This window comes from Pantoea sp. GM_Pan_4, from assembly GCF_026541005.1.
Lineage (GTDB): Bacteria > Pseudomonadota > Gammaproteobacteria > Enterobacterales > Enterobacteriaceae > Pantoea > Pantoea dispersa.
Genome location: NZ_JALNUZ010000013.1, coordinates 51,505 through 108,584, shown reverse-complemented (window position 1 = coordinate 108,584; position 57,080 = coordinate 51,505). Strand labels below are relative to the sequence as shown.

The window sequence follows — 57,080 nt, the reverse complement described above, 5'->3', positions numbered from 1 at the left end:
CCGTGCTCAAGACGCAGTGGTCGTGAGCTCGGCAGCTCGATGGGCCGCCCAATCCACCAGTGCTTGCCGGTGATGGCGTTGAGCGCTTTCTGGCCGTACGTGGTATCCGCCAGGATGCCACTCTTCTCATTGAGACCGGCTTCGTTAGCCGCCTCCTGTGCCGCCTGCAGCAGCAGCAGCTTCAGCTGCGGAATGCGCTCCTCGCTGACGCCCGCTTCGCGCGCCATATCGGCCAGCTGTTTACGGTGGTCAAAGGCGAACACATTCAGCTCCGGCCACTGCTGCTTACGCGTTGTAACGCGATGCAGATGATTGAGGCGCGCGTCCAGATCCGGGCGTTTCACCGCGTTATCGCGGCTGAGGAAATCGTCCAGCTCTTCTTTCGTTGGCATCGCCGGCGCACAGCCGTGACGGGATACCACCAGCGCGCCACAGGCGTTGGCGTAGCGGCACGCCTGCTCCCAGCTCTCATCGTTGAGCCAGCCGCGCAGCAGGCCCGACATAAACGCATCGCCGGCGCCCAGCACGTTGAGCACCTCAACGCGCACGCCGCTGTGCAGGCGCGTCTGTTCCCAGCTATCGGGAATCTCGCCCTCAAACACCACACAACCCAGCGGCCCGCGTTTGCAGACCAGCGTGGCGCTGCTGGCCTTACGTACATTTTTCAGCGCGGTCAGCGTATCGGTACTGCCACCGGCGATATGGAACTCTTCTTCCGTTCCGACGATCAGATCGAAATAGTGCACTACTTCCTGCAGCTGCTGCGTCACCTGGCCGGATTCGATGAAACGCGTTTCACCGTCACCCAGTGACGTAAGACCCCATAGCACCGGGCGATAATCGATATCCAGCGCGGTGCGCAGGCCGTTGCGCCGGGCGATATCCAGCGCTTTCAGCACCGCCGCCCGCGTGTCCGGATGCGACAGGTGGGTGCCGGTTACCGCCACGGCGCGGGACGAGGTAATGAACTCTTCGCGAATGTCCTCGGGAACCAGCCCCATATCCGCACAGTTGTCGCGATAGAAAATCAGCGGAAAGGTCTCTTCGTCTTTGATGCCGAGAATCACCAGCCCGGTCAGGCGCTGCTTATCGGTGATCAGCCCGTCAGTATTGCAGCCCACGCGCTGCAGCTCTTCACGCAGGAAGCGGCCATTATGTTCGTCACCGACGCGTGCCAGCATCGCCGACTTCAGCCCCTGAATCGCGGTGCCATAGGCTACGTTGCCGGAAGAGCCGCCGAGGTATTTGTTAAAGCTGGTCATATCTTCCAGGCGCGAGCCAATTTGCTGGCCGTAAAGATCGACGGCGATGCGTCCAATACAAATCACATCAAGCCGCTTCTGTTGTGTACTCATACTGATGGTTTCCTTCTGTGATAAGCAGACACGGCGGGCGCTGCCGCCCACTATCAAGCGCAATGCTTCCGGGGTCTCAGGGTGCCTGACTGGCTATGTGGGTAGTATGAGGAATAAAAATTCCAAAAACAATATGAAATGAAACATCCATCGCGATTTTGTGAGCCAGGTAAAACTCTGGTGTCGCTACCTTTCCCGCCCTTTACGGCTTGCCCGTCTCGCGGTTGCTCTGGCTTGTGAGCCAGCTCGCAGGAAATGATGACGGATGAGAGGAAGCTGCTGACGTGAAATGAAATTTCGTTATGATGGCTGAGGCACAGCAGGCTGTTTCACTTTGCTGTCATCCCGTCCCGTCATCGCCCGCGTTTCAGCGCCGAATTTGATCTTCATCGCAAAATGAAATGTTTCTTCTGTAATCAGGTTTAATGGAAAAAACATTTGTTTATAATCGCCACACGTTTCACTTAGCGTCGGGCGCGTTTTCACCGCCGACCCGAACTGCGTCGTACCCCCTGAGCGGGTACCACATGTAAAGGAAGAAGCATATGGGCACTATCAGACTGACTACCGCACAGGCGCTGGTGAAATTTCTGGATAACCAGTACCTGAACGTTGACGGCGTTGAAACCAAATTCGTGCACGGCATCTTTGCTATTTTCGGCCACGGCAATGTGCTCGGCCTCGGCCAGGCGCTGGAGCAGGACAGCGGCGATTTACAGGTGTATCAGGGCCGTAACGAGCAGGGTATGGCGCACGCTGCCATCGGTTTTGCCCGGCAGTCGCTGCGCCGTCAAATCATTGCCTGTACCTCTTCCGTCGGACCGGGTGCCGCCAACATGATTACCGCGGCAGCCACGGCAACAGCCAACCGGATTCCACTGCTGCTGCTGCCGGGCGATGTGTTCGCCACGCGCCAGCCGGACCCGGTGCTGCAGCAGATCGAGCAGAGTCACGATCTCAGCATCAGCACCAACGATGCCTTCCGCGCAGTGAGTAAATACTGGGACCGCGTGAGCCGTCCGGAACAGCTGATGACCGCCTGTATCAATGCGCTGCGCGTGCTGACCGATCCGGCGGAAACCGGGGCGGTAACGCTGGCGCTGCCGCAGGATGTGCAGGGCGAAGCCTGGGATTTCCCGGAATACTTCTTCCAGAAACGTGTGCATTTGCTCGACCGGCGTCTGCCGACGGCGGCCCAGCTGGACGCGGCGCTGGCATTGATTGCGCGTAAGCACAAGCCGCTGATTGTAGTGGGTGGCGGCGTGAAATACTCCGATGCCGGTCAGGCGCTGCTGAGCTTTGCCGAGCGTTTCAATATTCCGTTTGCCGAAACGCAGGCCGGCAAAGGCACCATCGTTTCCGACCATCCGCTGAACGTGGGCGGCGTGGGTGAAACCGGCTGTCTGGCGGCGAACCTGCTGGCTAAAGAGGCCGATCTGGTGATCGGTATTGGTACGCGCTATACCGATTTCACCACGGCTTCAAAATGGATTTTCCAGCATCCGGAAATCAGCTACCTCAACATTAACGTCAACAACTTCGACAGCTACAAGCTGGATGGCGTGCAGCTGCTGGCGGATGCACGCGAAGGGTTAACCGCGCTGGAAGCCGGACTGAACGGCTTTGAGAATCACTGGGGTGGTCAGATTGAACAGGCGCAGAGCAAGCTGCTGAAAGAGACGCAGCGCGTGTACGCCGCCACTTTCAACACCGACGACTTTATTCCGGAAATCGCTGACCACATCGATCGCACCGCGCTGTTCGCCGAGTTTGAGCGTTTGACAAAGTCGGTGCTGACGCAGAGCAGCGTGCTGGGCACCTTAAACGAACAGCTGCCAAAGGATGCGGTGATTGTCGCCGCCGCCGGCAGTCTGCCGGGTGACCTGCAGCGCGTATGGCGCACCAAAGATTACAACGCGTATCACGTTGAGTACGGCTACTCGTGCATGGGTTACGAAGTGAATGCCGCGCTGGGCGTGAAGCTGGCACAGCCGCAGCGCGAAGTCTACGCCATGGTGGGTGACGGCTCGTTCATGATGCTGCACTCCGAGCTGGTCACCTCGATTCAGGAAGGGGCGAAAATCAACGTCATCCTGCTGGATAACATGACCAATGGCTGCATCAACAACCTGCAGATGGAACACGGCATGGACAGTTTCAACACCGAGTTCCGCTTCCGTAATCCGCAGGGCGGCAAGCTGGATGGCGGCTTCGTGCCGGTTGATTTCGCGGCGATAGCCGCCGGCTACGGCTGTAAAACCTACCGTGTCACCACGCTGGAGCAGCTGAAAGCGGCGCTGGAAGATGCGCAGCAGCAGACGGTTTCGACCCTGATTGACATCAAAGTGCTGCCAAAAACCATGGTGCACAAATACTTCAGCTGGTGGCACGTCGGCGTGGCGCAGGCTTCCACCTCAGAGCGGACGCAGCAGGTGGCCGACAAGCTCAATCAGCATATTCAACAGGCGCGTAAGTACTAACCCTTTTCAGGCCGGCGCTGCCCGGCCCGTTTTACCCTACTTATCCGACTCTACAGGTGTAATTATGACGCTCAAACTCGGTGTAATCGGTACCGGCGCAATTGGTCAGGAACATATTCGTCGCTGTAACAACGTGCTGCAGGGCGCAAAAGTGGTGGCGGTTTCAGACATCAATGTGGAAGGTGCGCGCGCGGCGCTGCAGCGGCTGAATATCCAGGCCGAAGTGTATCAGGATGGTCATCAGGTAATTAACTCGCCGGAAGTGGATGCCGTGCTGGTGACCTCGTGGGACCCGACGCATGAAGAGTTCACGCTGGCCGCGATTGCCGCCGGGAAACCGGTGTTCTGCGAGAAGCCGCTGGCGCTGAGCGCGGAGGGCTGCCGTCGCATTGTCGACGCCGAGATCGCGCACGGCAAACGTCTGGTGCAGGTAGGCTTTATGCGCCCGTATGATGCCGGCTATCGCGCGCTGAAAAAGGTGATCACCGACGGTGACATCGGCGAGCCGCTGATGCTGCACTGCGCGCACCGTAATCAGAGCGTCGGCGAGAATTACACCACCGACATGGCTATTACCAACACCCTGATACACGAGCTGGATGTCCTGCGCTGGCTGACCGAGGACGATTACAAAAGCGTGCAGGTGGTGTTCCCGCGCACGACCTCAAAGTCACACGCGAAGCTGAAAGATCCGCAAATCGTACTGTTTGAAACGCAGAAGGGCATCCGCATCGATGTGGAGATCTTTGTGAACTGCGCGTACGGCTATGACATTCAGTGTGAAGTGGTGGGCGAAGAGGGCATCGCCAGACTGCCGGAGCCGTCGGCCATTCAGATGCGCAAAGATGCCCGCCTTGGCAACGCGCTGCTGACCGACTGGAAAGATCGCTTTATCGACGCCTACGACGTTGAGCTGCAGGCGTTTATCAATGATGTGAAAGCAGGCCAGCTGAGCGGGCCCTCTGCCTGGGATGGCTTTGCCGCCTCGGTGGCTGCCGATGCCTGCCTGAAGGCGCAAACCAGCGGCGCGATTGAGCCCGTTGCCATGCCGCCACGTCCGGCGTTTTACCAGAAATAATCAGGCGCGTGCGCTAAATCTATCCACGGCAGCGGATTACCGCTGCCTCTCTGTATCAGGGAGCTGAAAATGAACCAAGAGAACGTCAAACTGGCGATTGCGCCGATTGGCTGGACCAACGACGACATGCCGGAACTCGGCAGCGAAAATACTTTCCAGCAAACGGTCAGCGAGATGGCGCTGGCGGGTTTCACCGGCAGCGAAGTGGGCAGCAAGTATCCGCGCGATCCGGCAGTGCTGAAGCCGATGCTGGATATCCGCGGTATGCAGATTTGTAACGCCTGGTTTAGTACCTTTTTTGCCAACGGTGACAAAGCGAAAACCATCGATCAGTTCATCAACCACATGAATTTCCTGCACGCCATGGGCGCGCGCGTGATTGGCTGCTCGGAACAGAGCAAAAGCATTCAGGGCACGTCGCTGCCGGTGCTGGAGCAGAAGCCGGTTTTCACTGACGAAGAGTGGCGCCTGACGGCAGAGGGTTACAACGAACTGGCGGCGATCGCAGCGCAGAAAGGGATGCGCGTGACGCTGCATCATCACATGGGCACCGGCATTCAGACGCCAGCCGAGATCGACCGTTTTATGACAATGACCAACGATAACGTCGGTCTGCTGTACGACACCGGCCACATTTACTACTCCGAAGGATCACAGCAGGTGATGCTGGATGTGCTGACCCAGCATCTGCCGCGTATTTTCCACGTGCATCTGAAGGATGTGCGTGACAGCGTGGTGGCAGAGGTGCGCGCAAACTCGCTGTCGTTCCTCGACGGAGTGAAGAAAGGCACCTTCACCGTACCAGGCGATGGCGTGATCGATTTCAAACCGGTATTCAAAATCCTCGATGATTACGGCTACAAAGGATGGATGGTCGTCGAAGCGGAGCAGGATCCGGCCATCGCTAACCCATTCGAATATGCAGTAAAAGCCCGTAAATATATTCGTGACAATGCCGGGCTGTAAGTTTGCGTGTTAATTAGCGCAATGAATTGCGCCGCTACGATAAATTCGGTAGTGACCTTCGCCATTATCGATCGCACACACTGTAGCGGCGCGATTTATCGCGCTATGTATTAATTTCGCTTCTGCAATTGACTCATTTCGTTGTCTTTATTCACTGTGTAATTTCCTGAATCCAGTGAGAATATCACGCCACCATCCTGCTTCCGCTGAATTTTCATCAGTAAATTTTTATCCAGACAATTAGCAGGGGGTTGCATTTGCTTAAAGCAAATGCGGTCCTTTTTTTCTAATGACTGATATCCCTCACCTAGTGCATAAAAATAATAGGTAATGGGGCCATTATCATTAAAGGCTTTAATATTGTATTTTGACGTTATTTGCGGCTGGTGAATCAACCACCACCTTATTTTTTTATCGTCAGAGTAAGGCAGGTGATCGACGATAATTGATGCAGAATAGTAATCCTGGTGAACGTCAATAACGTTAACTTCCCTGAAGTTCAGGTAGCAGTATATGCCACTGGCTAATGCAACAAGCAGAATTAATCCTGCCCATGTCTTCCTGTTCATTAACGGCCGCCTTCAATATCTATCACAGCATCCATGTTCGTCAGAAAAGGACGAAAGCCAAATTTATCATAACGTTGTAAGGTGAACCATATCTTAAAAAACTGAAATTGTCTGAATTTATGCTTGTGAATATCATGCGTATCCAGACCGAAATGATCCTGTCCGCTGAAGCGCATTTTTGCCCTCCAGCGCGCACCATTAGCGTCAAGACTCAATATGTCAATTTTGGTAGCATAAACATCATGAACTGTAATGCCTAAACCATTTATTTTATCCATAATTAATGAATCGAATTTTGGCAGGATCGAGTTATTAATGGCAGAATTAATATCACCTATATTTTTCAATGGCAGGCCTTTGATACCATAATCAATATTAACATTGAGCGTATCAATTATGGCTTTGTGTGTACTGTTTATGCTTCTGTCGTTCATAATTTTGTCCCGATATGCCATATCCAGCGACAAATCCCGAAACGGCAGGCCGCTGGAGCGCATAAAATGCTCCAGCATCTTATTTATCAGGAAACGTTGCGGGCCAACAAGTGCGAAAGGTAATGACGTGGTTTGCATCTCAGCAAACAGCAGCCTGGCGCACTCCAGCGGTGAAAGCTTTTCGCCAGGTTTCGCATAAGCACCAGCAAAGCGCGACTGGGGATTATGGAAGGGATGCAGCCACGTCATGCTCCACGGGTCGACCACATTGGAAATGTGGGTGAGGCCGAATTCGTTTTTCATCCGGCGTTCACAGATATCGCCGTAGCGCATATCGTCAGCGCCATAGTCATTAAACATGCGCTGTGTGGTGAAGATATTGAGCGGAAAAGTGGCTAAAGCCATGCGTGATACTCCCTGTCACTGACGAGTCCGTTAATCCGGTCGCGGATTATTTAGTCAGTAAGTGGAGCGGTGAGAATTGATCTGGTGCAGTGCCTTGTGTGAATAACCTCTCGCCGACACAAAAAGAGAAAAAACAAAAACCCCGCGCGGTGGCGGGGTTGAGGACAATGCTTAAGGCGATTACGAAGCCAGCGACAGCGCCGGTTTCTGGCCGTTTTCCGCCAGCCAGTCGCGGATGCGCGCCTGTTCGGCTTCGCTCAGCCACATACCCTGTTTGGTACGGCGCCAGATGGCGTCGTCCAGCTCGCGCACCCACTCGTGTTTCACCAGGTAACGCAGTTCGGCTTCATAGAATTCGTGGCCAAAGTTTTCACCCAGATCTTCACGGCTCTTCGCGCCTTCCAGCAGCACTTCAGTACGGCTGCCGTAGGTGCGGGCGAAGTGACGCGCCATGCCTTCGCTGATGAACGGATAGCGACGGCGCAGGCTGGCAGCGTAATCTTCACGCGTACCGGAGAAATCACCGCCTGGCAGCACGGCGTTTTTGGTCCACGCTGGACCGGCATCAGGGTAGTATTTCGCCAGTTTCTCCAGCGCATGCTCCGCCAGCTTGCGATAGGTGGTCAGCTTGCCGCCGAATACGGACAGCAGCGGTGCCTGACCGTTGTCGTCGTGCACGTCCAGCGTGTAATCACGGGTGATCGCCTGCGGTGAATCAGATTCATCATCGCACAGCGGACGCACGCCGGAGTAGGTCCAGACGATATCGTCGCTGGTCAGCTGCTTTTTAAAGTGCGCGTTATACACCTTCAGCAGGTAGCTGATTTCATTGTCATCGATTTTGACATTTTTCGGATCGCCTTGGTATTCGACGTCGGTGGTACCGATGATTGAAAACTCATCCATCCACGGAATCACAAACACGATACGGTTATCTTCGTTCTGCAGAATGTAAGCCTGCTTTTCGGTGTGCACGCGCGGCACCACGATATGGCTGCCTTTGATCAGGCGAATACCGTACGGCGATTTCAGTTTCAGGCCATCGTCAAAGAACTGCTTCACCCAGGGGCCGGCGGCGTTAACCAGCCCTTTGGCGCGCCAGGTGTAGGTTTTGCCGGTATCGACGTCTTCCGCTTCCACCATCCATAGGCCGGCTTCACGCCAGGCGCGGGTAACGCGGGTGCGGGTGCGTACTTCGCCGCCCTGTTTCACCACTTCCTGCGCGTTAAGCACCACCATGCGCGCATCGTCTACCCAGCAGTCGGAATATTCGAAACCGCGCGTAATTTCAGGCTTCAGGGCCGATTCCGCGCCAAAACGCAGACCTTTACTGCCTGGCAGCGTAGTGCGCTTACCGAGGCGATCGTACATAAACAGGCCCATGCGGATCATCCACGCCGGACGCAGATGCGGGCGGTGTGGCAGACGGAAACGCATCGGGAAGGCGATGTGTGGCGCCATTTTCAGCAGCACTTCACGTTCGGCCAGCGCTTCGCCCACCAGACGGAATTCGTAATGTTCCAGATAGCGCAGGCCACCGTGAATCAGCTTGGAACTGGCAGAGGAGGTTGCACAGGCCAAATCCCGCGCCTCCAGCATTAGCACTGACAGGCCGCGTCCTGCAGCATCCACTGCAATGCCGGCACCGTTGATGCCGCCGCCGATCACGATCAGGTCTTTGGTTTCCACGTCATCTCCTCCGATGTTCGGAATAGTTCTAAAATGTTCGTTTTCGAGCGTAATAATAATCGGAAACCAACATTGACGCCAGCGCTTAACTCAATAAAAACATTCTTGCGTGATATAGCTAACATTTCGGCAGGAAAAAAATCACATATCCACAGGATTTGTCAGGTTATAGCGGCGGCTTATCAGGGTAAACTAACGCCAATTGATGACGAGGTAATGAGAGACCCATGGAAACCTTCGAGTGTATTAACGTCCTGCAGGCTAACGAGCATCTGGCACAGGGAGCGCAACTGGTAGACATCCGCGATCCGCAAAGCTTCGCCATGGGCCACGCCACTGGTGCCCAACATCTGACCAATGACAACCTGGCGACGTTCATTGCCGGCGCCCGGCACGACCAGCCGGTGCTGGTGATGTGCTATCACGGTAACAGCAGTAAAGGCGCGGCGCAGTTCCTGTTAAGCCAGGGCTTTAGCGACGTCTACAGCATCGACGGCGGTTTTGATGCCTGGCGCGCGGCGTTTCCGACGCAGGTCGCCACCGGCAGCCTCTGATTGACCGATTAAAGGAAGGAGAGCACCGCATGATGCGCATCACCCAGTTTAACCAGCCGCGCATGGCGCAGGCGTTTGTCGATTACATGGCGACGCGTGGCGTCACGCTGCGCATTGAGCGCGAAAGTCACTGTGTCATTGTGCTGGATGACGACAGCAAGCTGGAGATGGTCGAAAACGAACTCGCGCAGTTCGTGCGCGATCCCAACCATCCACGCTATCAGGCGGCGAGCTGGCACAGCGGTACCACCGACAGCGGTCTGCGTTATGAGCGTGGCAATATCTGGGCAAACATTCGCGAACGCGCGGGCCCGCTCACGCTGACCATCATGATCGCCTGCGTAGCGGTGTTTATCCTGATGCAGATTGTCGGCGACGATGTGGTACTCGGCTGGCTGGCCTGGCCGGCGGATTCCTCCCAGTATTTTCAGGTGTGGCGCTGGTTCAGCCACGCGCTGCTGCACTTCTCGCTGCTGCACATTCTGTTCAACCTGATGTGGTGGTGGTATCTCGGTGGTGCGGTAGAGAAGCGCCTCGGCAGCGGCAAGCTGTTCGTTATCATGCTGATTTCAGCGCTGCTGAGCGGCTGGATGCAGGCGAAGTTCAGCGGCGTGCTGTTTGGCGGGCTGTCCGGCGTGGTCTATGCGCTGATGGGCTACTGCTGGCTGCGCGGCGAGCGCGATCCCGAAAGTGGCATTTATCTCGAGCGCGGCCTGATTGGCTTCGCTATTGTATGGCTGGTGATTGGCTGGTACGGCGCCTTTGGCCTGTCGATCGCGAACGCTGCGCATGTCACCGGTTTGCTGGTGGGGCTGGCAATGGCGTTCGTTGATACGCGCAAACGCGCACGTCACTAGTAGCAGGATAAAAAGAACACGGCCTTGAGCCGAGGAGAGAGATGTGAAGCAGACGCAACGTCATGACGCCATTATCGATCTGGTCCGGCGTCAGGGGTATGTCAGTACGGAAGAGCTGGTGGATCACTTTGAGGTCAGCCCGCAGACTATCCGGCGCGATCTGAACGATCTGGCCGATCAAAACAAAATTCAGCGTCATCACGGCGGCGCAGCGCTGCCTTCCAGCTCGGAAAACACCGCGTGGCAGGATCGCAAAATGATGTGGTCGGCGGAAAAGGCACGCATCGCCGAGCGCGTGGCGAGCCAGATCCCGGACGGCGCAACGCTGTTTATTGATATCGGCACCACGCCGGAAGCGGTGGCGCATGCGCTGCTCAACCACAACAATCTGCGTATCGTCACCAACAACCTCAACGTGGCGATTTTGCTGATGGGCAAGCCGGATTTCCGCGTGATCATCGCTGGCGGTGAAGTGCGCACGCGCGACGGCGGTATCATGGGGGAAGCCACGCTCGATTTTATCTCTCAGTTCCGGCTCGATTACGGCATTCTCGGCATCAGCGGTATTGATATGGACGGTTCGCTGCTGGAGTTCGACTATCACGAAGTGCGCACCAAGCGCGCCATTATCGAGAACTCGCGCTGCGTGATGCTGGTGGTGGATCACTCGAAGTTTGGCCGTAACGCCATGGTTAACCTTGGCAACATGAGCCTGATTGATTACCTGTATACCGATCAAACCCCGCCGTTAAGCATACTGAAGGTGATTGAACAGCACGAAGTCCATCTGGAGCTGTGCTGATTTCCCAGGTGCGCATCAATGCGCACCTTGTGATGCAGCAGGCCATCGTTACCAAACCGCACCCTTAGCGCATTGTGCCGTATTGTAGGGTCGCCATTGATGGCGACCAGGCCGCAGCGGCACGCCTTTTTTCACTGCATCTTCATTTCCCTGTCGCTTTTTTCAGCGTCCCCGGCTTAACTTACTCTTTCAGATTTGCGCTTGCCCGTGTTTACCGTTTCGGATGCAAAGGGATGCACTATGTCGCCGCTAAAATTCAATAAAACCCGCTTTGACGCCGCGCTGACCCGCCAGTGGCAGCAGCTCGGACTGACTTCCGCCCGGCAGATGACGCCGCATCAGTGGTGGCAGGCGCTCAGCCGGGCGCTGATGGAACTGCTCGCCGCACAGCCGCCCGTGCCGCCGAAAAGCGCTCAGCGCCACGTTAATTATCTCTCGATGGAGTTTCTGCCCGGCCGGTTGACCGGTAACAACCTGCTCAATCTCGGCTGGTATAACGAGGTGGCTGCCGCGCTGGCAGAGCACGAGGTTGAGCTGAATGAACTGCTGGAGGAGGAGGTCGATCCGGCGCTGGGCAATGGCGGTCTGGGACGGCTCGCGGCCTGCTACATGGATGCGATGGCGACGGTCGGCCAGCCGGCGATGGGGCACGGCCTCAACTATCAGTACGGCCTGTTTCGTCAGTCGTTTGTGGCCGGACAGCAGCACGAAGCGCCGGATGACTGGCAGCGCGATCGCTATCCGTGGTTCCGCCATAACGCCGCGCTGGATGTGCCGGTGGGGCTGGGCGGTAAGGTCAAAAAGCGCGACGACGGCAGCGTCGAATGGCGTCCGGCACAGCAGCTGATCGGCCAGGCCTGGGATCTGCCGGTAATCGGCTATCGCAACGGCATCATGCTGCCGCTGCGCCTGTGGCAAGCCACCAGCGCGCAGCCGTTTGACCTGACGCTGTTTAACGCCGGGAAATTCCTGCAGGCGGAGCAGCCGGGCATTGAAGCCGACAAGCTGACCAAAGTGCTCTATCCCAATGACAACCATGCGCCAGGTAAACGTCTGCGGCTGATGCAGCAGTATTTCCAGTGCGCCTGCGCGGTGAGCGACATACTGCGTCGTCACCAGCTGGCGGGCCGTGCGCTGCATACGCTGCCGGATTTCGAAGTGATTCAGCTCAACGATACCCATCCCACTATCGCTATTCCGGAGCTGCTGCGCCTGCTGCTGGATGAGTATGGCCTGAGCTGGGACGACGCCTGGCACATTACCAGCCGCACCTTTGCGTATACCAACCATACGCTGATGCCGGAGGCGCTGGAGCGCTGGCCGGCGAGCCTGCTGCGCGAACTGCTGCCGCGCCATCTGCAGATCATCAAACAGATCAATCGCCAGCTGAAGCAGCAGGTTAAACAGCGCTGGCCGAACGACAGTGCCCTCTGGCACAAGCTGGCGGTGGTGAGCGACGGCGAAGTGCGCATGGCCAATTTGTGCGTGGTGAGCTGTTTCGCCGTCAACGGTGTGGCAGCGCTGCACTCGCAGCTGGTGGTTAACGATCTGTTCCCGGAATATCACCAGCTGTGGCCGCACAAGTTTCATAACGTCACCAACGGCATTACGCCGCGGCGCTGGCTGAAGCAGTGCAACCCCCTGCTGTCCGCGCTGATTGACGACAGCCTGCAGGTGGAGTGGGCCAACGATCTCGACGCGCTGGAATGGCTGGCGCCGCTGGCGAAGAAGAAAAGTTTTCGCCAGCAGTTCCGCACCATTAAGCAGCAAAACAAACTGCGGCTGACGGTGTACATCAAACGCGTGACCGGCATTGATATCAATCCTGACGCGCTGTTTGATGTGCAGATCAAGCGCCTGCATGAATACAAACGCCAGCATCTCAGTCTGCTGCACATCCTGCACTGCTATCGCCAGCTGCGCGATAACCCGGACAATCCCGACTTCGTGCCGCGCGTATTTTTGTTTGGCGCTAAGGCGGCGCCCGGCTATTTGCTGGCAAAAAACATCATCTGTGCCATCAATAAAGTCGCGGAGGTGATCAACAACGACCCGCTGGTGGGCGATCGCCTGAAGGTGGTGTTTGTGCCGGATTACCGGATTACCGCCGCCGAGCTGATGATTCCGGCGGCCGATCTCTCGGAGCAGATCTCCACGGCCGGTTACGAAGCCTCCGGTACCGGCAACATGAAGCTGGCGCTCAACGGCGCGCTGACGATTGGCACGCTGGACGGGGCTAACGTGGAGATTGCCGAGGCGGTCGGTGAGAAAAATATCTTTATCTTCGGCAACACGGTGGATGAGGTAAAAGCACTGAAGGCCGACGGTTACAGTCCGAAGAAGCTGCGTAAGCACGATCGCTATCTCGACGGTTTACTGAAGGAGCTGGAGAAGGGCAAATTCAGCGACGGCGACCGGCAGGCATTTGCGCCGCTGCTGGAGAGCCTGAGCAAACAGGGCGATCCGTGGCTGGTGCTGGCCGATTTCGCCGCCTACATCGCGGCGCAGCAGCGTGTCGAAGCGCTGTGGCGCGATCCGGAAGCGTGGACCAAAGCGGCGATTCTCAACACGGCGCATACCGGCCGCTTCAGTGCCGATCGTTCGATTCGCGATTATCAACAGCGTATCTGGCAGGCGGCGCGCTGAGCCGCCGGAAAATGACGCTGCATGCGTAATGTGCGCACGGCAACGAAGGAGACAACATGGCCATGAAGAAACTGGATCAGGCTGCACGGGATGCCGGTATCGCACTGAGTTTTATCAACAATAAAGGTGAGTCACAGACCATCAGCGACGACACCAAACGCGCGCTGCTGGCGCTGATGGACGCTCCGACGGGCAACGCGCCACCGCTGCCGCCGGTGCTGGTGTTCACGCCGCCCGGGCAGCCTGAACTGACGCCGCAGGGCAGCGACGACTACCGCTGGCAACTGGTGAGCGAGCAGGGGCAGCACTATGACGGCACGCTGAGCGCGGGAGAAAGCCTGGCGCTGCCGGCAGAACTGCCCGAGGGCTACCATCAGCTCACGCTGAGCACTTCACGCCAGCAGTGGCAGACGCGCATTATCATCGCACCGGCGCGCTGTTATCTGCCGCCAGCGCTGGCGCAGGGGGAGAAGCGCTGGGGCGCGCTGGTGCAGCTCTATACGCTGCGCTCGGCGCGTAACTGGGGCATCGGCGACTTTGGCGATCTGATGCAGATGCTGGAGCAGGTCGCCGCTCACGGCGGCGATTTCATCGGTCTCAACCCGCTGCATGCGCTCTATCCGGCGCAGCCGGATCACGTCAGCCCGTACAGCCCGAGCTCGCGCCGCTGGCTCAACGTGCTGTACATCGACATCAATCAAATCGACGAATTCACCCAAAGTGACGCCGCCCAGCGCTGGTGGCACAGCGCGCCAACGCGCAAAGCGCTGCAACAGGCGCGCAGCGCAGCGTTTGTCGATTACCGCGCGGTGACGACGCTCAAGCTGACTGCGCTGCGTTTTGCCTGGCAGCACGCGCAGCCGCAGCTGACACAGCAGCCGGCGTTTCAGCAATTTCTTGCGGAAGGCGGCGATGCGCTGCGCTATCAGGCGGCATTTGACGCCATCGTGGCAGCGCGCAGCCAGCAGCATCCCGATGAGTGGGGCTGGGAAAAGTGGCCGTCAGGCTGGCAGCAGGCGCAGCAGCCGGAGGTGCAGCAATGGTGCGCGCAGCATGAGGACGACATTCTGTTCTGGAGCTGGCTGCAGTGGCTGGCGCAGCAGCAGTTCGCCGCCTGCTGGCAGCGTAGCCAGCAGCTGGGGATGGCGGTCGGGTTATATCGCGATTTGGCGGTTGGCGTGGCACAGCACAGCGCGGAAACCTGGCAGGATCCGCAGCTGTATAAGCTGGGCGCGTCGGTGGGCGCACCGCCGGATCCGCTTGGCCCGCTCGGGCAGAACTGGGCGCTGCCGCCGCTCGATCCACATGTACTGCGCGCGCGGGGCTATCAGCCGTTTATCGATCTGCTGCGCGCCAATATGCGCGATTGCGGGGCGCTGCGCATCGATCACGTTATGGCGCTACTGCGTTTGTGGTGGATTCCCTATGGCGAAAGTGCCGATAAAGGCGCGTATGTCGCCTATCCGGTGCACGACCTGCTGGCGATCCTTGCGCTGGAGAGTCAGCGTCAGCGCTGCATGGTGATCGGTGAAGATCTCGGCACCGTGCCGCAGGAGATCGTTAGCCTGCTGCGCGACCGCGGCATTTTTTCGTGGAAGGTGCTGATGTTCGAGTGCGGGGAGGACGGGCAGTTCCGGCCACCGGCAGCCTATCCGCGCCAGTCGATTGCCAGCGCCAGTACCCATGATTTGCCGACGCTGAGCGGATTCTGGCATGCCGCCGATCTGCAGTTGCGCGAGCAGCTGGGGCTGTTTACTAAACGCAGCATGCTGAAGGCGGCCATCGCGGAACGCGATGGGCAGAGAACCGCGTTGCTGAACGCCCTGAGCGAGGCGCAAGCCATTGATACGCGCAGCAAAAACCGCGCCGGCCAGCGTCTGACGCCTGCGCTGAATCAGGGCGTGCACCGCTTTCTGGCGTACACCGACAGCGCCCTGCTGGGGCTGCAGCCGGAGGACTGGCTGGGAATGGAGACGCCGGTCAACGTGCCGGGCACGGTAGCCGAATACCCCAACTGGCGGCGCAAACTGCGCGTACCATTGGAGAAGTTGTTTAGTTACCGGAAAGTGCAGCAGCTGCTGGCGATCGTCAATGAAGGGCGTAAGAAGCCGTAAAACACGCGGCAGCCGGGGTGGCTGCCGCATCTTCTATCAGTAGTAGGAGTGCTCGCCGCGCTGATGCTCGGTGAGATCGCGCACGCCTTTCAGCTCAGGGAAGGCGGCCAGCAGCTCTTTCTCGATGCCGTCTTTCAGCGTCACGTCAATCATCGAGCAACCGTTACAGCCGCCGCCGAACTGCAGAATGGCGTAGCCTTCGTCGGTGATCTCCATCAGCGAGACGCGACCGCCGTGGCTGGCCAGCTGCGGGTTGATCTGCGCCTGCAGCAGATACTCCACGCGCTCAACCATCGGCGCATCGTCCGACACTTTACGCATCTTAGCGTTCGGCGCTTTCAGCGTGAGCTGTGAGCCGAGGTTATCGGTCACGAAGTCGATTTCCGCATCTTCGAGGTACGGCGCGCTCAGCTCATCAACATAGGCAGACAGCTTGTCGAACTTCAGTTCGGTATCGGTGGCTTCGACCGCGTCCGGCGGGCAGTAGGAGACGCCGCACTCGGCGGTTGGCGTACCCGGGTTAATAACGAATACGCGAATCTGGGTGCCATCTTCCTGTTTTGACAGCAGTTTTGCGAAGTGCTCTTGCGCAGTATCAGTAATACGGATCATGGCGATTGCTCAATAGTTGACTAAAATACCTGGTTATAATACGCCCAACGCCGACGCTCTACAAGGTACGGCACAGGCATCCTATGTGTACGCTGGCCGCGCCCTGCGCCAGTAATAAGCGGCTGATTTCCCCCACCGTGCTGCCGGTGGTCACCACATCATCGATAAGCAGGATGTGGCGTCCGCGCACCGCCATTTCAAGGCGAAACGCGCCACGCAGATTGCTTTTCCGGGCGCGGGCGCTGAGCACATGCTGCACCGCACCGTGTCGCACCCGGCGCAGACCTTCGCGGTATTCACAACCGAGCCAGCGCGCCAGCGGTTTAGCCAGCAGCGCGGCCTGATTATACCCGCGCTGCCAGGCGCGGCGGCGATGCAGCGGCACGCTCAGCACCAGATCGATACGCGGCAGCGGCTGCTGGCGGCGCTTTGTTAATAATTTTAACAAAAGCAGCCGTGCCAGCATTACCCTGAGTGCGGTTGCGCGCGAGAATTTGAGCCGCTGCACCCATTCGCTCAGCGGCGGCACATAATCACTCACGCAAGTGAGAGCGTGCCACGGCGGCGGCCGGCGCAGGCAGCGTCCGCACGCTTGATCGCCGCTGGCCGGCAGTCCGCAGCAGGGACAGAGCGCCGGCAGCGCCGGTAGCTGGCGCAGACATACGCTGCACAGGCCGTGCCGGGCGATACGCAGCGGCAGACGGCATAGCCAACACAGGGCAGGGATTGCTAGCATAGCGACCTCCTTTTCACTTTTCGGGAGTGTAACCGATGAGTTCGCTTTACTGGCACACCACAGGCACAGGCGATCGCGATCTTGTGCTGCTGCACGGCTGGGGACTGAACGCCGAAGTGTGGCAACACATTGTTCCGCGACTCAGCCCGCATTTTCGTCTGCACCTGGTGGACCTGCCGGGATTTGGCCGCAGCCAGGGATTTGGGCCGCTGAGCCTGGCGCAGATGGCGCAGCAGCTACTACCGCAGTTGCCAGCGCGCGCTGTGCTGCTTGGCTGGTCGCTGGGCGGCTTAGTGGCCAGCCAGCTGGCGCTGAGCCAGCCCGATCGCGTGGCGGCATTGATTAGCGTGGCGTCGTCGCCGTGCTTTACCGCCCGGGATGAATGGCCCGGCATTCAGCCTGAGACGCTGGCGACGTTCCAGCAGCAATTGAGCAGCGATTTCCAGCGCACCGTGGAGCGTTTTCTCGCGCTGCAAACCATGGGGACGGAAAATGCGCGTCAGGACGCGCGCCAGCTGAAAGAGGTAGTGCTGTCGCAGCCGATGCCGTCGGTAGCGGTACTGGAAGGGGGATTGAACATTCTGCGCCACGATGATTTGCGCAGCGCACTGGATGGGCTGACGCTGCCGTTCCTGCGTATCTATGGCGCACTGGATGGCCTGGTGCCGCGCCGCATTGCGCCGCAGCTGGATGCGCGCTGGCCGCATTCGCAGTCGGTTGTCATCGCGAAGGCCGCGCACGCGCCGTTTATTTCGCACCCGGAGGCGTTCTGCCAGCAGGTGCAGCAGTTCATCCACGCAGCCACATAAACTGCCAGGCGGCCAGCACCAGCGGCTGGCTGCCATCCACGCGCTGCCCGCTGATCACATCCTGAAAAGGGCGCGCCTGCGGCAGCGCGGTGCTGATCTCGCGGCTGCTGAGATTGAACACGCACAGTAACCCTTCGTCGCTGTCCGCCGCGTAACGGCGCAGCAGCAGCACCGCGTTGTCGCTCTCCAGCAGCGTCATCGGATTGTCCGGATGGAACGCCGGCTGCCGGGTGCGCAGCTGAATCAGCGCGCTAAGCCGCTCAAACACCTGCTGACGCAGCGGGTTGCCGCCGCTGATTTGCTGTTCGATATCGCGCAGGCTGAACTTCTCACGGTTGATGGCGCGGTTGTGCCCGGCAGCGCGCACGCCTTCGTTGTCATTGCGCGAGCCGAGAATACTTTGAATATAGATGGCGGGCACGCCGGGAAAGGCCAGCAGAATCGCGTGCGCCAGCAGGAAACGGCGCAGGCGCGTGTCGTCATCGTCGGTCTGGTGATTGAGCGCATCCAGATACGTTACGTTGATTTCATACGGGCTGGTGCTGCCGTCCGGGTTGTTTTTATAGGACACCAGCGCGCCCTCCAGCGCCAGTTCACGCACCAGCGCCACAATCTCGACTTCCGACAAAATGCCGCGTGCCGGATTGAGGCCAATGCCGTCGTGCGAGGCGAGAAAATTGAAGAAGGTGGTGCCGCCATTCCCGGGCTCAAGCGTGCTGGCCCACTGGCGCAGCGCGCGTGCCGAGCCGGAGTGAATGGCGTGCAGCACCAGCGGTGGCAGTGAAAACTGGTAGACCATCTGCGCTTCGTCGTGGCCGTTGCCGAAATAGCTGATGTTATCCTGATGCGGCACGTTGGTTTCGGTCACGATCACCGTACCTGGCGCGACTTCGTTGGCGATGGCGCGAAACAGCTTCACCAGCTGATGGGTTTTGGTCAGATGGATACAGCGTGTGCCCGGCGTTTTCCACATGTAGCCCACCGCGTCCAGCCGCACGTAATCCGCGCCTTTGTTGAGATAATCCAGCAGCACGCCCACCATGCGGATCAGCACCTGCGGATTGGCGAAGTTGAGATCGATTTGGTCGGCGCTGAAGGTGGTCCAGATAAAGCGCGTGTCGCCGTTAGCGAGGGTAAACGGCGTCAGCAGCGGTGAGGTGCGCGGGCGCGTCACGGCACTGAGATCGGTGGCGGGCGGCATGCTGATAAAGAAGTCGTCCCAGCCGGCATCCTGCGCCAGAAAGTGGCGAAACCACGCGCTGTGCGCCGACATGTGGTTACAGACGAAATCGAACATCAGCCGGGTTTCGCTGTGCAGCGCCGTGATGTGCCGCCAGTCACCGCAGATAGGATTTACCTGGTGATAATCGATAACCGAGAAGCCATCGTCGGATGAATAGGGGAAAAATGGCAGCAGATGCACCAGGCTGAAGGTGGACTGCAGATGCTGCTGATAAAAGCGCGTAAAGCTGGCGAGCGTGGGCTGCTCGGGTTCGCGGAACTGGTCGGCGTAACTGATCAGCACCACGTCTTTTTCATCCCAGTGCGCTTTACGCGGCAGTTTTGCCGTGTCGCGCGCCGCGCGGATGTGCGAAAGCAGGCGCTCGCGCGCCACGACGGGGAAGCTACCTTCATAAATCTCATCGAGCAGGAAGTTGATAATGTCCATCGGATCGCCGGGTTACGCGGAAGGTCATTTTTTCACACGGTTTTTTCAGCGTAGTCCGCCAGGACAATTTATCAACCTCCTGTACTCGCGCGCCGCTTAGCGTTTCTTCCCAAACGCGGCCGCCAGCGCATCGCCCATCGCACTGTTACCGACGCTGCTGCTGGCAGGTTTGCCGCGGCCTTTGGCACCGGCGGCCGGCCGCGCGGCCTCTTTGCCTGCGCCACGGTTGCCGCCGCTGCGCGCGTTGCTTTCACCCGGTTGCTCATCCAGACGCATGGTCAGCGCGATACGCTTACGCTGCAGATCGACTTCCATCACCTTCACTTTGACGATATCGCCGGCTTTCACCACCTGATGTGGATCGTCTACGAATTTGTCCGACAGCGAAGAGATGTGCACCAGGCCGTCCTGATGCACGCCGATATCGACGAACGCGCCGAAGTTGGTCACGTTGGTCACTGCACCTTCCAGCACCATGCCAGGCAGCAGGTCGTTGAGCGTCTCCACGCCTTCGGCAAACTGCGCGGTTTTGAACTCCGGACGCGGATCGCGGCCCGGTTTCTCCAGCTCTTTGATGATATCGGTGACGGTCGGCAGCCCGAAACGCTCATCGGTGAAGTCGCGCGCATTCAGGTCGCGCAGGCTACCCGGATTGCCCATCAGTTCATTCAGCGCCTGTTCCGTAGCGGCGAGAATGCGCTCTACCAGCGGATAGGCTTCCGGATGCACCGTTGAGGCATCCAGCGGATTATCGCCGTGGTTGATGCGCAGGAAGCCGGCGCACTGTTCAAAGGCTTTCGGCCCAAGGCGGCTCACCTTCAGCAGTTGCTGGCGGTTCTGGAAACGGCCGTTTTCGTCACGCCAGCTGACAATGTTCTGCGCCATCATGCGCGTCAGGCCGGCGACGCGTGTCAGCAGCGCCACCGAAGCGGTATTCAGATCGACGCCCACGGCGTTCACGCAGTCTTCCACCACCGCATCGAGTTTTTTCGCCAGCTGGCTCTGGCTGACATCGTGCTGATACTGGCCGACGCCAATCGATTTCGGGTCAATTTTGACCAGCTCTGCCAGCGGATCCTGCAGACGACGGGCGATAGACACCGCACCGCGCAGCGAAACGTCGAGATCGGGGAACTCCTGCGCCGCCAGTTCGGAAGCGGAATAGACGGATGCTCCGGCCTCACTGACAATCACTTTTTGTGCTTTGATTTGCGGGAACTGCTTCTGTACGTCGAGGAAGAAACGCTCGGTTTCACGTGAAGCGGTGCCGTTGCCGATCGCCACCAGTTCAACCTGATGTTTCGCGCACAGTGCCGCCACCGAGGTCGCGGCTTTGGCCGCCTGGCCGGTATGCGGATAGATGGTATCGGTCGCGACCAGCTTGCCGGTGGCATCGACCACCGCCACTTTGACCCCGGTGCGCAGGCCAGGATCGAGGCCCATGGTGGCGCGCATGCCGGCGGGTGCCGCCATCAGCAGATCGTGCAGATTACGGGCAAACACGTTGATCGCTTCGTCTTCTGCCCGTTCGCGGATGGTGCCCATCAGTTCGGTTTCGAGGTGCAGCAGGACCTTGATGCGCCAGGTCCAGCTGACCACGGCTTTGCGCCAGCTGTCGGCCGGTGCGTTGTTCAGGCGCAGGCCAAGGTGGTCGGCGATCAGCGTTTCACCGTAGCTTTCGCGCGGCGCTTCATCAAACTGCGGATCGGCGTTGAGCGACAGCTGTAAAATGCCTTCGTTACGGCCACGGAACATGGCCAGCGCGCGGTGCGACGGCACGCTGCTCAGCGCTTCGTGATGATCGAAGTAGTCGCGGAATTTAGCGCCTTCTTCCTCTTTGCCTTCCACCACGCGTGCAACCAGATGGGCGTTCTTCCACAGGTAATCACGCACTTTCGCCAGCAGCGTGGCGTCTTCGGCGAAGCGCTCCATCAGGATATAGCGTGCGCCATCCAGCGCGGCACGCACATCGGCAACGCCTTTGTCCGCGTCGACATAACGCGCTGCCAGCTGCTCGGGATCCTGAGACGCGTCGTTCCACAGCGTCTCTGCCAGCGGTTCCAGCCCGGCTTCGATAGCGATCTGCCCGCGCGTGCGGCGCTTCTGCTTATAAGGCAGATAGAGATCTTCCAGCTCGGTTTTGTTCAGCGTGCCGTTGATGGCAGTGGCTAATTCCGGCGTCAGTTTGCCCTGGTCATCAATGGATTTCAGAATCGACTGGCGGCGTTCCTCCAGCTCACGCAGATAGCCGAGACGGCTCTCCAGCGTACGCAGCTGGGTATCATCCAGCCCGCCGGTCACTTCCTTACGGTAACGTGCGATAAACGGCACGGTGTTCCCTTCGTCCAGCAAGCGAATGGCGGCGTCAACCTGGTCGGCGCGTGCCTTCAGCTCACCTGCGATAATCTGGCTCAGCGAATCTTTCATCATCAGTAACGGTCTTGCTTACACAGGGTTAGAAATAGGGGACAGTTATACGGACTGAGGCCGCAAATTGCCAGCCGCTGACCGGTGAATCCGTCTTTTTCTGAATGCAGCGCGCAACTCAGAGAAACTTAGCCACCTATGTGTTAAACCCCAGCGCAATGGCGTACCGGTTGCTGCCAGGCTGGCCCCGCCTCTGCCCTATAATCCGTGGCAAACCACGGAAGGAGGGTGAAGCAATGATCAAATTACTGCTGCTGCTGGCCGGACGCGAGCTGCTGGTGCGTTATCGTCTGCTGATTTATGGCCTGGCGCTGTGCGGCGTGCTGCTGGCCGGCATGATCGTGGCGGACGTGCTGGTCGATGGGCATATCAATCTGTCGCTACAGGTGCTGGCGCTCTTACTGTCGCTGTCGCTGCTGTTTAACCTGCTGAGCGGCGAGGTGTCGCTGCAGCGCTGGCTCAATCTGCTGTTTTCCCTGATTTTTGTCGGCACGCTGCTGGCCGGCGCGCTGTGGCACGGTGATGAAAGGCAACTGAAGAAACTGCTGCTGACGGTGATGGAAATCTGCCTGTTGTTTAACGGCCTGTTTCGCTGTCTGAGCGCGGCGCTGATTCAGCGCCAGCGCTGGGTGCGACATTTTATGCTGGGCTGCGGCGAGATGGTGCTCAGCGTGGTACTGTTTTTCAATGACAACCTGCATACCTGCCTGTTGCTGGGCAGCTGGCTGGTGCTGTTGCTGCTGTCGTTCAGCCTGACGGTGTGGCGCGTCTGGCGCCAGTGGCAGCGCCTGCCGGCGGGTCAGTCCGTTACGCTGCTGCCGTGGTTTTGTCGCGGCCATCGTCATATCGCGCGGCTCCGTCCGTGGCAGCAGGCCCGCTTTCCGCCGGTCGCCGCGGCATTTCCTCTCTGTGTCCACGTCTGGCAGGCGCAGTCTGAAGCCAGTCAACAGCCGAAGCGCTATGTGATTGACCGTTACATCGGCGTGATTAACGGTGAAGGGCACTTTTGTACCGGCCACGCGGCACTGAGCTTTGGCGAGCGCGGCTACATCAGCCTGTATCCGCAGCAGGAGATCGATCCGCAACCGCACGAGCTGCCGCGTCTGCTGCTGGCCGGACAGATTAACGATCGCCCCGGCCGTTTTCTCCCCTCGCTGGCGGCAGAGATTGCCGACTGGCGCAGCCCGGATTTAACCTTCAGTTTTCAGCACTACAACGGGCAGGCGCTCGCCAGCTACTGGCAGGCCAACCGTGGTGACAGCCTGTATAATCTGACGGCAAAAAACTGTTCGACCACCGTGGTGGATGCGCTGGACGTGGCGTTTGAAGGCTATTACGGCCAGCGGCTGCAGCAGGTGTTTGCGCTGCTGCTGCAGCCGGCATTCTGGGGCGCCTGCGTGCTGCGCGAACGGGCAGAAATCATGACCTGGACGCCCGGCCTGGTCGCCGATTATGTGCGCCTGATGAAAAAGACGCTGGGTGCCTGTCCGGGCAGGTAAGGCTTTGTGATAGCCTCTGTGCAGTGAACAGGGCTGTAACCACGAGTGAAGCGATGAAAACCCAACTGATTACCCGCGAAGGCTATAACAAGCTGCGTGCTGAGCACGACCATCTGTGGAATGAGAAGCGGCCGGAAATCACCCGCATTGTCTCCTGGGCCGCCAGCCTGGGCGATCGCTCTGAAAACGCCGATTACACCTATAACAAGCGCCTGCTGCGCCAGATCGATCGCCGCGTGCGCTATCTGCGTAAATGCCTCGCCGAGCTGAAAATCGTTGATTATGCGCCGCAGCAGGAGGGCAAAGTGTTCTTCGGTGCCTGGGTGGAAGTAGAGAATGAGCAGGGCGATGTGAAGCGTTTTCGCATCGTCGGACCGGACGAGATCTATGGCGATACGGTGAAAGAGTACATCTCCATCGACTCGCCGATGGCGCGCGCGCTGATCAAAAAAGAGGTGGATGACGAGGTGACGGTGAACACGCCGGAAGGACAGAAGGTGTGGTTTGTGAACCGCATTGAGTACGTCACGGAAAGTGAGGAAAAAAGAGGCGGAGAGTAATGGCCTGGTGAAACAAGCCGGGGCGCAACTTATTCTCCGCTGGCGAAAGGGCTGGCAGTATAAGAGGGGGAAGCGCCGCAGCCTTGCCGCGCCAGATAAGCGTTATTTGCCCGGCGTGGTCGCCGTGGTCGTTGAGGTGCTGCTGCCGCCGTGATCGCCGCCGCCCATGGTGGCCAGCGCGACGCCGAGCAGGGCTCCCACCGCACCGATGCCGATAGCATCGGAATTACCTTTGGCCGTGGTCGACGCCTGTGCGCCGGCGGCTTCGCCCGCTGGCGTAGCGGCCTGAACCTGTGTGAGGCTGGTGAGTACCAGAGCGCTCAGCAGAACAACGGTTTTTTTCATCTTTCTTCTCCATATGAACTCAATAAGCAGGTACCGATGCAGTGTCGGAGATCATTTGCGCAGAGGAAAGGGGAGTTTACTGACTGATTTAAATCACTTTATTTAACGCTGGCCTTATTTTACGCGCGCACTGGCACTGTTCCGAGCGCGGATACGCAGTCAGCGGCGAAAACGCGATATTTTATGCTGCTGAGCGCGGCCGCTGGCTTATCCTGCAGGCGAAACTTAAGCCAAATGGCGCGCCCCGCCTGACGGCGGAAGCGGGACGGCCCGGCTGGACCACTCGCCGGCAGAAAACGGCGCTGATTTTCAGACAAGCGCTAAACGGCGTAAAAATCAGTCAGAAAAGCGCGAGCGAAGCCGCAGTTCGCGGTTAAAATTAAAGATAAGCTGCTGTTTAATATGCTTTGTAACAATTTCGGCTAGAATATAAACCATTAATGACTGTCACAGACGGGCATCTTTTTTACACAATATCGGCTCAGGCAATGGCGCCTTTGGGAGTTGAACATGCAAGAGAACTACAAAATTCTGGTCGTCGATGATGATATGCGTCTGCGCGCACTGCTCGAACGTTATCTCACCGAACAGGGCTTTCAGGTGCGCAGCGTCGCCAACGCCGAGCAGATGGATCGTCTGCTGACCCGCGAATCATTCCATTTAATGGTGCTGGATTTAATGCTGCCGGGCGAAGATGGCCTGTCAATTTGCCGTCGTCTGCGTAGCCAGAGTAACCCGATGCCGATCATTATGGTCACCGCGAAAGGTGAAGAGGTCGATCGTATCGTGGGGCTGGAAATCGGCGCCGATGACTACATTCCAAAACCGTTCAACCCGCGTGAGCTGCTGGCGCGAATTCGTGCCGTGCTGCGTCGTCAGGCCAATGAGCTGCCGGGCGCGCCGTCGCAGGAAGAAGCGGTCATCGCCTTCGGTAAGTTCAAACTGAACCTCGGTACGCGCGAAATGTTCCGTGAAGATGAGCCGATGCCGCTGACCAGCGGAGAGTTCGCCGTGCTGAAAGCGCTGGTGAGCCATCCGCGTGAGCCGCTGTCGCGCGATAAGCTGATGAACCTGGCGCGCGGGCGTGAGTACAGTGCGATGGAGCGTTCTATCGACGTGCAGATCTCTCGTCTGCGCCGCATGGTCGAAGAAGATCCGGCGCATCCGCGCTACATCCAGACCGTCTGGGGCCTTGGCTACGTGTTCGTTCCGGACGGCAGTAAAGCATGAGGCGATTGCGCTTCTCACCCCGCAGTTCGTTTGCCCGCACCCTGTTGTTGATCGTTACCTTGCTGTTCGTCAGCCTGGTAACGACCTACCTGGTGGTGCTCAATTTCGCCATTCTTCCCAGCCTGCAGCAGTTCAACAAAGTCCTCGCCTACGAAGTGCGTATGCTGATGACCGATCGGCTGCAGCTGGAGGATGGTACGCAGCTGGAAGTGCCGCCGGCCTTCCGGCGCGAAATTTATCGTGAGCTGGGCATCTCGTTGTACACCAACGCGGCGGCGGAAGAGAGCGGGCTGCGCTGGGCGCAGCATTATGAATTCCTCAGTGAACAGATGGCGCAGCAGCTGGGCGGGCCGACCGACGTGCGGGTTGAGGTTAACAAAAACTCGCCGGTGGTCTGGCTGAAAACCTGGCTGTCGCCGGATATCTGGGTGCGCGTACCGTTGACCGAGATCCATCAGGGCGACTTCTCACCGCTGTTCCGCTATACCCTGGCAATAATGCTGCTGGCGATTGGCGGCGCCTGGCTGTTTATCCGTATCCAAAACCGACCCTTAGTCGATCTCGAACACGCTGCGTTGCAGGTCGGGAAAGGCATTATTCCGCCACCGCTGCGCGAATACGGTGCCTCGGAAGTGCGTTCGGTGACGCGCGCCTTCAACCAGATGGCGGCTGGCGTGAAGCAGCTGGCCGACGATCGTACGCTGCTGATGGCCGGCGTCAGCCATGATTTACGTACGCCGCTGACGCGCATCCGTCTCGCCACCGAGATGATGGGCGAAGAAGATGGTTACCTGGCCGAGTCGATCAATAAAGACATTGAAGAGTGCAACGCCATCATTGAGCAGTTCATTGATTATCTGCGCACCGGGCAGGAGATGCAGACCGAGCGCGCCGATCTGAATAGCGTGCTGGGCGAAGTGGTGGCGGCGGAGAGCGGCTACGAGCGCGAGATTGAGAATGCGGTGATGGACGCGGAGCTGATGCTGGATATTAACCCGCTGTCGATTAAACGCGCGGTGGCGAATCTGGTGGTTAACGCGGCGCGTTACGGTAACGGCTGGATCAAGGTCAGCAGCGGTCAGGAATTGAATCGCGCGTGGTTTCAGGTGGAGGATGATGGTCCGGGCATTAAGCCGGATCAGTTACAGCATCTGTTCCAGCCGTTTGTGCGCGGCGACAGCGCGCGCAGCACCAGCGGCACCGGTCTGGGCCTGGCGATTGTGCAGCGTATTATCGATGCGCATGACGGATCGCTGGAGATTGGCGACAGCGAACGCGGCGGATTACGTATCCGTGCGTGGTTACCGATTCCGGAAAACAGCGCCACGACGGCAGTAAGCAGTAACGTTAGTTAAATTTCCGCACCAACCGTCGCGGCGCAATCTATTGCGCATCCATCAGCGATATTACCGCTGCAGGCATGTGCGATAAATCGCGCCGCGACGAAATATGCCATCGCTAAGCCGCCGTTGTGGCGGCTGGGCTACTTCACAGCTGCGGGCCGGCCTGCACCAGCGCTTTGCCGGCATCGTTGTCGGTGTACTTCTCGAAATTGGTGATAAAGCGCTGCGCCAGCGCTTCGGCAGCCTGCTGCCAGGCGGCGGCGTCAGGCCAGCTGCGACGCGGATCGAGAATGGCATCGTCCACCTGTGCCAGCGTGGTGGGCACCTGCAGATTGAACACCGGCAGCGTCACGGTCTCCGCTTCATCCAGCTCACCGGCCAGAATCGCGTTGATGATAGCGCGCGTGTCTTTCAGCGAAATGCGCTTGCCGCTGCCGTTCCAGCCGGTATTCACCAGATAGGCCTGCGCGCCGGACGCCTGCATACGTTTCACCAGCACATCCGAGTACTGCGTTGGATGCAGCGTCAGGAACGCCGCGCCAAAACAGGCCGAGAAGGTTGGTGTGGGCTGCGTCACACCGCGCTCGGTGCCGGCCAGCTTGGCGGTAAAGCCGGACAGGAAGTGGTACTGGGTTTGCTCCGGCGTCAGACGCGAAACCGGTGGCAGTACGCCAAAGGCGTCGGCGGTCAGGAAGATGACCTTCTTCGCGTGGCCCGCTTTCGACACCGGCTGCACGATGTTTTCGATGTGCTCGATCGGGTAAGACACGCGGGTGTTTTCCGTCTTGCTGGCGTCGGCGTAATCGACCGTGCCGTCGGCGCGCACCACCACGTTCTCCAGCAGCGCATCGCGGCGAATCGCGCGGTAAATCTCCGGCTCGGCCTGCTCTGACAGATTGATGGTTTTGGCGTAGCAGCCGCCTTCGAAGTTAAAGACGCCGTCGTCGTCCCAGCCGTGCTCATCGTCGCCGATCAGCTGACGATCCGGATCGGTAGAGAGCGTGGTTTTACCGGTACCGGACAGGCCAAAGAACACCGCCACGTCGCCCGCTTTGCCGACGTTGGCCGAGCAGTGCATCGAGGCGATACCCTTCAGCGGCAGCAGATAGTTCATGATGGCGAACAGGCCTTTTTTCATCTCGCCGCCGTACCAGGTACCGCCGATCAGCTGCATGCGTTCAGTCAGGTTAAAGGCGACAAAATTCTCTGAATGCAGCCCCTGCGCCTGCCAGTCCGGATTGGTGCACTGCGCCGCGTTCATCACCACGAAATCCGGCGTAAACTCAGCCAGTTCGGCTTCAGTCGGACGGATAAACATGTTTTTGACGAAATGCGCCTGCCACGCCACTTCCATCACGAAACGTACGCTGAGGCGGGTATCCGGGTTGGCGCCGCAGAAGGCGTCAATCACAAACAGACGCTTGCCGGAAAGTTGTTGCGTGCAGCGATCTTTCAGCGCCTGCCAGGTTTCCTGTGACAGCGGCTGGTTGTCGTTCTTGCCGTTGCCAACATCGTTCCACCACAGCGTGTCACGCGTGGTGTCATCCCGCACGATGTATTTATCTTTCGGCGAACGTCCGGTGAAGATGCCGGTATCCACGGCAATGGCACCGCTCTGCGTCAGGGTGCCGCGCGCGTAACCTTCCAGCTCCGGGCGGGTTTCTTCCTGAAATAACGTGGCGTAATCAGGGTTGTACACCACCTCGGTGGTGCCGCTAATTCCGAGCGTTTCGAGGTCTTGCGATGTCAGGCCGTTAACGCGCATGTGACTGCTCCTTAAATCGGTACTTCATGGCATTTTTTATGAGGGTTTCTGCGTCCTGCTGCGCATAGCCGCACAGGGCAGATCGCGCGCAGTGTACACGTCTGAGCGAGGTGGAAAAGTGAAGAGAGTTAAAAATGCGAGCTGGAACGTGACAAGTAGAGAAATCTGCCACTTATGAAACTAAAGTTAGCGTAAATTAGTTAATTTCCGTGAAAAATCATAGCGCTACGCCGGCGGAAAATACGGGCGGCGTCACCGCCCGTTTGCTGATTAATGCAGTTGATCGCTATTGCCGGAGGGAGCGTTACGAATGGCAGCAATATCCACTGCATCGTACACATAGTGCGTGCCGCAGTAGTCGCAGTGCATATCGATTTTGCCGTCTTCGACCAGAATCTCATCCACTTCCTCTGGCGGCAGCGTCTTCAGCACTTCACCGCAGCGTTCGCGCGAGCAGGTGCATTTGAAGCTGACCGGCGCCGGGTCGTAAACCGTGGCTTCTTCCTGATGATAGAGACGCCATAGTACGTCAGTAGCGGGCAGCTCAATCAGCTCTTCGCTCTTCACGGTTTCGGTTAACGTGGCCAGATGGTTGAAGTCATCCAGGTTGGGCTCCTGCGCGGGCAGCACCTGCAGCAGAATACCGGCTGCGCCTTTCTCGCTGGTGCGAATGAACAGGCGGGTTGGCAGCTGCTCGGAACGCATGAAGTAATCTTCCAGACAGCCCGCCAGCGTATCGGCTTCCAGGCCGACCACGCCCTGATAGCGCTCGCCTTTCTCAGGCGAAATGGTGATCACCAGATAGCCGTTACCCACCATCTGCTTCAGGCTGCTGCCGGCGGCGATCTCCGCATCCTCTTTCAGCCGCGCCACGCCGCGCAGCTCCTGACGGTTATTCCCGTTGATCACCGCCATGCTCAGCGGGCCATCGCCCTGCAGCTGCACGGTGATATCGCCGTCAAATTTCAGCGTAGCGGTGAGCAGGCTGGTGGCAACCAGCAGTTCGCCCAGCAGCGTTTTGACCGGCTCGGCGTAGTCGTGGTTCTGCACGATGTCGCGCCAGGTTTGAGATGCGTTGACCAGCTCGCCGCGCACGGCGACGTTTTCAAACAGGTAACGATGCAGTTGATCTTGAACAGACATAAGGTTTCTCTCGTGGGGGCGCGAGTTATTCATCGCCCGACAATTTAAATTTCAGCAGATCGCGACGCTCTTTTTTATCCGGGCGACGATCGGGATGCGGCATGGTCAGGGCATTCATTTTGCGCGCCAGCGCGTTCTTTTCGCGCTTTTCGATGCTGGCGGCCGTCTCCGCGTACATCTGCTGCGCTTCGCTGGCCGGACGCCGCTGGTCGCCGATGGCGGTGATGATCACCGTGCGCTCATCGTTGCCCTGACGCAGCGTCAGCTCGGCCTGCAGTTCGACCACTTTGCCCGGTTTGCTGCGCTGGCCGTTGTAGTGCACTTTGCCGCCTTCAATCATGTCGCGAGCCAGCGCGCGGGTTTTATAGAAGCGCGCGGCCCACAGCCATTTATCAAGGCGAACGCCTTCACTGGTTTTCTCTTTCATTGCGGCTCCTGCTGTTACGCTGCGTCGCGCCGTGTGGCGATCGGTCGCACACGGTCGCATGACGCCGGAAAGATGGATCGGGCCGGTGCCGGATACCCAAAGGTATGGGTACAACGTGATAAATCAAGGGCGAGGTGCCGTTGCGGGCTGCCGATCCATCGCCAATCCCTTAAGCGTAATCGGCATTTTGTTTTCCGCCCTGAAAAACAGGGCGACAGGGTAGCACAGAAGGTGGAGGGTCAGAACAGCGAGCGCACGCTCTGCATAGTGCTGAGGTTGTGGTTAAAGCACTTGTCGTAATACTGCTGAATCTGCGCCATACGCAGGCGGTTGCGGTGGATGCGGCGCAGCGCCAGCAGGCCGTTGCTGACGGCGCTGACAATCAGCACCAGCATCAGCAGCGCGGTGCCCAGATAGCGCCACTGCGCCATGGCGTCGGGCTCGTTGTGCAGGGCGATATGGCGCGTGCCGTTGGCATCGGTGGTAATGCTGGTAATGATACCGCTGGCGGCAAACGGCGTGTGCAGCAGCATGCCGGACAGGCGCTGCAGTTCGTGCCATTGTGAAGGGGCGTCGAGATCGAACAGCGCCACCGACGGCTGCGGCTGGTTCACCATCTGCCGGCCTTCATCGCTAATGATCAGGAATCCGCCCGGCGGCGGGCTGTTAAGGGTTTCCGCTGCGCGACGCGTCTCCCGCGAGAAGAAGGTCGAGGTGGCGGTGTTCACCAGATTCTCCAGCGCTTCGGCGCTTACCGGGCGCAGCAGCACATTCATGCCGTTGAGCTTGCCGGAATCCGCACGGTGAATCAGCGTATCCCAGTCTTTGGCGTTACCGAGATTGACCAGCGCATTTTTCAGGCGCACGCAGTCCTGCTGCTGGCTGCACAGCTGCTGGGTTTTCAGCACCAGATCGGAGAAATCATCCAGCAGGATCATGCCTGATTTCTGAATCGCCGACGCCAGCTGCGGGTTCAGTTTCGGGTCGGTATTGGTTTCCGGATGCAGCTGCTGCGTGGTGGTCTCCAGCAGCGCGGCAGCCTTATCGATGATGTCGGACTGCGGCAGCGGCAGCGGCGCAGCGTTGTTCCAGTAAATCGCCGAGCAGTCGAACGGCATGTAGCCGTAGCTGCGGTTGCTCTGGTAATTGCCCGGAACCGAGCACATGCCGGTGCCGCTCACTTTCAGGCTATCGCCAATGTGCAGCGGCAGGGCAGTGAGTTTATCGACGCTGTTCACTTCCACGCTCTCAGTCCCTTTTAACCAGGCGAGGCTGAGTTTGATCGGCATGCTGAGCGGAATCCAGCTCACCAGCATCACCAGCACCAGCAGCGAACCGCACGCCAGCACCAGGTTTTTACGCCAGCGCTGTACCGGGAAGTTGCGGACTTCATCCTGCAGCGACAGGAAGCGCCCCTGGCGTACCACCTGACGATTCAGGTAGATATCCACATCCGTCACCTGGCCCAGGTCGTGCGCCACATAAGGCTGCCAGTGTGCCGGATAGATTAAGTCGATGATGCCGAGCGAGATGTTGCTCTGCTCCTGATTGGATTCGCCAAACAGGCCCCAGCGCTTCGGTGCGCCGCGCAGACAGTGCACATCGCGCAGCCCTTTTTCACCTGGGAATCGGTACATAAACCACAGGCTGACAGCGACGATCGCGCCGGCGGGCAGCGCAATCCACAGCATCAGGCTGCCGGGCAGCACCAGGCTGAGGAAAAACAGCAGGAAGGCGCAGCAAATGGCGCTCGCTTCACGCGTGCCGTCGGCGCGCGACAGCTGATACTCTTCCGGCGACTCTTTGCGCACCTGCAGCAGCTCGACGTTTTCGCTCTCCTCTTTACGAATCGAAGCGTTGGTCGACATTGGCCGCACCAGCGGCGGCAGCGCCGGTTGTTCCACCGCATAGTTCACCAGCGAGTGGCCGTTGAGCGAGATCACCAACGGCAGGGTCTGGGTGCGGATCAGCTCGACGTAGTTTTCTTCAGCGATGTACTGCTCCCACAGCGGCGGCAGATGCACCTCGACTTCATCCAGGTAGTAGCGCCATTTGTGGGGATCGTCAGTGGAGAGGCCGTAACGGGTGATGGAGCGGGTAACGGGATAAACATTATTGCTCTGTGCGGTCAGCGCCAGCGCTTCGGGTTCCCGTGACGATCGGGTCGATCGCCCGCTGCTGTGCTGACGCGCTTTACCCAGCGACGCAATATACTTCTCAACGGCAGCGCGTTCTTCATCGGTGAGTTTACGGCAGGGCGGACTGATAAACGGCAGTGGTTTCGCCAACGGCGGACGATGCCGCATAGCGTACCAGTAGCCGATTCCGGCCACTAACGAACAGGCCAGCATGACAGCCAGAATGACGATAAGAGTGCTCATGCTTTGCTCAATCCAGCCAAAAAACTGCCGTCACGTTTACGATGTGCTCCCGGTAAAACCTGCAATACGAGTCAATTTTGGCGAGCAGAAGTCATTCTGACAAGAGGCAAATGAAACAAAATACCGCGCAAAATCATTGTATTATAAATTTGTTAGATTATTCCTTAACGGGATGGTACTCACAAGCCCCTCAATTAAACATCGGTATTATCCGAATTTGCTGCTACCCCGTTGACTTATTGTGAAAATCTTACTGTGCAGATAACAAGAAGTTGTTAGCGGCAGCGGGCAAATGTATGTCACCATGATTGACCCGCGCTGCGTGTCGCACAATGCCGCGGGCTTCGGTATGCTGACGTCATCGCGTTTCACAAGGCTGTGCTAAGTTTGAGGCTGATATGACCACTCCCCTGAAAAAACCTGACATCCTCAACGTGGAAGCGGTGGCCCGCTCCCGCCTGTTTACCATCGAAGCGGTTGATCTCGCCTTCAGCAACGGTGCGCGTCGCGTCTATGAGCGCATGAAGCCCTCCGATCGTGAAGCGGTGATGATTGTGCCGATCATTGGCGATGACGTGATCCTGATCCAGGAGTACGCCGTCGGACTGGAAACCTATGAGCTGGGCTTCCCGAAAGGTTTAATCGATCCTGGTGAAAGCGCTTTTGAAGCCGCCAACCGTGAGCTGAAAGAAGAAGTGGGCTTTGGCGCGCATCAGCTGGAAGCGCTGGGCAAACTCACCATGGCGCCGTCCTATTTCTCCAGCAAGATGAATATCGTGGTAGCTGAAGGGTTGTACGAAGAGAAGCTGGAAGGGGATGAGCCGGAGCCGCTGATTGTACGCCGCTGGCCGCTCAGCAATCTGCTGGCGCTGCTGGAAGAGCCGGATTTTCGCGAGGCGCGTAACGTCAGCGCGCTGTTCATGGTGCGTGAGTGGCTGGTGAAGCAGGGGCGGTTGAGTTATTGAGGACACCTGGCGGCGCAATAAAAGGCGCGGAAAGTCGCACAGGGTAAAAACAAAAAGCCGGGGATTTCCTCCGGCTTTTTTGATCAAAATAGTTCGTGGCTTTCACCGTTGTCCATGATGGTGGTGCCCACATCATGTACTGAGTACTCGGTCGGCTGGGTGCCGTTAATGAAGTACTCCTGACGGGTGTTGCCGCCACCGTTGGCCAGCTTGCCGGTGCTGCGGTCAATGGTCACCGTCACCACGCCGTCCGGTGGTGTCAGCGGCTGCACCGGCACACCATCCAGCGCCACTTTCATGTAATCATCCCATGCCGGCTGCGCACTCTTCGCGCCGCCTTCGTAGCCGGAGATCTGATCCGGAATCGCACCCGATACCGTGGTGCGACCCAGCGCGCGCGAATCATCGAAGCCAATCCACACCGACGTCACCACGCCCGGACCATAACCGGAGAACCAGGCGTCTTTGGAACTGTTGGTGGTACCGGTTTTGCCGCCGATATCGTTACGCTTCAGATCGCGACCGGCACGCCAGCCGGTTCCCATCCAGCCCGGTTCACCGAAGATGTTAGAGTTCAGCGCGCTCTTGATCAGGAACGCCAGCGGCGTGTTGATCACGTGCGGCGCATACTGCTGATCGCCGGCCGGCTGCGGCTGAGCGGGTACCTGCTCCAGCTCGGGCTGCGGCACGGTCTGATTCTGCTGCTGATTCGAGGTGGCGACGTTTTCCACGCTCTCTTCATTCAGCGCCACCGACTTTTTGGTGTCGCCATAGATCACCGGCAGATTGCACTGCGGGCAGGCGATCTTCGGCTGCGCCTGGAAAATCACGCCGCCCTGTTCGTTCTCAATCTTCGCGATGAAGTAAGGATCGACCAGGAAGCCACCGTTAGCCATCACCGCATAGCCGCGCGCCACCTGCATTGGCGTGAAGGATGCGGCGCCCAGTGCCAGCGACTCGGTATGGATAATGTTCTGCGCCGGGAAGCCAAAGCGCTGCAGATACTCAGCGGCGTAATCAACGCCCATGGCACGCATCGCGCGCACCATCACCACGTTTTTCGACTCACCCAGCCCCTGGCGTAAACGAATCGGACCCGCATAAGTCGGCGGCGAGTTCTTTGGTCGCCAGTCTGCGCCGGCGCCGGCATCCCAGCGTGAAATCGGCACGTCGTTGAGGATGGAGGCCAGCGTCAGGCCGCGGTCCATGGCGGCGGTATACAGGAACGGCTTGATGTTCGAGCCGACCTGACGCAGCGCCTGGGTGGCACGGTTGAACATACTCTGGTTGAAGTCAAAACCACCCACCAGCGCGCGTACCGCACCGTCTTCCGGATTGAGCGACACCAGCGCCGAGTTCACCAGCGGTACCTGTCCCAGCCACCACGCGTCACCGACTTTACGTACCCAGATCTGCTGGCCAGCCTGCAGCACCTGAGTGACGCTGCGCGGCGTCGGGCCCTGCAGGGTGTCGGATTTATACGGACGCGCCCAGCGCACGCCGGCTAAGGTCAGCGAAACGCTGCTGCCATCTTTCAGCATGGCGGTGGCTTCGTCGGCGCTGGCGCTGGTGACCACGGCGGCATTCAGCGGACCGTAGACCGGCAGATTTTTCAGCGTATTGACGATGCGGGTGTGATCCCAGCTGGCTTCACCCACTTTCCACAGCACGTTGGTCGGACCGCGATAGCCGTGACGCATATCGTACGCCATCACGTTGTTACGCACCGCCTGCTGTGCGGCTTCCTGCAGATGGCGGGTCACGGTGGTATACACCTTGTAGCCATCGTCATAGGCGCTGTCGCCGTAGCGTTTCACCATCTCCTGACGCACTAACTCGGTGAGATACGGTGCAGAGAAGGCAATTTCCGGGCCGTGATAGCTGGCGGTCAGCGGCGTGTTGCGCGCGTCGTTATACTGCTGCTGCGTGATGTAGTTCTGATCCAGCATGCGAGCCAGCACCACATTACGGCGCGCCAGCGCACGGGCGTGTGAATAGAGCGGGTTAAAGGTCGACGGCGCTTTCGGCAGGCCGGCGATCATCGCCATCTCACTCAGCGACAGCTGATCGACCGGTTTACCGAAGTAAACCTGCGCCGCCGCACCGACGCCGTAAGCGCGATAGCCGAGATAGATTTTATTCAGATACAGCTCAAGGATTTCATCCTTACTCAGCAACTGCTCGATGCGAATCGCCAGGAAGGCTTCCTTGATTTTACGCATCAGCGTGCGTTCAGGGCTGAGGAAGAAGTTACGCGCCAGCTGCTGCGTAATGGTACTGGCGCCCTGCGAGGCGTGGCCGGAGACCAGCGCGATGCTGGCGGCGCGGAAAATCCCCACCGGATCGACGCCGTGATGCTCATAAAAGCGGCTGTCTTCGGTGGCGATAAACGCTTTGATTAGCTCAGGCGGCATCTGTTGCAGGGTGAGCGGGATACGGCGCTTTTCACCATACTGGGCGATCAGCTCGCCATCCGCGCTGTAAACCTGCATCGGGGTTTGCAGGCGCACATCTTTCAATGTGTTCACATCAGGCAGCTGCGGCTCTATGTATTTGTACAAACCATAAACCGTGCCGGCTCCCAGCAAAATGCAACACACTGCAAGGATCAATAAATACTTTACGAACTTCACCTGAGAATTCCCATCTGTTGGCGTTTGGGCAGTTTATAAACAATCGCGCGGTAGTATAAAGGCAAGCCTGACGCTTTGATATACCCGTCATTCTTCATGCAATGCGGGTAATCATCCTTTTTCCTGTAACGATAAGGAGATCGCGCGCATGGCTTTTCAGCGCTGGCAAATTGGACTGGACATCCAGAACGGGCAACTCTGCGCCCTTGGCATTGAACGACGCCGTCACGGATGGCAGCTGCGACACTGGTGGCAGCAGCCGCTGCCGCACGATACGTTACGCAACGGCGTGTTGCAAACCTCGCCAGTGTTACAGGAGATGTTGGTGCGCTGGCAACGTCATTTACCCAGGCGCTACTCACTGCGCGTTGGCCTGCCGCCGCAGCTGGTGCTGCAGCGTACGCTGCCGTTGCCGCAAACCTCACTGCGCGAGCCGGCGCTCAGCCGCTACGTTAACGCGTCCGCATCACGTCTGTTCCCGGTCGAAGCCGCTTCGCTGTCGCTGGATTACCGGCTGGGCGGCAGCGCCAGCCAGCTGCACGTCACCGCCGCGCGCCGCGACGTCATCGCCCAGTGGCTGGCGCCGCTGCAGCAGGCCGGACTGCGCCCCGACGTGTTTGAGCTGAGCAGTCTGGCACTGACGCAGATCGCCATGCGCGTTCCGCTGCGCCCGCATCAGCTGCTGATCCATCCGCTCAGCGACCACTGGCTGTGGACGCTGGCCGGCGAAAATAGCGCCTGCGGCGCAGCGACCGAACCCCTAACGCTCGCCCATCTGCGTGACACCTTTCCCCAGGCACAAGCGGTGTTCTGCACCTCACCGCAGGCGTTGCCGGAGGCGGAAGTGCAGCGCTGCAAGCCGCTGGCGCTGTTGCACTATCTGCAACCGCCGCTACCGGCAGAGGCGGGCGCGCTGGTGATTGCGCTAGGCCTGGCGCTGCGTCCGGAGGATTACTGATGCTGGCGGTCAATTTGCTCCCGTGGCGGGCACAGCAGTTGCTGCTACGCCGCCAGCACAGTGTGGCGTTGCTGGTTGCCGTGCTGCTGGTAACGCTGTTACTCACGCTGCTGCTGTGGTGGCGCGCTGAACAGCGGCTCCAGCACGCAGCCCGGCAGCACACCGATATGACCATACAGCTCCAGCAGATACAGCAGCGGCTGGCGCAACAGCAAACGCTGATGGCGCAGCGGGATGATCTGTTACGCAGGCAGCAGGCGCAGCAACAGCGGCTGCAGCAGCATCAACGCTGGCAGCAGTTCTGGCAGCAACTGCCCGCACTGATGCCAGAGACGCTGTGGCTGAGTCGCGTGGAGCGGCGTCAGGGGCAACTGGTGCTGGACGGTCTGGCGCAAAGCCTGGCTGATGTCAGCGCGTTCCGCCATCAGCTGCAGACGCAGCCGCTGTTTGCGGCGGTGAAGCAGGGCAGCGTACAGCGTCAGGCGCAGGGGGATTACCGCTTCGCGCTGCGCGCCCGGCTGCAGGAGGCGACCGATGAATGAACTCATCCAGCGCTGTCTGCAGCTGGCACTGACGTGGCGAATAGCCAGCCTGCAACTGCTGGCGCTGCTGCTACTCGGGCTGGCGTGGCTACTGCTGCTGCGTCCGCAACAGCAGCAATTCAGCACGCTGCAACAGCAGCTGTCACAACTGGCGCAGCAGCACCAGCAACGTCAGCAGCAGCTGGACGCGCGACCGGCCATCGAACAGCTCCAGGCGGAGATCGCAACGTTGCAGCCAGCGGCAACGGCGGCGTCCGTATCGTTAGAGCAACTGGTGGCAGCGCGCGGCAATCTGCTCGAGGCATGGCATCCGGACAGCCAGCCACAGCAGCTGGCGCTGCGCCTGAGCTGGCCGCAATTTCTGCCGCTGTTCAGCGGGCTGGCTGCGACGGCATTAGCGGTGCCACAGCGTTTTCAGCTGCAGGCGGAGCAGGGCGTGTTACACAGCGAGTTCTGGCTGGAGAGTGACGATGCGGAGTAGCGCACTGGTGTTACTGCTGTGCAGCAGCTGGGCGCTGGCGCGCGATCCGTTCCAGCCGCAGGCTGCCAGCCAGTGTCAGGCGCCCGCTGCCGTACCGCAGGGCTGGCGATTACAGGGCATCATTGGTCGCGCGCCGCACTTTGTGGCCTGGCTGGTTTCACCGCAGGGCAAACGTCAGCGGCTGAGCGCACCGGCTGCTTTTCCGGTGGCACCGTGGCAGGTGACCCAGCTCAGTGCACATACGCTGGTACTGAGCGTCACGCAGAGCTGTCCGCCGCAGCACATCACATGGGTAATAAAAGGAGGATTTTATGAAAACGATGATGCTGCTGCTGTGGCTGGCGCTGAGCAGTCCGCTGCACGCCGCTGACCAGCCCCTGAGCCTGGTATTTGATGATGCGCCGGTCGAGCGCATTCTGCAGGCGCTGGCTGACTATCAGCAAACCAACCTGCTGATCGCGCCGGGCGTGGAGGGGCGGCTGTCGCTGCGACTCGATAACGTCGGCTGGGAGCGCGCACTGGCGCTGGTCACGCGGCTGGCGAAACTCACCGTGATCCAGGAGGAGGGCGTGCTGCTGGTCTATCCGGAGAGCTGGCAGCAGCGACAGGCACAGCAGGCACAGGCGGAGCGTGAAGAGAAGCAGCTGCAGGCGCCGCTTGAGCAGCGCACCGTCACGCTGCACTACGCCAGCGCCAGCGATGTCTACCGCAGCCTGCAGGCGGAACGCTCGCTGATGACGCCGCGCGGCAGCGTGACGGTGGATAGCCGTACCAACAGCCTGTTGCTGCGGGACAGCGCGCAGGCGCTGCGCGATACCGAGCGCTGGCTGCAGGCGCTGGATCTGCCGCTGGAGCAGGTTGAGCTGTCAGCGCACATTGTTACCATCAATGAAGAGCATCTGCGCGAGCTCGGCGTCAGCTGGAGCACCGCACCCGGCGATGTCGTCACCGGGGCGCTGCGCAATCCGCAGCTGCTGGTGCCGCTGGCGGTGAGCAATCCGGCGATACGCGCCGGCGTCACGCTCGGACCGATGAACGGCGAACTGCTTAATCTGGAGCTGAGTGCGCTGGAGCAGGAGAACCAGATCGAAATCATCGCCAGCCCGCGGCTGTTTACCTCACACCAGCAGACCGCCACCATCAAGCAGGGCACCGAAATTCCCTATGAGGTGAAATCCGGTAACAGCGGTGCGACGGCGATTGAGTTCAAAGAGGCGGTGCTGGGCATGGAGGTGACGCCAGTGGTATTGGGCAACGGGCGTATTCAGCTCACGCTGCGGCTGAGCCAGAACATGCCGGGTCGCAGCCTGACGATGGGGGAAAGTCAGGTGCTGAGCATCGATAAGCAGGAAATCGCCACTCAGGTGACGCTGCGCGACGGTGAAACGCTGGCGCTGGGCGGTATTTTCCAGCAGCAGCGCACCCAGGGCGAAAAGCGCGTGCCGTGGCTGGGCGAGGTGCCGCTGCTCGGCAGTCTGTTTCGTCAGCAGACCGACGAGCGCAAAAAACGTGAGCTGGTGATCTTCATCACGCCGCGACTGGTCAGGGAAGCAGCGCTTACCGCCGGATAAAGCGGAAAATTCGCTCCATATGACCAACTGCGTTGACGCAGGGCAGGAATTAGCATACAAGGTTTAGCGATTTTAAAACGGTGTAACGGAACGCGGCAGGATAACCTTCCGGCGGGTGTCAGTGACAAGCGATACTGACATCGAAAGAAATATGCCCGAATTTTGGGTGGTACAGGACGTCAGCAACGGCACCTATTCCACAGTTTACGCAGGTAAGCTGTCGGGAGCGACAGGCCCAGCCAGCGCACCTGTAGCGCGCACAAGGATGGCAGAAAAGGAAGAGCGTTACCGTCTCGCGAACCACAGACCGGTCCTGTTTGAAGGTCGCCGGGGGCAATTTATTCGGTTGCCAAACGGCCATGAGTGTTGAGATAATTTTCCGTCTGACTCTTGCTAACGCTCATGAGGTCTCAGTTCCTGTCCCGCCAGCAATGTGCTGAACGCGGGGTATCATCAACGAATTCTTAGTAATACCGACAAAATGGCAGAGAAACGCAATATCTTTCTGGTTGGGCCGATGGGTGCCGGCAAAAGCACTATTGGTCGTCAGTTAGCTCAGCAACTCAATATGGAATTTTTCGATTCCGATCAGGAAATTGAGCGACGTACCGGAGCGGATGTAGGCTGGGTATTTGATGTGGAAGGCGAAGCCGGTTTTCGCGATCGTGAAGAGAAAATCATCAACGAGCTGACCGAGAAACAGGGCATTGTCCTGGCGACCGGTGGCGGCTCCGTCAAATCCCGTGAAACCCGTAATCGTCTCTCCGCCCGCGGTGTGGTCGTCTACCTCGAAACCACCATCGAAAAGCAACTTGCCCGCACTCAGCGTGATAAAAAGCGTCCGCTGCTGCAGGTTGACGAACCGCCGCGCGAAGTACTGGAAGCGCTGGCTGGCGAACGTAATCCGCTTTATGAAGAGATCGCTGACGTCACCATTCGCACTGACGATCAAAGTGCAAAAGTTGTCGCCAATCAGATCATCAACATGCTGGAAAAAAATTAATCCAGCACCCTGAGGGCTCAGCAATAGGTATCGGTCATCATGGAGAAGATCACTGTCTCACTGGGGGATCGCAGTTACCCCATCACCATCGCTGCCGGACTGTTTAACGATCCGGCTTCTTTTTGGCCGCTGAAAGCCGGCGACAATGCCATGCTGGTGACGAATCAAACGCTGGCACCGATCTATCTGGACAAACTCGCGACGCTGCTGAGCAACGCCGGGGTGAAAGTGGATCAGGTGATTCTGCCCGACGGTGAGCAGTACAAAACGCTGGCGGTGATGGACGAGGTTTTCACCGCGCTACTGCAGAAGCCGCACGGCCGTGACACCACGCTGATTGCGCTGGGCGGTGGCGTGATTGGCGATCTGACCGGCTTTGCTGCTGCCAGCTACCAGCGCGGCGTACGCTTTATTCAGGTGCCGACCACCTTGCTGTCGCAGGTTGACTCCTCGGTTGGGGGCAAAACTGCGGTGAACCATCCCCTCGGTAAAAACATGATCGGTGCTTTCTACCAGCCGGCTTCGGTGATCGTGGATACCGACTGCCTCACCACGCTGCCGCCGCGCGAGCTGGCCTCCGGTCTGGCGGAAGTGATCAAATACGGCATCATTCTCGACGGTGAGTTTTTCCAGTGGCTGGAGCAGAATCTTGATGCGCTGCTGGCGCTGGATAACACCGCCATGGCTTACTGCATTCGCCGCTGCTGCGAGCTGAAAGCCGACGTGGTGGCGGCCGACGAGCGTGAAACCGGCCTGCGTGCGCTGCTCAATCTCGGTCATACCTTTGGCCATGCGATTGAAGCGCATATGGGTTACGGCAACTGGTTGCACGGTGAAGCGGTCGCGGCGGGCATGGTGATGGCGGCGCGCACCGCTGAGCGTCTGGGTCAGTTCAGTGCGGCCGATACTGACCGCATTATTGCGCTGCTGCAGCGTGCTGGCCTGCCGGTTAACGGCCCGGCCAGCATGACGGCAGAAGCCTATCTGCCGCACATGATGCGCGATAAAAAAGTGCTCGGCGGCGAGCTGCGTCTGGTGCTGCCTCTCGCTATTGGCCGCTCCGAAGTGCGTGGCGGCGTGGCGCATGATATGGTGCTGGCTGCGATTAACGATTGCAAAGTATCTTGATTATCCCCGGACTACGTCGGGCTGCTGTCCGGCGGGGGAACAGTGAGCAGTGATGCGGCACGTGGGAAGCGTGCCGTTTTACGGAGGAGGCTAAATGGATGAGTTCAAACCGGAAGACGAGTTAAAACCTGACGCCAGTGACCGCCGTCCCACGCGGCCTCGCAAATCGTCTTCTGCGCCGAAAGCGAAAGTACCGGTTTCCCGTCAGCATATGATGATGGGCATCGGCATTCTGGTGCTGCTGATTCTGGTGCTGGGCATTGGCTCCGCGCTGACCGGCCCGGACGAGAAGAAACCGGCCAGCAACAGCGCCAGCACCGGTAGCGCGGCACCGGCTGGCGGCGGTAGTGAAAAGAATATCGACCTGTCAGGTTCAACCGCCATGAGCGGCCAGCAGAATGCCACGCCGTCGGCTGAGGGCAGTGCGCCGCAGAATACCGCCGGTAACGCCGCACCCGCTGGCAGTGACGGTCAGCCAATCTCCATGCCGTCTGTCTCCTCCACGCCGACTCAGGCAGCACCGGTTGACACACCGGCCAACCAGCAACGCGTAACGCTGCCGGGCGATCTCAATACCGCGCTGAATAATCAGCAGGGTTCCGTTGATGCCGCGGCGCAGGGCGCACAGGGCAACAGTTCGCTGCCTACCGCACCGGCAACGGTCAGCGGCAGCGCCGGCAAAGCGGTCACGCCGCCGGCGGTACGCGCTGAGACGCCACCGCGCAGCCTCGGTGCCAGCAGCGGCAGCAGCCACAAAACCCCGGCTGCCAGCAAACCGGCCGCAGTGAAAGAGAACAAAACGCACACCACCACCGCGCACAACAGCGCGCCGGCCAGCAGTGGCGGTGCCAGCAAGTCGCTGCCATCGGGCGGCAACTACACGCTGCAGCTGAGCGGTGCGTCGAAAGAAGCGAGCCTGAACGCCTGGGCGAAGAAACAGAATCTGAGCGGTTATCACGTGTATAAAACCACGCGTAACGGCCAGCCGTGGTACGTGCTGGTGAGCGGCGCTTATGCCACACCGGCCGAAGCCAAACGTGCAGTAGCTTCACTGCCGGCGGAAGTGCGTGCGGCGAACCCATGGGTTAAACCGCTCAGCCAGGTGAAGAAAGAGAGCCAGTAAGTGATGTGGGGCCGCGTTGCTGCGGCCCCGTTCTAAGCGCAGATCTGCTGTCGGTTTCGCCACAGCCAATAATTAAGATGTAATAGCCACGACAGCATGAAGAAAAATCGCGCTTTCCTGAAATGGGCCGGAGGGAAATACCCGCTGCTTGACGATATCCGTCGTCATCTGCCACAAGGTGATTGTTTAATCGAACCTTTTGTCGGCGCCGGTTCCGTATTCCTCAACACCGATTATGACCGTTATCACCTGGCGGACATCAACGGTGATCTGATCAATCTCTACAATATCGTCAAAACGCGCACCGCCTCGTTTATTGAAGACGCGCGCCAGCTGTTCAGCGCCAGCGGCAATACGGCGGAAACCTATTACGCCCAGCGTACGGCGTTCAACGCCAGCACGGATACCTATCAGCGCGCCGTGCTGTTTCTTTATCTCAACCGCCACGGTTACAACGGCCTGTGCCGTTACAACCTGCGCGGTGAATTTAATGTGCCCTTTGGTCGCTATCGTAAGCCGTACTTCCCGGAAGCCGAACTGTTATGGTTCGCCGAGCGCGCGCAAAAAGCCACCTTTGTCTGTGAATCGTACGATGTTACTCTGGGCAACGCCCCTGCAGGCTCAGTGGTTTATTGCGATCCGCCGTACGCGCCGCTGTCGGCGACGGCTAATTTTACCGCTTACCACACCAACAGCTTTAGCCTGCGCGAGCAGCAGCATCTGGCGGAACTGGCCAGTAAGCTGGCGCAGGAGAGCCGCATCCCGGTACTGATTTCAAACCACGATACCCTGCTGACGCGCGAGTGGTATCAGCATGCGGATTTACACGTAGTTAAAGCCCGGCGTTCCATCAGCCGAAGCATAAGTGGTCGCACTCAGGTTGACGAACTGCTGGCGCTTTTCCGCTAGCCTGTTTCGTCCGCGACCAACGCATCACGCCAGCTCCGGCTGGCGCACAAAATTGGGAGATTCGGATGAAACAATTTTTACTGGCCCCATCAATCCTTGCCGCTGATTTTGCACGCCTGGGCGAAGATACCGCTAAAGCGCTGGAAGCCGGTGGCGACGTGGTGCATTTCGATGTGATGGATAACCACTATGTTCCCAATCTGACCATGGGGCCAATGGTGCTGAAAGCGCTGCGCGATTACGGCATCACCGCGCCCATCGATGTGCATCTGATGGTCAAACCGGTCGATGCGCTGATTCCGGAATTTGCCAAAGCGGGTGCCAGCTTCATTACTTTCCATCCCGAAGCCAGCGAGCACGTTGACCGTACGCTGCAGCTGATCAAAGAGCACGGCTGTAAAGCCGGTCTGGTGTTCAATCCGGCAACGCCGCTCAGCTATCTCGATTATGTGATGGATAAGCTCGACATCATTCTGCTGATGTCGGTCAACCCAGGCTTCGGCGGCCAGTCCTTTATTCCGGGCACGCTGGATAAACTGCGCGAAGCGCGTCGTCGCATTGACCAGAGCGGTTATCAAATCCGTCTGGAAGTGGATGGCGGCGTGAAAATCGATAACATCGGTCAGATCGCGGCGGCCGGGGCTGATATGTTTGTTGCCGGCTCGGCGATCTTCGGTCATCCGGATTACAAGAAGGTGATCGATGAGATGCGCAGCGAACTGGAGAAAGTTAATGGCTCATTTCACTGATATCCGCGCGCTGGCGTTCGATCTCGATGGCACGCTGGTGCACAGCGCGCCAGGCCTGGCACAGGCGATCGATCTGGCGCTGGCCGATTTGCAGCTGCCGCCCGCGGGCGTTGAGCGCGTCTCGACCTGGATTGGCAACGGTGCGGACATCATGATGGCGCGGGCGCTCAGCTGGGCGCTGGGCCGTGAGCCACAGGCCGACGAGCAGCGCGACGCGCGTGCGCTGTTCGACAAACATTACGCCGCAACGGTGGAAGCCGGCAGTACGCTGTTTCCACAGGTGCAGGAGACGCTGGCTGCGCTGCATGCCAGCGGTCTGCCGCTGGCCATCGTCACCAACAAACCCACACCGTTTGTTGCTCCGCTGCTGCAGTCGCTCGGCATTGCCGACTACTTTTCTCTGATCATCGGCGGCGACGATGTGGTGGTGAAAAAACCACATCCGGCGGCGATTTTCCTCGTTCTCGGCCGTTTCGGCGTGCTTCCAGGACAATTGCTGTTTGTCGGTGATTCGCGCAATGATATTCTCGCTGCCCAGGCGGCGGGCGTGCCAAACGTTGCGATGACCTTCGGCTACAACTACGGTGAGCCGATTGCCACCAGCCAGCCCGATTTAACTCTCGATACTTTTAGCGAACTTTTGCCCGTTCTCGGGCTGTGATTATCAGGACATAACATGAGCAAACCCATCGTTTTCAGCGGCGCCCAGCCTTCCGGTGAACTGACCATTGGCAACTACATGGGTGCGCTGCGTCAGTGGGTGCAGATGCAGGATGATTTCCACTGCATTTACTGCATCGTCGATCTGCACGCCATCACCGTTCGTCAGGACCCGGCCGCGCTGCGCAAAGCCACGCTGGATACGCTGGCGCTGTATCTTGCCTGCGGTATCGATCCGGAAAAAAGCACTATCTTCGTGCAGTCGCACGTACCGGAGCACGCCCAGCTGAGCTGGGTACTGAACTGCTACGCCTACTTCGGCGAACTGAGCCGCATGACGCAGTTCAAGGACAAATCGGCACGTTACGAAGAGAACATTAACGCCGGCCTGTTCGATTATCCGGTGCTGATGGCGGCCGATATTCTGCTGTATCAGACTAACCAGGTGCCGGTCGGCGAAGATCAGAAGCAGCACCTTGAGCTGAGCCGCGATATCGCCGCGCGCTTCAATGCCCTGTACGGCGACGTGTTTAAAATTCCTGAGCCGTTTATTCCGAAGTCCGGCGCGCGCGTGATGTCACTGCTGGAGCCGACGAAGAAGATGTCGAAATCCGATGATAACCGTAACAACGTGATTGGTCTGCTGGAAGACACCAAATCGGTGGTGAAGAAGATCAAGCGCGCAGTGACCGACTCGGAAGAGCCGCCGGTAGTGCGTTACGACATCAAAGAGAAAGCGGGTGTGTCAAACCTGCTGGACATTCTGTCCGGCGTGACCGGTAAGCCGATTGCGCAGCTGGAGCAGGAGTTCGAAGGTAAAATGTATGGTCACCTGAAAGGTGCGGTGGCTGATGCTGTGTCTGAGATGCTGACTGAGCTGCAGGAGCGTTATCACCGCTTCCGCAATGACGAAGCGTTCCTCAACCAGGTGATGCGTGATGGCGCAGCGAAAGCCCGTGCGCATGCCCAGGAAACGCTGAAGAAAGTGTATGACGCCGTAGGCTTCGTGGCGCAGCCATAAGCCGGTTTGCCGGGGCGCGGCACAACGCGCCCCGCAGGCTTTACTTCACCCGATGCAGCGTCAGCTCTGCGCCATCCCAGAATAGCCGCGCATTGCCGTCGGCCAGCACGCTCAGTACCGCGCCCGGTGCCGGTCCCCACGCCTGATTGCCACAGTGCACGTTGAAGCCATAGCGAAAGCTGAAATCACGATCCTGTCCGGCCCCGCTGGCGGCGCTCAGGCGCGGTTTGCCCTGGCAATTGTCGGTCGCCGGATTAATGGCGCGTTCGGCAGTGCCGCGCGTCCAGCTAATCGCATTGGGTTTAAACGCCACGCGCGCGCCCATAAACTGCGGATCGTTTTTGATGTAAATCTGGCCGTTCTCCTTTTTCGGCGTCACGGCAACCACCTGCCATTCGCCCGTGACCGATGACCACGTTACCGGGGCGGCACTCACCGCCACGCTCAGCGGCATCAGCAGCGCCGCGGCCAGAGAAATAATGCGCATGGAAACTCCTTGTGATTGATTTGGCTGCTCAGTCTGGCGGCAAAGCGCAGCGCTGTACAGTATTTTACCGCATCAGAACCAGCGCAGCTGCGTGCGCAGGCTGACCACGCGGCCCACAATGATCAGCGCCGGACTGGCAAACTGCTGTGCCAGGGTCGCCAGCTCCTGCAGCGTGGCGCAGGCGACGCGCTGCTGCGGCGTGGTGCCGTGCTGCACGATAGCCACCGGCATCGCTGCGTCCATCCCGTGCCGTAACAGCTGCTGCTGAATGTCGGCCGCCTGGCTGAGGCCCATATAAAACACCAGCGTCTGCTGCTCCGCCGCCAGTTTGCCCCACTCCATTTCGCCGTGCTGCTGCAGATGGCCGGTGACGAAGCGCACGCTCTGGGCATGGTCGCGGTGGGTGAGGGGAATACCGCTGTAGGCGGCACAGCCGGAGGCGGCGGTGATGCCCGGCACCACGCTGAACGGGATGTTATGCTGCGCCAGCACCTCCAGCTCTTCGCCGCCGCGGCCAAAAATAAAGGGATCGCCGCCTTTGAGGCGCACCACACGCTTGCCGCGCTGCGCCTGCTCCAGCAGCAGCTGGTTGATTTGTTCCTGCGGCACGCAGTGATGGCCCGCCTGCTTACCCACGAAGAGGCGTTCGGCATCGCGCCGCACCAGATTAAGAATCGGCTCCGACACCAGCCGGTCATACACCACCACATCAGCCTGCTGGATAGCCTGCAACCCTTTCAGCGTCAGCAGACCGGCATCGCCCGGCCCGGCGCCGACCAGCACGACTTCGCCCTGCTGCGTCAGCGGCGCCGCAAACAAGGCATCGACCTGCGCGGCAGCGCGTGCCCGATCGCCGTTGGCCAGCGTTTGGGCCAGCCGATCGCTGGCAAAGAAGCGCTCCCAGAAGGCGCGGCGTGGCGCCATGGCGCTAAAATGCTGCTTCACTCGCTCGCGCAGTGAGCCCGCCAGCGCAGCCAGTTCGCCGAGATGCTGGGGCAGCATTGCCTCCAGCTTCTCACGCAGCAGACGCGCCAGCACCGGCGCGCGGCCTCCGGAAGAGACGGCGATCATCAGCGGCGAGCGGTCGACGATCGACGGCATAATGGCGCTGGCCTGCTGCGGCGCATCCACCAGGTTACAGAAGAGGCGGCGCTGTTCGGCGGCGTCAGCCACCTGCTGATTGACGGCATCATCGTTGGTAGCCGCAATCGCCAGCCAGCATTCATCCAGCCAGTCATCGGCAAAGGCGCCGTGCAGTAACGTCACTTTTCCCTGTTGAGCCCACAGCTGAAACGCCGGGGAAAAATCCCGCGCGCCGACGTACAGCTCTGCGCCGGCTTCCAGCAGCAAACGCGCTTTGCGTTCAGCCACATCGCCTGCGCCAACCAGTAAACAACGCTTGCCTTGCAGCCGACAAAACAGCGGAAAGTAATCCATAACGAATCCTGAAAAAAAGCCCGCACGGTGCGGGCTGTGGAAGGGATTATACCGATTTCAGCGGCGAAGCCTGGGCTTGCGTCTGCGGGCGCTGCGCCTGCGGCGTGGCATACCAGTAGCCGAGGCCCATCAGCACCATGCCAGAGAACATATTGCCGAGCGTCACCCACAGCAGGTTGTGGCCGATGCCGCGCAGCGTCAGGTCGGCGCTGTGCTGGCCAAACCACGACAGCGCAAATACCGTCATGTTGGCGATGGAGTGCTCGTAACCGGAGGCGATAAACGCCAGCAGGCACCACCAGATAGCGATGAACTTCGCGGCCCCTTCGCTGCGCACTGCCATCCAGATCGCCAGACACACCAGCCAGTTGCACAGCGCGCCTTTAAAGAACAGCGCCATCGCCGTCTGCGTGGTTTTTGCCAGCGCTACGCTGTGGATCAGCGAGCCGGCGTTCGGCAGCAGCGCACCAGCGGCGTAGTAGTAGAGCAGGGCGACAAACACTGAGCCGATCAGGTTACCCAGCCAGGTTTGCGGCAGCACGCACCACATCTGGCCGTGGCTGATGGTGCCGGCTTTGACGCCCACGGTGAGGAACATGGTATGACCGGTAAATAGCTCGGAACCGGCGATGATGACCAGCGTCAGGGCAATACCGAAGGTGGCGCCCATCAGCAGTGGACGATATGCCGGGTCCGCCAGATTACCGAGGGTGAAGATCAGGATGATCGCCAGGCCAACGTAAGCGCCGGCCATCGCCGATCCAATCCAGAAGGCCAGCGGGCTGTGCTGCGCGGTGCGTACAATGCGCGCCGCATTGGCGGCGCAGGTGTTCAGGGTGTCAGAAAACATAGTGACGTCTCATAAAGTGAAGGAATTCTGTCAGGCGCAGACTTCGACCTGGCCGTTGCTGACGCGCACCGCATAGCTCGCCACCGAGCGGCTTTCATCTTCCAGACAAACGCCATCGCTCAGGCGAAAACGCTGTTTTTTCAGTGGGCTGGCGACCCACAGCGTGTGCTGGTGTTCGGCGATCAGGCCGCGCGATAACACGCTGGCTTCAGCAAACGGGTCGATGTTGCTCAGAGCGTACAGCTGCGCATCGTCGCGCGGGCGAAAGATGGCGATCTGCTGGCCGTTAACCAGCGCGCACACGCCGGTAGCGGGCAGGATTTGTGTGAGTTCACACACGGTGTACCACTGGCTCATGCGTCAGCCTCCTCGATCAGGGTAATCGCGATGCGCTCCGCCGGACGCGCCGGGCGATGCTGCTCGCGTTCACTGACGTGCTGCACCAGCGGGTCGCGCTGCGGGCTGTTAATAAACGTGGCAAAGTGCGCCTGCTGCTGCGGGTCGTTAACCGTGGCGGTCCATTCACAGCGGACGTCAGCGCGCAGACGCGTCAGCTCCTGCTCCAGCTGCGCGTTAAGGCCGAGCCGGTCGTCGATAATCACGCTGCGCAGATAGTCGATGCCGCCGTCCAAGCTCTCCAGCCACAGCGAAGTGCGCTGCAGGCGGTCGCCGGTGCGGATGTAAAACATCATGAAGCGGTCGAGATACTGCAGCAGCGTGTCGCGGTCGAGGTCAGCCGCCAGCAGATCGGCGTGGCGCGGTTTCATGCCGCCGTTGCCGCACACGTACAGGTTCCAGCCTTTTTCGGTGGCGATGACGCCGACATCTTTGCCCTGCGCTTCGGCGCATTCACGGGTACAGCCAGAGACGCCAAACTTCATCTTGTGCGGCGTGCGGATGCCTTTGTAGCGGTTTTCCAGCTCAATGCCGAAGCCGAGGCTGTCGCCAACGCCATAGCGGCACCAACTGCTGCCGACGCAGGTTTTCGCCATGCGCAGCGCTTTGGCATAAGCCTGTCCGGTTTCAAAGCCGGCGGCAATAAGTTGTGACCAGATGGCCGGCAGGTCGTCGCGCTGCGCCCCAAACAGGCCGATGCGCTGTGAGCCGGTGATTTTGGTGTAAAGGTTGTACTGCCGCGCCACTTCGCCCAGCGTCATCAGCCCCTGCGGCGTGATTTCACCGCCGGCGGTGCGCGGAATCACCGAGTAGGTGCCATCTTTCTGGATGTTGCCGAGATAGAGATCGTTGCTGTCCTGTAGCGGCGTGTGCTGCGGCTTGAGGATGTATTCGTTCCAGCAGGAGGCCAGCAGCGATCCGACGGTCGGTTTACACACTTCACAGCCGTAACCCTGGCCATACTTCGCCAGCAGCGCGTCAAACGACTTGATCTCCTCCACGCGGATCAGGTGATACAGCTCCTGGCGCGAATAGGCGAAATGCTCGCACAGGTGATGATTGACTTCGATGCCCTGACGGCTCAGCTCAGCGTTCAGCACTTGCGTAATCAACGGGATGCAGCCGCCGCAGCCGGTACCGGCGCGGGTTTCGGCTTTCAGCGCCGCCACGGTGTGGCAACCCGCCTGCACCGCGTTAACGATATCGCCTTTGCTGACGTCAAAGCAGGAGCAGATTTGCGCGCTGTCCGGCAGCGAATCGACGCCCAGCGCCGGTTTTTCGCCGCTGCCCGCCGGCAGAATCAGCAGCGCCGGGTTTTCCGGTAAGGGGATGTGATTGAGCGCCAGCTGCAGCAGATTGCCGTAGTCGCTGGTGTCGCCCACCAGCACCGCGCCGAGCAGAGTTTTGTTGTCTTCGCTGACGATCAGGCGCTTATACACGTGCTGCTGTTCATCGAGCCAGATGTAACTGCGCGCGCCCGGCGTGCGGCCGTGCGCATCGCCAATGCCGCCGACGTCCACGCCCAGCAGCTTGAGTTTGGCGCTCATATCGGCACCGGCAAAGACGCTGTCACGCCCGACCAGCGCATCGCTGGCGACCTGCGCCATTTTGTAGCCCGGCGCCACCAGACCGTAAATCCGATCCTGCCAGGCGGCGCATTCCCCAATCGCGTAGATCGCCGCATCGCTGGTCTGGCAGCGATCGTTGATGGCAACGCCACCGCGCTGGCCGAGCGCCAGGCCGCATTGTTGCGCCAGCTTATCCTGCGGACGAATGCCGGTGGAGAACACGATGAAGTCGACGTCGAGCGCGCTGCCATCGGCGAACTCCAGCGTTTTACCGCCCTTAGCGTGATGCACAATCTGCCGGGTATTTTTGCCGGTATGGACCTGCACGCCCATCTGTTCGATCTTACGCCGCAGCTGTTCGCCGCCCTGCGTATCCAGTTGTTCCGCCATCAGCACCGGCGCAAACTCAATCACGTGCGTTTCAATGCCGAGATTTTTCAGCGCGCCCGCCGCTTCCAGTCCGAGCAGACCGCCGCCAATCACCGCACCGCGTTTGCTGCGGCGCGCGCAGGCTTCAATGGCGTTGAGATCTTCGATGGTGCGATAGACAAAGCAGTCGCTGCCCTCCGCGCCGGCGATCGGCGGGATCCACGGATAAGAACCGGTGGCCAGAATCAGCGTGTCGTAATGCACCGCACGACCGGTGTTGGAGTGAATCAGCTTTTCCTCACGGTTGAGGGTAATGGCGCGCTCGCCGAGCAGCAGATTGACCTGATGCTTTTCGTAGTAGCCTTCGCGCACCAGTGAGAGTTCTTCGGCGGTGTGGTGGGAAAAATAGGCGGAGAGATGGACGCGGTCATAGGCGACGCGGGGCTCTTCACAGAAAACGGTTATCGCGAACTGCTCAGGGGCGGCTTTGTCGATCAGTTCTTCGATAAAGCGGTGGCCAACCATGCCGTTGCCAATAATAACGACACTGTGCTTGCTCATGCTTGCCTCAAAATTTGCGGGATCTGCGCCTACCTTAGCGCGCTGTTTCTGGCGCTTATTGACGTACATCAACTGCGGCTTTATATACCCATTTAGAGGTATGTTGCTGATTTTAAGCGTTTTTATCTAAGTCTTTTATTTGGTTGAAAATTACCCAATGGCGGCAGAAAAGTTGCCAGCGGCGCGGCCGTTTTTCGTGCTAGCTTAAGATGTTGCGTTTTCAGCGGAGAAGGATATGACCCAGCAAGCGTTTAAGTGGATAAACAACCTGCGCCTGGCAGGCCAACCGGGTTTATGGCAGATCGAAATTCGCCACGGCAACATCAGCGCCATTATTCCGCAGCCGCCGCACGCGGCCGCCCAGCCGGATGCGCTGGATGCCGCCGGTGGCCTGGCGAGCGCGCCGTTTATCGAGCCGCATATTCATCTCGACACCACGCAAACCGCCGGCGAACCGGCGTGGAATCAGTCCGGCACGCTGTTTGAAGGCATTGAGCGCTGGGCTGAACGCAAGGCGCTGCTCAGCCATGAGGATGTGAAGCAGCGCGCGCGGCAGACGCTGAAGTGGCAAATTGCCAACGGCATTCAGCACGTGCGTACCCACGTGGATGTGTCCGATCCCACGCTGACCGCCTTAACCGCGATGCTGGAGGTGAAAGCGGAGATGGCGCCGTGGATCGATATCCAGATCGTGGCCTTTCCGCAGGAGGGCATTCTCTCTTATCCCAACGGCGAAGCGCTGCTGGAAGAGGCGCTGCGCCTTGGTGCCGATGTGGTGGGCGCGATCCCGCATTATGAATTTACCCGCGAATATGGCGTCGAATCACTGCACAAGGCGTTTGCGCTGGCGCAGCGCTATGACCGGCTGGTGGACGTGCACTGTGACGAGATTGATGATGAGCAGTCGCGCTTTGTCGAGACCGTGGCGGCGCTGGCGCACCGCGAAGGCATGGGCGCGCGCGTCACCGCCAGCCACACCACGGCGATGCATTCGTACAATAACGCCTATACCTCGCGGCTGTTCCGCCTGCTGAAGCTGTCGCAGATTAACTTTGTCGCCAATCCGCTGGTGAATATTCATCTGCAGGGACGCTTTGACAGCTATCCGAAACGGCGCGGCGTGACGCGGGTGAAAGAGCTGCTGGAGGCGGGTATCAACGTCTGCTTCGGCCATGATGATGTGTTCGATCCCTGGTATCCGCTCGGCACCGCCAGCATGCTGCAGGTGCTACATATGGGGCTGCACGTCTGTCAGCTGATGGGCTATGAGCAGATCGACAGCGGTCTGCAACTCATCACGCACAACAGTGCCAAAACCATGCAGCTGGCGGATTATGGCGTGCAGGTGGGCAACGCGGCCAGCCTGATTATTTTGCCTGCTGATAACGGGTTCGATGCGCTGCGCCGTCAGGTGCCGGTGCGCTATTCGCTGCGTAAGGGCGTGCTGGTGGCGGCCACACAGCCGGCAAGCAGTGAAATTTATCTCGGCGCTAGCGAAGCGGTGACGTTTCGGCGTTAAGGAAGCGGGAAGAGGAATAGCGGCGCGAGGCTTCGCGCCGCTCGGGGATCAGGCAGTCTGGTGAGCGTGCTGGCGATGTTTAGTGACAAAGCCGAGCAGCACACACATCACGAACACCACCGCGTACAGCGCGTTCGCGGTGGACAGCGCCGCGTGCGCACCGCCTTTGGCCACGATCGGGCCGGTGACCACGAAGGTCAGCATGGTGCCGACGGTGCCGCAGGTGAGGATGAAGTTCACCAGCTTCGGCGATGACGCTTTGGTCTGCAGCGAGCCCAGCGTGATGATGGTGGTGTAAATGGCGCTGGAGAAGAAGCCAAGCGACATAATGATCCAGTGCAGCATGCTGGCATCGGTGGTTTTCACGAACCAGAACATCAGGCCGGTGGCCAGCAGCGCCAGCACCACCAGAATGCGTTGCAGGTCGAAGAAGCGCAGCAGGAAGCTGAACGCCCACATGCCGACCATATAGGCGGTCCAGAAGTTACCGACCAGCTGACCGGCGGCGGCGATATCCATGCCCATTGATTTGGTGGCGTATTCCGGTACCCAGGAGATGAAGCCGAGCTGGCCGAGGATGTAGCACAGTGCCGCGATTGACAGGAACAGCACGCCGATGCCCCACTTCTCTTTTTCGCCGCCCTGCACCGCGGCTTCGCTCTTCAATACCGGGAACTCGACCATCAGCGTCAGGATGAAGATCGCCACGTAGATCACGCCAATGCAGGCGTAAACCCAGTACCACGGCAGCGCGCGCGCCAGCAGAATGCCCGCGATAATCGGGAAGATGGTGCCGGCCATGCTAAAGAACGAGTCGGTAAACAGCAGACGGGAACCGCGCTGGCGACCATCGTACAGATGGGTAATCAGGAAGGTGCCGATCGACATGGTGATACCGCTGACCACGCCGAGCACGAACATGCACAGCGAGAACACCGTGAGGTTATGGCTGGTCATCAGCCCGGCCACGGCGAGGATCATCAGCACAAAGCCAAAGATCAACTGGCGCTTGAGTGGCACAATCACCATCAGCCAGGCGTTCAGGAACACCGCCGCCAGAATACCGGCGTTAAGGAAAGTGAAGGTGTTGCTCATCTCTGAGATGGGCAGCTGGAAATACTGGGCAATATTATCCAGCACCATACCGGTAACGATCACCAGTGCGCCGGTGAGCGCATAGGAGAAAAAGCTGATCCAGGTAAGGCCAATGCGATTACGGTTTGTCATGTTCTGAACCTGTGATGCGCCGACGTGGCAAAAAGTGTCATGAATTGTAAATGGATCTGTGATCGTAATAAACAAGCAGTGAAACGTGCGAGAAATATTTCATTAATAGTGTGATTTTCGTCACGCAAATGATTGCGCGACGGGAAAAGTATGACGATAGCAACATCAGCGTAAATATAGGTAAAACGCTGGCTCTTGTATTACATGCTCTTTACAATCAATCTCGTTTTTGAGCTTGCTCTCCAAGGTAAGGAATCTTTCATGCTTAAACGTACTTTGACAGCGGCGGTTGCCCTGTTAGCGCTCTCTTCTGTATCTGCTTCGGCTCTGGCGGCGAAAGGGGATACGCACGTGCTGCTCACCACCTCTGCGGGCAATATCGAACTTGAACTGGATAATCAGAAAGCCCCGGTTTCAGTAAAAAACTTTGTGGATTACGTGAATAACGGCTTCTACAACAACACCATTTTCCATCGTGTGATCCCTGGTTTCATGATTCAGGGCGGCGGCTTCACGGCGGATATGCAGCAGAAGCAGACCAACGCGCCGATCAAAAACGAAGCGGATAACGGCCTGCGCAACCTGCGTGGCACCATTTCCATGGCGCGTACCGCTGAGAAAGACAGTGCCACCAGCCAGTTCTTCCTGAACGTGGCGGACAACGCTTTTCTTGACCATGGTCAGCGCGACTTCGGCTATGCGGTGTTTGGTAAAGTAGTGAAAGGCATGGATGTGATCGACAAGATCGCCCAGGTGCCGACCAAAGATGTCGGGCCATACCAGAATGTGCCGTCAAAACCGATTGTTATCACTTCCGCGAAAGTCCTGCCGTAATCCCTCTGCGCGCCACCCCTGGGTGGCGCCGTCTGCCGCGCACCGGCAAAGCTGAAATTTGCTCTTATACTTAGGGCACATCCTGCTTGCCGGAGGCGCTATGAGCAGCAAACTCACCGAAAAACAGAAAATCACGTTGTGGCAGCAAACCCGTGCGGCCAATTATCAGGCCAGCTGCAAACTGGCCGGTTACACGCTGAATGAACCTGCCGTCGAGAGCGCCCAGGCGGACGATCGTCTGGCATCGCTGAGGAGGCAATATGGCGGATAACAGCCTGGCGGTGCGCGATCCCTATTTGTGGCACAACGATGACGTGCTGAAAAACCTGCTGGAAATTCACGACGTGGCGCAATTGCGTAAAGCCGAGCTGGCATTCAGCGCGGCGCGGCTGGCCACGCTGGCGCTCGGACCGGCCACGCCTGGCCTGCCGCACCTGCGCCATATTCACCGCACGCTGTTTCAGGATATCTACAGCTGGGCCGGCGAACTGCGTACCATCGACATCTGGCGCGACGACACGCCCTATTGCCACTGCGAGTACATCGAGAACGAGGGCAATGCGCTGATGAGCGCACTGGAAGAGGAAGAGGGCCTGTGCGACCTCGACCCGCAGACCTTCGTGGCACGCATCGCGCATTACTACTGTGAAATCTACGTCCTGCATCCGTTCCGTGCCGGTAACGGGCGGGCACAGCGCATCTTTTTCGAACAGCTGGCGCTGCACGCGGGCTATCTGCTGAACTGGGATACGCTGGAGCCTGAAAGCTGGCACCAGGCCATCGTCGCCGGCGTTGGCGGCGATCTCGCGCCGCTCAATGCGCAGTTTGCGAAAGTGGTGAGTCCGGCGCGTTAAAATGCGTAGAATAGCGGCGGTTTTACTGGCCTGAGGGCATTATGCTGCTGCTAATTGATAACTACGACTCCTTTACCTGGAATCTCTACCAGTACTTCTGTGAACTGGGCGCGCAGGTGCGTGTGGTGCGCAACGATGCAATGACGCTGGAAGAGATGACGGCGCTGCCGCTGAGCCATCTGGTGATCTCGCCGGGCCCCTGCACGCCGGATCAGTCCGGCATCTCGCTGGCAGCGATCCGCCACTTTGCCGGACGGCTGCCGATTCTTGGTGTCTGTCTTGGCCATCAGGCGATTGCGCAGGCCTACGGTGCGCAGGTGGTGCGCGCGCGCCAGGTGAT

Annotated in this window: 51 protein-coding genes (2 of these 51 only partly in view); 31 read left to right on the top strand and 20 right to left on the bottom strand. The window is 59.1% G+C overall.

Annotated elements, in window-relative coordinates; all coding sequences use genetic code 11:
* Positions 1–1,355, bottom strand: the 5' portion of a protein-coding gene (gene iolC, locus OXR61_RS20395; RefSeq protein WP_021507392.1) for a 5-dehydro-2-deoxygluconokinase. Its footprint begins 559 nt before the window's first position; only the first 1,355 of its 1,914 coding nucleotides appear in the window; its start codon is at positions 1,353–1,355; the stop codon falls past the left edge of the window.
* A gap of 545 nt (positions 1,356–1,900) precedes the next feature.
* On the opposite strand from iolC, the gene iolD reads away from it, so the two are divergent.
* From iolD to iolE, 3 genes are all read left to right on the top strand, one after another.
* The gene (gene iolD, locus OXR61_RS20390; RefSeq protein ID WP_021507393.1) at positions 1,901–3,835 is read left to right on the top strand and encodes a 3D-(3,5/4)-trihydroxycyclohexane-1,2-dione acylhydrolase (decyclizing); all 1,935 of its coding nucleotides are present in this window, start codon (positions 1,901–1,903) and stop codon (positions 3,833–3,835) included.
* A gap of 64 nt (positions 3,836–3,899) precedes the next feature.
* A complete protein-coding gene (locus OXR61_RS20385; RefSeq protein ID WP_021507394.1) occupies positions 3,900–4,913 on the top strand; it encodes a Gfo/Idh/MocA family oxidoreductase in 1,014 nt (337 codons plus the stop codon).
* Positions 4,914–4,982: 69 nt separating this feature from the next.
* Positions 4,983–5,879 (top strand): myo-inosose-2 dehydratase, encoded by an 897-nt coding sequence (iolE, locus tag OXR61_RS20380; RefSeq protein WP_021507395.1) that lies wholly within the window; start codon positions 4,983–4,985, stop codon positions 5,877–5,879.
* 110 nt (positions 5,880–5,989) lie between these two features.
* Here the strand turns inward: iolE and OXR61_RS20375 are convergent, their stop codons facing one another.
* From OXR61_RS20375 to glpD, 3 genes are all read right to left on the bottom strand, one after another.
* Entirely contained in the window at positions 5,990–6,448 is a 459-nt protein-coding gene (locus OXR61_RS20375) for a DUF943 family protein (protein ID WP_021313409.1), read from the bottom strand.
* Positions 6,448–7,287 carry a DUF3289 family protein gene (locus OXR61_RS20370; RefSeq protein WP_021507396.1) on the bottom strand — a complete coding sequence of 280 codons (840 nt, stop codon included), beginning with the start codon at positions 7,285–7,287 and terminating at the stop codon, positions 6,448–6,450. The genes OXR61_RS20375 and OXR61_RS20370 overlap by 1 nt, the downstream gene beginning before the upstream one ends.
* A 180-nt stretch (positions 7,288–7,467) precedes the next feature.
* A complete protein-coding gene (glpD, locus tag OXR61_RS20365; RefSeq protein WP_021507397.1) occupies positions 7,468–8,976 on the bottom strand; it encodes a glycerol-3-phosphate dehydrogenase in 1,509 nt (502 codons plus the stop codon).
* A 227-nt stretch (positions 8,977–9,203) separates the two neighbouring features.
* Between glpD and glpE the strand changes: the two genes are divergently transcribed.
* From glpE to malQ, 5 genes are all read left to right on the top strand, one after another.
* Entirely contained in the window at positions 9,204–9,530 is a 327-nt protein-coding gene (glpE, locus tag OXR61_RS20360) for a thiosulfate sulfurtransferase GlpE (RefSeq protein WP_021313438.1), read from the top strand.
* Between the two features lie 32 nt (positions 9,531–9,562).
* Complete coding sequence (glpG, locus tag OXR61_RS20355) at positions 9,563–10,387, top strand: rhomboid family intramembrane serine protease GlpG (RefSeq protein WP_031279683.1); 825 nt, start codon at positions 9,563–9,565, stop codon at positions 10,385–10,387.
* A 43-nt stretch (positions 10,388–10,430) separates the two neighbouring features.
* A complete protein-coding gene (locus OXR61_RS20350) occupies positions 10,431–11,189 on the top strand; it encodes a DeoR/GlpR family transcriptional regulator (protein ID WP_021507399.1) in 759 nt (252 codons plus the stop codon).
* Positions 11,190–11,429: 240 nt separating this feature from the next.
* Entirely contained in the window at positions 11,430–13,835 is a 2,406-nt protein-coding gene (malP, locus tag OXR61_RS20345) for a maltodextrin phosphorylase (protein WP_021507400.1), read from the top strand.
* A gap of 56 nt (positions 13,836–13,891) precedes the next feature.
* On the top strand, positions 13,892–15,949 hold the full coding sequence (gene malQ / locus OXR61_RS20340; protein ID WP_021507401.1) for a 4-alpha-glucanotransferase: 2,058 nt from the start codon (positions 13,892–13,894) through the stop codon (positions 15,947–15,949).
* A 36-nt stretch (positions 15,950–15,985) separates the two neighbouring features.
* Here the strand turns inward: malQ and nfuA are convergent, their stop codons facing one another.
* On the bottom strand, positions 15,986–16,561 hold the full coding sequence (gene nfuA / locus OXR61_RS20335; protein ID WP_021507402.1) for a Fe-S biogenesis protein NfuA: 576 nt from the start codon (positions 16,559–16,561) through the stop codon (positions 15,986–15,988).
* Between the two features lie 58 nt (positions 16,562–16,619).
* The gene (gntX, locus tag OXR61_RS20330) at positions 16,620–17,297 is read right to left on the bottom strand and encodes a DNA utilization protein GntX (RefSeq protein WP_021507403.1); all 678 of its coding nucleotides are present in this window, start codon (positions 17,295–17,297) and stop codon (positions 16,620–16,622) included.
* A gap of 35 nt (positions 17,298–17,332) precedes the next feature.
* Between gntX and bioH the strand changes: the two genes are divergently transcribed.
* Positions 17,333–18,106, top strand: a complete 774-nt coding sequence (gene bioH, locus OXR61_RS20325; RefSeq protein ID WP_021507404.1) for a pimeloyl-ACP methyl ester esterase BioH — start codon at positions 17,333–17,335, stop codon at positions 18,104–18,106.
* Here bioH and OXR61_RS20320 read toward each other — a convergent pair.
* The gene (locus OXR61_RS20320) at positions 18,087–19,775 is read right to left on the bottom strand and encodes an alpha-amylase family glycosyl hydrolase (protein ID WP_021507405.1); all 1,689 of its coding nucleotides are present in this window, start codon (positions 19,773–19,775) and stop codon (positions 18,087–18,089) included. The two genes, bioH and OXR61_RS20320, sit on opposite strands and share 20 nt — an antisense overlap.
* Positions 19,776–19,871: 96 nt before the next feature.
* Positions 19,872–22,205 carry a Tex family protein gene (locus OXR61_RS20315; RefSeq protein WP_021507406.1) on the bottom strand — a complete coding sequence of 778 codons (2,334 nt, stop codon included), beginning with the start codon at positions 22,203–22,205 and terminating at the stop codon, positions 19,872–19,874.
* 233 nt (positions 22,206–22,438) lie between these two features.
* Here OXR61_RS20315 and OXR61_RS20310 point away from each other — a divergent pair, with 233 nt between their 5' ends.
* Both OXR61_RS20310 and greB read left to right on the top strand, forming a co-directional pair.
* Complete coding sequence (locus OXR61_RS20310) at positions 22,439–23,701, top strand: hypothetical protein (protein ID WP_021507407.1); 1,263 nt, start codon at positions 22,439–22,441, stop codon at positions 23,699–23,701.
* 53 nt (positions 23,702–23,754) lie between these two features.
* Positions 23,755–24,261, top strand: coding sequence for a transcription elongation factor GreB (greB, locus tag OXR61_RS20305; protein ID WP_021507408.1), 507 nt, complete (start codon positions 23,755–23,757; stop codon positions 24,259–24,261).
* 102 nt (positions 24,262–24,363) lie between these two features.
* On the opposite strand, the gene yjbE is transcribed toward greB, so the two are convergent.
* Entirely contained in the window at positions 24,364–24,606 is a 243-nt protein-coding gene (yjbE, locus tag OXR61_RS20300; RefSeq protein ID WP_021507409.1) for an exopolysaccharide production protein YjbE, read from the bottom strand.
* 510 nt (positions 24,607–25,116) lie between these two features.
* Here yjbE and ompR point away from each other — a divergent pair.
* Both ompR and envZ read left to right on the top strand, forming a co-directional pair.
* The gene (ompR, locus tag OXR61_RS20295; protein WP_001157751.1) at positions 25,117–25,836 is read left to right on the top strand and encodes a two-component system response regulator OmpR; all 720 of its coding nucleotides are present in this window, start codon (positions 25,117–25,119) and stop codon (positions 25,834–25,836) included.
* Entirely contained in the window at positions 25,833–27,191 is a 1,359-nt protein-coding gene (envZ, locus tag OXR61_RS20290) for a two-component system sensor histidine kinase EnvZ (protein ID WP_031279686.1), read from the top strand. The genes ompR and envZ overlap by 4 nt, the downstream gene beginning before the upstream one ends.
* A 133-nt stretch (positions 27,192–27,324) precedes the next feature.
* Here envZ and pckA read toward each other — a convergent pair whose 3' ends face one another.
* The 4 genes from pckA to OXR61_RS20270 form a co-directional block, all read right to left on the bottom strand.
* The gene (gene pckA, locus OXR61_RS20285; protein ID WP_021507411.1) at positions 27,325–28,944 is read right to left on the bottom strand and encodes a phosphoenolpyruvate carboxykinase (ATP); all 1,620 of its coding nucleotides are present in this window, start codon (positions 28,942–28,944) and stop codon (positions 27,325–27,327) included.
* A 270-nt stretch (positions 28,945–29,214) separates the two neighbouring features.
* Positions 29,215–30,087: an Hsp33 family molecular chaperone HslO gene (gene hslO / locus OXR61_RS20280; RefSeq protein WP_021507412.1), complete on the bottom strand. Its 873-nt coding sequence runs from the start codon at positions 30,085–30,087 to the stop codon at positions 29,215–29,217.
* Positions 30,088–30,112: 25 nt separating this feature from the next.
* On the bottom strand, positions 30,113–30,514 hold the full coding sequence (gene hslR / locus OXR61_RS20275) for a ribosome-associated heat shock protein Hsp15 (RefSeq protein ID WP_021507413.1): 402 nt from the start codon (positions 30,512–30,514) through the stop codon (positions 30,113–30,115).
* 239 nt (positions 30,515–30,753) lie between these two features.
* The gene (locus OXR61_RS20270) at positions 30,754–32,895 is read right to left on the bottom strand and encodes an intracellular growth attenuator family protein (RefSeq protein WP_021507414.1); all 2,142 of its coding nucleotides are present in this window, start codon (positions 32,893–32,895) and stop codon (positions 30,754–30,756) included.
* Between the two features lie 398 nt (positions 32,896–33,293).
* On the opposite strand from OXR61_RS20270, the gene nudE reads away from it, so the two are divergent.
* The gene (gene nudE, locus OXR61_RS20265) at positions 33,294–33,860 is read left to right on the top strand and encodes an ADP compounds hydrolase NudE (protein ID WP_021507415.1); all 567 of its coding nucleotides are present in this window, start codon (positions 33,294–33,296) and stop codon (positions 33,858–33,860) included.
* 83 nt (positions 33,861–33,943) lie between these two features.
* Here nudE and mrcA read toward each other — a convergent pair whose 3' ends face one another.
* Positions 33,944–36,493, bottom strand: coding sequence for a peptidoglycan glycosyltransferase/peptidoglycan DD-transpeptidase MrcA (mrcA, locus tag OXR61_RS20260; RefSeq protein ID WP_031279687.1), 2,550 nt, complete (start codon positions 36,491–36,493; stop codon positions 33,944–33,946).
* A gap of 148 nt (positions 36,494–36,641) precedes the next feature.
* Between mrcA and pilM the strand changes: the two genes are divergently transcribed.
* The 12 genes from pilM (at position 36,642) to trpS (ending at position 46,638) form a co-directional block, all read left to right on the top strand.
* The gene (pilM, locus tag OXR61_RS20255) at positions 36,642–37,451 is read left to right on the top strand and encodes a pilus assembly protein PilM (RefSeq protein WP_021507417.1); all 810 of its coding nucleotides are present in this window, start codon (positions 36,642–36,644) and stop codon (positions 37,449–37,451) included.
* Positions 37,451–37,993, top strand: coding sequence for a PilN domain-containing protein (locus tag OXR61_RS20250; RefSeq protein WP_021507418.1), 543 nt, complete (start codon positions 37,451–37,453; stop codon positions 37,991–37,993). The genes pilM and OXR61_RS20250 overlap by 1 nt, the downstream gene beginning before the upstream one ends.
* Positions 37,986–38,474 carry a hypothetical protein gene (locus OXR61_RS20245; RefSeq protein WP_021507419.1) on the top strand — a complete coding sequence of 163 codons (489 nt, stop codon included), beginning with the start codon at positions 37,986–37,988 and terminating at the stop codon, positions 38,472–38,474. The genes OXR61_RS20250 and OXR61_RS20245 overlap by 8 nt, the downstream gene beginning before the upstream one ends.
* The gene (locus tag OXR61_RS20240; protein WP_021507420.1) at positions 38,464–38,844 is read left to right on the top strand and encodes a HofP DNA utilization family protein; all 381 of its coding nucleotides are present in this window, start codon (positions 38,464–38,466) and stop codon (positions 38,842–38,844) included. Before OXR61_RS20245 ends, OXR61_RS20240 begins: the two co-directional genes overlap by 11 nt.
* Entirely contained in the window at positions 38,786–40,045 is a 1,260-nt protein-coding gene (gene hofQ / locus OXR61_RS20235; RefSeq protein WP_021507421.1) for a DNA uptake porin HofQ, read from the top strand. Before OXR61_RS20240 ends, hofQ begins: the two co-directional genes overlap by 59 nt.
* Before the next feature lie 481 nt (positions 40,046–40,526).
* On the top strand, positions 40,527–41,048 hold the full coding sequence (gene aroK, locus OXR61_RS20230) for a shikimate kinase AroK (RefSeq protein WP_010617392.1): 522 nt from the start codon (positions 40,527–40,529) through the stop codon (positions 41,046–41,048).
* A gap of 39 nt (positions 41,049–41,087) precedes the next feature.
* Positions 41,088–42,176: a 3-dehydroquinate synthase gene (gene aroB / locus OXR61_RS20225; RefSeq protein ID WP_021507422.1), complete on the top strand. Its 1,089-nt coding sequence runs from the start codon at positions 41,088–41,090 to the stop codon at positions 42,174–42,176.
* Positions 42,177–42,270: 94 nt separating this feature from the next.
* Positions 42,271–43,299 (top strand): SPOR domain-containing protein, encoded by a 1,029-nt coding sequence (locus OXR61_RS20220; protein ID WP_021507423.1) that lies wholly within the window; start codon positions 42,271–42,273, stop codon positions 43,297–43,299.
* Between the two features lie 96 nt (positions 43,300–43,395).
* Positions 43,396–44,208: an adenine-specific DNA-methyltransferase gene (gene dam, locus OXR61_RS20215; RefSeq protein ID WP_021507424.1), complete on the top strand. Its 813-nt coding sequence runs from the start codon at positions 43,396–43,398 to the stop codon at positions 44,206–44,208.
* 65 nt (positions 44,209–44,273) lie between these two features.
* Positions 44,274–44,957: a ribulose-phosphate 3-epimerase gene (gene rpe / locus OXR61_RS20210; RefSeq protein ID WP_021507425.1), complete on the top strand. Its 684-nt coding sequence runs from the start codon at positions 44,274–44,276 to the stop codon at positions 44,955–44,957.
* Positions 44,941–45,618, top strand: coding sequence for a phosphoglycolate phosphatase (locus OXR61_RS20205; RefSeq protein WP_021507426.1), 678 nt, complete (start codon positions 44,941–44,943; stop codon positions 45,616–45,618). The genes rpe and OXR61_RS20205 overlap by 17 nt, the downstream gene beginning before the upstream one ends.
* Positions 45,619–45,633: 15 nt before the next feature.
* Positions 45,634–46,638 (top strand): tryptophan--tRNA ligase, encoded by a 1,005-nt coding sequence (gene trpS, locus OXR61_RS20200; protein WP_021507427.1) that lies wholly within the window; start codon positions 45,634–45,636, stop codon positions 46,636–46,638.
* Positions 46,639–46,678: 40 nt separating this feature from the next.
* On the opposite strand, the gene OXR61_RS20195 is transcribed toward trpS, so the two are convergent.
* From OXR61_RS20195 to nirB, 5 genes are all read right to left on the bottom strand, one after another.
* The gene (locus OXR61_RS20195; protein ID WP_021507428.1) at positions 46,679–47,125 is read right to left on the bottom strand and encodes a hypothetical protein; all 447 of its coding nucleotides are present in this window, start codon (positions 47,123–47,125) and stop codon (positions 46,679–46,681) included.
* Positions 47,126–47,197: 72 nt separating this feature from the next.
* Complete coding sequence (gene cysG, locus OXR61_RS20190; protein ID WP_021507429.1) at positions 47,198–48,562, bottom strand: siroheme synthase CysG; 1,365 nt, start codon at positions 48,560–48,562, stop codon at positions 47,198–47,200.
* A 46-nt stretch (positions 48,563–48,608) separates the two neighbouring features.
* On the bottom strand, positions 48,609–49,412 hold the full coding sequence (gene nirC / locus OXR61_RS20185; RefSeq protein WP_021507430.1) for a nitrite transporter NirC: 804 nt from the start codon (positions 49,410–49,412) through the stop codon (positions 48,609–48,611).
* A 30-nt stretch (positions 49,413–49,442) separates the two neighbouring features.
* The gene (nirD, locus tag OXR61_RS20180; RefSeq protein WP_021507431.1) at positions 49,443–49,769 is read right to left on the bottom strand and encodes a nitrite reductase small subunit NirD; all 327 of its coding nucleotides are present in this window, start codon (positions 49,767–49,769) and stop codon (positions 49,443–49,445) included.
* A complete protein-coding gene (gene nirB, locus OXR61_RS20175; protein WP_031279688.1) occupies positions 49,766–52,306 on the bottom strand; it encodes a nitrite reductase large subunit NirB in 2,541 nt (846 codons plus the stop codon). Before nirB ends, nirD begins: the two co-directional genes overlap by 4 nt.
* A gap of 235 nt (positions 52,307–52,541) precedes the next feature.
* On the opposite strand from nirB, the gene OXR61_RS20170 reads away from it, so the two are divergent.
* On the top strand, positions 52,542–53,825 hold the full coding sequence (locus tag OXR61_RS20170; RefSeq protein ID WP_021507433.1) for a cytosine deaminase: 1,284 nt from the start codon (positions 52,542–52,544) through the stop codon (positions 53,823–53,825).
* Positions 53,826–53,873: 48 nt separating this feature from the next.
* Here OXR61_RS20170 and tsgA read toward each other — a convergent pair whose 3' ends face one another.
* Complete coding sequence (gene tsgA / locus OXR61_RS20165) at positions 53,874–55,052, bottom strand: MFS transporter TsgA (protein WP_021507434.1); 1,179 nt, start codon at positions 55,050–55,052, stop codon at positions 53,874–53,876.
* Positions 55,053–55,313: 261 nt separating this feature from the next.
* Here tsgA and ppiA point away from each other — a divergent pair, with 261 nt between their 5' ends.
* The 4 genes from ppiA to OXR61_RS20145 form a co-directional block, all read left to right on the top strand.
* The gene (gene ppiA / locus OXR61_RS20160; protein ID WP_021507435.1) at positions 55,314–55,886 is read left to right on the top strand and encodes a peptidylprolyl isomerase A; all 573 of its coding nucleotides are present in this window, start codon (positions 55,314–55,316) and stop codon (positions 55,884–55,886) included.
* Between the two features lie 100 nt (positions 55,887–55,986).
* Complete coding sequence (locus tag OXR61_RS20155; protein WP_021507436.1) at positions 55,987–56,157, top strand: YhfG family protein; 171 nt, start codon at positions 55,987–55,989, stop codon at positions 56,155–56,157.
* Positions 56,147–56,740 (top strand): putative adenosine monophosphate-protein transferase Fic, encoded by a 594-nt coding sequence (locus OXR61_RS20150; RefSeq protein ID WP_021313655.1) that lies wholly within the window; start codon positions 56,147–56,149, stop codon positions 56,738–56,740. The genes OXR61_RS20155 and OXR61_RS20150 overlap by 11 nt, the downstream gene beginning before the upstream one ends.
* A gap of 41 nt (positions 56,741–56,781) precedes the next feature.
* Positions 56,782–57,080, top strand: the 5' portion of a protein-coding gene (locus OXR61_RS20145) for an aminodeoxychorismate synthase component II (RefSeq protein ID WP_021507437.1). The gene runs 277 nt beyond the window's last position; the window shows 299 of its 576 coding nt (coding positions 1–299); it begins with the start codon at positions 56,782–56,784; its stop codon lies off the right edge, out of view.

What these genes read in the sequence shown, in the direction of transcription:
- iolD (WP_021507393.1), top strand. Translation starts at nt 1,901, where the DNA reads ATGGGCACTATCAGACTGACTACCGCACAGGCGCTGGTGAAATTTCTG.
- OXR61_RS20385 (WP_021507394.1), top strand. Translation starts at nt 3,900, where the DNA reads ATGACGCTCAAACTCGGTGTAATCGGTACCGGCGCAATTGGTCAGGAA.
- iolE (WP_021507395.1), top strand. Translation starts at nt 4,983, where the DNA reads ATGAACCAAGAGAACGTCAAACTGGCGATTGCGCCGATTGGCTGGACC.
- OXR61_RS20375 (WP_021313409.1), bottom strand. Translation starts at nt 6,448, where the DNA reads ATGAACAGGAAGACATGGGCAGGATTAATTCTGCTTGTTGCATTAGCC.
- OXR61_RS20370 (WP_021507396.1), bottom strand. Translation starts at nt 7,287, where the DNA reads ATGGCTTTAGCCACTTTTCCGCTCAATATCTTCACCACACAGCGCATG.
- glpE (WP_021313438.1), top strand. Translation starts at nt 9,204, where the DNA reads ATGGAAACCTTCGAGTGTATTAACGTCCTGCAGGCTAACGAGCATCTG.
- glpG (WP_031279683.1), top strand. Translation starts at nt 9,563, where the DNA reads ATGCGCATCACCCAGTTTAACCAGCCGCGCATGGCGCAGGCGTTTGTC.
- malP (WP_021507400.1), top strand. Translation starts at nt 11,430, where the DNA reads ATGTCGCCGCTAAAATTCAATAAAACCCGCTTTGACGCCGCGCTGACC.
- malQ (WP_021507401.1), top strand. Translation starts at nt 13,892, where the DNA reads ATGGCCATGAAGAAACTGGATCAGGCTGCACGGGATGCCGGTATCGCA.
- nfuA (WP_021507402.1), bottom strand. Translation starts at nt 16,561, where the DNA reads ATGATCCGTATTACTGATACTGCGCAAGAGCACTTCGCAAAACTGCTG.
- gntX (WP_021507403.1), bottom strand. Translation starts at nt 17,297, where the DNA reads ATGCTAGCAATCCCTGCCCTGTGTTGGCTATGCCGTCTGCCGCTGCGT.
- bioH (WP_021507404.1), top strand. Translation starts at nt 17,333, where the DNA reads ATGAGTTCGCTTTACTGGCACACCACAGGCACAGGCGATCGCGATCTT.
- OXR61_RS20320 (WP_021507405.1), bottom strand. Translation starts at nt 19,775, where the DNA reads ATGGACATTATCAACTTCCTGCTCGATGAGATTTATGAAGGTAGCTTC.
- OXR61_RS20315 (WP_021507406.1), bottom strand. Translation starts at nt 22,205, where the DNA reads ATGATGAAAGATTCGCTGAGCCAGATTATCGCAGGTGAGCTGAAGGCA.
- OXR61_RS20310 (WP_021507407.1), top strand. Translation starts at nt 22,439, where the DNA reads ATGATCAAATTACTGCTGCTGCTGGCCGGACGCGAGCTGCTGGTGCGT.
- greB (WP_021507408.1), top strand. Translation starts at nt 23,755, where the DNA reads ATGAAAACCCAACTGATTACCCGCGAAGGCTATAACAAGCTGCGTGCT.
- yjbE (WP_021507409.1), bottom strand. Translation starts at nt 24,606, where the DNA reads ATGAAAAAAACCGTTGTTCTGCTGAGCGCTCTGGTACTCACCAGCCTC.
- ompR (WP_001157751.1), top strand. Translation starts at nt 25,117, where the DNA reads ATGCAAGAGAACTACAAAATTCTGGTCGTCGATGATGATATGCGTCTG.
- envZ (WP_031279686.1), top strand. Translation starts at nt 25,833, where the DNA reads ATGAGGCGATTGCGCTTCTCACCCCGCAGTTCGTTTGCCCGCACCCTG.
- pckA (WP_021507411.1), bottom strand. Translation starts at nt 28,944, where the DNA reads ATGCGCGTTAACGGCCTGACATCGCAAGACCTCGAAACGCTCGGAATT.
- hslO (WP_021507412.1), bottom strand. Translation starts at nt 30,087, where the DNA reads ATGTCTGTTCAAGATCAACTGCATCGTTACCTGTTTGAAAACGTCGCC.
- hslR (WP_021507413.1), bottom strand. Translation starts at nt 30,514, where the DNA reads ATGAAAGAGAAAACCAGTGAAGGCGTTCGCCTTGATAAATGGCTGTGG.
- OXR61_RS20270 (WP_021507414.1), bottom strand. Translation starts at nt 32,895, where the DNA reads ATGAGCACTCTTATCGTCATTCTGGCTGTCATGCTGGCCTGTTCGTTA.
- nudE (WP_021507415.1), top strand. Translation starts at nt 33,294, where the DNA reads ATGACCACTCCCCTGAAAAAACCTGACATCCTCAACGTGGAAGCGGTG.
- pilM (WP_021507417.1), top strand. Translation starts at nt 36,642, where the DNA reads ATGGCTTTTCAGCGCTGGCAAATTGGACTGGACATCCAGAACGGGCAA.
- OXR61_RS20250 (WP_021507418.1), top strand. Translation starts at nt 37,451, where the DNA reads ATGCTGGCGGTCAATTTGCTCCCGTGGCGGGCACAGCAGTTGCTGCTA.
- OXR61_RS20245 (WP_021507419.1), top strand. Translation starts at nt 37,986, where the DNA reads ATGAATGAACTCATCCAGCGCTGTCTGCAGCTGGCACTGACGTGGCGA.
- OXR61_RS20240 (WP_021507420.1), top strand. Translation starts at nt 38,464, where the DNA reads ATGCGGAGTAGCGCACTGGTGTTACTGCTGTGCAGCAGCTGGGCGCTG.
- hofQ (WP_021507421.1), top strand. Translation starts at nt 38,786, where the DNA reads ATGAAAACGATGATGCTGCTGCTGTGGCTGGCGCTGAGCAGTCCGCTG.
- aroK (WP_010617392.1), top strand. Translation starts at nt 40,527, where the DNA reads ATGGCAGAGAAACGCAATATCTTTCTGGTTGGGCCGATGGGTGCCGGC.
- aroB (WP_021507422.1), top strand. Translation starts at nt 41,088, where the DNA reads ATGGAGAAGATCACTGTCTCACTGGGGGATCGCAGTTACCCCATCACC.
- OXR61_RS20220 (WP_021507423.1), top strand. Translation starts at nt 42,271, where the DNA reads ATGGATGAGTTCAAACCGGAAGACGAGTTAAAACCTGACGCCAGTGAC.
- dam (WP_021507424.1), top strand. Translation starts at nt 43,396, where the DNA reads ATGAAGAAAAATCGCGCTTTCCTGAAATGGGCCGGAGGGAAATACCCG.
- rpe (WP_021507425.1), top strand. Translation starts at nt 44,274, where the DNA reads ATGAAACAATTTTTACTGGCCCCATCAATCCTTGCCGCTGATTTTGCA.
- OXR61_RS20205 (WP_021507426.1), top strand. Translation starts at nt 44,941, where the DNA reads ATGGCTCATTTCACTGATATCCGCGCGCTGGCGTTCGATCTCGATGGC.
- trpS (WP_021507427.1), top strand. Translation starts at nt 45,634, where the DNA reads ATGAGCAAACCCATCGTTTTCAGCGGCGCCCAGCCTTCCGGTGAACTG.
- OXR61_RS20195 (WP_021507428.1), bottom strand. Translation starts at nt 47,125, where the DNA reads ATGCGCATTATTTCTCTGGCCGCGGCGCTGCTGATGCCGCTGAGCGTG.
- cysG (WP_021507429.1), bottom strand. Translation starts at nt 48,562, where the DNA reads ATGGATTACTTTCCGCTGTTTTGTCGGCTGCAAGGCAAGCGTTGTTTA.
- nirC (WP_021507430.1), bottom strand. Translation starts at nt 49,412, where the DNA reads ATGTTTTCTGACACCCTGAACACCTGCGCCGCCAATGCGGCGCGCATT.
- nirD (WP_021507431.1), bottom strand. Translation starts at nt 49,769, where the DNA reads ATGAGCCAGTGGTACACCGTGTGTGAACTCACACAAATCCTGCCCGCT.
- nirB (WP_031279688.1), bottom strand. Translation starts at nt 52,306, where the DNA reads ATGAGCAAGCACAGTGTCGTTATTATTGGCAACGGCATGGTTGGCCAC.
- OXR61_RS20170 (WP_021507433.1), top strand. Translation starts at nt 52,542, where the DNA reads ATGACCCAGCAAGCGTTTAAGTGGATAAACAACCTGCGCCTGGCAGGC.
- tsgA (WP_021507434.1), bottom strand. Translation starts at nt 55,052, where the DNA reads ATGACAAACCGTAATCGCATTGGCCTTACCTGGATCAGCTTTTTCTCC.
- ppiA (WP_021507435.1), top strand. Translation starts at nt 55,314, where the DNA reads ATGCTTAAACGTACTTTGACAGCGGCGGTTGCCCTGTTAGCGCTCTCT.
- OXR61_RS20155 (WP_021507436.1), top strand. Translation starts at nt 55,987, where the DNA reads ATGAGCAGCAAACTCACCGAAAAACAGAAAATCACGTTGTGGCAGCAA.
- OXR61_RS20150 (WP_021313655.1), top strand. Translation starts at nt 56,147, where the DNA reads ATGGCGGATAACAGCCTGGCGGTGCGCGATCCCTATTTGTGGCACAAC.